The sequence below is a fragment of the Nocardia sp. NPDC041819 genome, assembly GCF_055590505.1.
Genome location: NZ_JBVJAP010000003.1, coordinates 487673 through 543701 on the forward strand (window position 1 = coordinate 487673; position 56029 = coordinate 543701).

At 69.1% G+C, this 56029-nt stretch carries 57 protein-coding genes and 1 pseudogene (1 of these 58 only partly in view); 21 read left to right on the forward strand and 37 right to left on the reverse strand.

The features are described from left to right. The first annotated feature begins 203 nt into the window (after positions 1 to 203). The gene (locus ACZ6DL_RS13980; protein WP_466051104.1) at positions 204 to 677 is read left to right on the forward strand and encodes an NUDIX domain-containing protein; all 474 of its coding nucleotides are present in this window, start codon (positions 204 to 206) and stop codon (positions 675 to 677) included. Positions 678 to 901: 224 nt separating this feature from the next. Here ACZ6DL_RS13980 and ACZ6DL_RS13985 read toward each other — a convergent pair whose 3' ends face one another. The 8 genes from ACZ6DL_RS13985 to zapE form a co-directional block, all read right to left on the reverse strand. After that, the gene (locus tag ACZ6DL_RS13985) at positions 902 to 1375 is read right to left on the reverse strand and encodes a MerR family transcriptional regulator (protein ID WP_466051106.1); all 474 of its coding nucleotides are present in this window, start codon (positions 1373 to 1375) and stop codon (positions 902 to 904) included. A 19-nt stretch (positions 1376 to 1394) separates the two neighbouring features. Beyond that, positions 1395 to 2267: an SDR family NAD(P)-dependent oxidoreductase gene (locus ACZ6DL_RS13990; protein ID WP_466051309.1), complete on the reverse strand. Its 873-nt coding sequence runs from the start codon at positions 2265 to 2267 to the stop codon at positions 1395 to 1397. 162 nt (positions 2268 to 2429) lie between these two features. After that, positions 2430 to 2891, reverse strand: a complete 462-nt coding sequence (locus ACZ6DL_RS13995) for a hypothetical protein (RefSeq protein WP_466051108.1) — start codon at positions 2889 to 2891, stop codon at positions 2430 to 2432. After that, entirely contained in the window at positions 2888 to 4162 is a 1275-nt protein-coding gene (locus ACZ6DL_RS14000) for a DUF58 domain-containing protein (protein WP_466051110.1), read from the reverse strand. Before ACZ6DL_RS14000 ends, ACZ6DL_RS13995 begins: the two co-directional genes overlap by 4 nt. Next, positions 4159 to 5121, reverse strand: coding sequence for an AAA family ATPase (locus ACZ6DL_RS14005; protein WP_466051112.1), 963 nt, complete (start codon positions 5119 to 5121; stop codon positions 4159 to 4161). Before ACZ6DL_RS14005 ends, ACZ6DL_RS14000 begins: the two co-directional genes overlap by 4 nt. Before the next feature lie 29 nt (positions 5122 to 5150). After that, positions 5151 to 5636, reverse strand: a complete 486-nt coding sequence (locus ACZ6DL_RS14010) for a hypothetical protein (RefSeq protein WP_466051311.1) — start codon at positions 5634 to 5636, stop codon at positions 5151 to 5153. A gap of 34 nt (positions 5637 to 5670) precedes the next feature. Further along, positions 5671 to 6591, reverse strand: a complete 921-nt coding sequence (locus ACZ6DL_RS14015) for a DUF4129 domain-containing protein (protein WP_466051114.1) — start codon at positions 6589 to 6591, stop codon at positions 5671 to 5673. Between the two features lie 178 nt (positions 6592 to 6769). Beyond that, on the reverse strand, positions 6770 to 7786 hold the full coding sequence (zapE, locus tag ACZ6DL_RS14020) for a cell division protein ZapE (protein WP_466051116.1): 1017 nt from the start codon (positions 7784 to 7786) through the stop codon (positions 6770 to 6772). Between the two features lie 62 nt (positions 7787 to 7848). Between zapE and ACZ6DL_RS14025 the strand changes: the two genes are divergently transcribed. Beyond that, entirely contained in the window at positions 7849 to 8427 is a 579-nt protein-coding gene (locus ACZ6DL_RS14025; RefSeq protein ID WP_466051118.1) for a TetR/AcrR family transcriptional regulator, read from the forward strand. A gap of 10 nt (positions 8428 to 8437) precedes the next feature. Here the strand turns inward: ACZ6DL_RS14025 and ACZ6DL_RS14030 are convergent, their stop codons facing one another. From ACZ6DL_RS14030 to ACZ6DL_RS14060, 7 genes are all read right to left on the reverse strand, one after another. Beyond that, the gene (locus ACZ6DL_RS14030) at positions 8438 to 8875 is read right to left on the reverse strand and encodes an NUDIX hydrolase (RefSeq protein ID WP_466051120.1); all 438 of its coding nucleotides are present in this window, start codon (positions 8873 to 8875) and stop codon (positions 8438 to 8440) included. A 111-nt stretch (positions 8876 to 8986) separates the two neighbouring features. After that, the gene (locus ACZ6DL_RS14035; protein ID WP_466051122.1) at positions 8987 to 10165 is read right to left on the reverse strand and encodes a lipid-transfer protein; all 1179 of its coding nucleotides are present in this window, start codon (positions 10163 to 10165) and stop codon (positions 8987 to 8989) included. Beyond that, positions 10158 to 10577, reverse strand: coding sequence for a MaoC family dehydratase (locus ACZ6DL_RS14040; protein ID WP_466051124.1), 420 nt, complete (start codon positions 10575 to 10577; stop codon positions 10158 to 10160). The genes ACZ6DL_RS14035 and ACZ6DL_RS14040 overlap by 8 nt, the downstream gene beginning before the upstream one ends. Continuing rightward, positions 10574 to 11509 (reverse strand): bifunctional MaoC family dehydratase N-terminal/OB-fold nucleic acid binding domain-containing protein, encoded by a 936-nt coding sequence (locus tag ACZ6DL_RS14045; RefSeq protein ID WP_357038203.1) that lies wholly within the window; start codon positions 11507 to 11509, stop codon positions 10574 to 10576. The genes ACZ6DL_RS14040 and ACZ6DL_RS14045 overlap by 4 nt, the downstream gene beginning before the upstream one ends. A gap of 18 nt (positions 11510 to 11527) precedes the next feature. Then, positions 11528 to 12688: an acyl-CoA dehydrogenase family protein gene (locus tag ACZ6DL_RS14050; RefSeq protein WP_466051126.1), complete on the reverse strand. Its 1161-nt coding sequence runs from the start codon at positions 12686 to 12688 to the stop codon at positions 11528 to 11530. Continuing rightward, positions 12673 to 13779 carry an acyl-CoA dehydrogenase family protein gene (locus tag ACZ6DL_RS14055; RefSeq protein ID WP_466051128.1) on the reverse strand — a complete coding sequence of 369 codons (1107 nt, stop codon included), beginning with the start codon at positions 13777 to 13779 and terminating at the stop codon, positions 12673 to 12675. Before ACZ6DL_RS14055 ends, ACZ6DL_RS14050 begins: the two co-directional genes overlap by 16 nt. After that, positions 13763 to 15913 carry an acyl-CoA dehydrogenase family protein gene (locus tag ACZ6DL_RS14060; protein ID WP_466051130.1) on the reverse strand — a complete coding sequence of 717 codons (2151 nt, stop codon included), beginning with the start codon at positions 15911 to 15913 and terminating at the stop codon, positions 13763 to 13765. Before ACZ6DL_RS14060 ends, ACZ6DL_RS14055 begins: the two co-directional genes overlap by 17 nt. A gap of 142 nt (positions 15914 to 16055) precedes the next feature. Between ACZ6DL_RS14060 and kstR the strand changes: the two genes are divergently transcribed. The 7 genes and pseudogenes from kstR (at position 16056) to ACZ6DL_RS14095 (ending at position 25011) form a co-directional block, all read left to right on the forward strand. Then, the gene (gene kstR / locus ACZ6DL_RS14065; RefSeq protein ID WP_040864563.1) at positions 16056 to 16706 is read left to right on the forward strand and encodes a cholesterol catabolism transcriptional regulator KstR; all 651 of its coding nucleotides are present in this window, start codon (positions 16056 to 16058) and stop codon (positions 16704 to 16706) included. A gap of 256 nt (positions 16707 to 16962) precedes the next feature. Then, entirely contained in the window at positions 16963 to 19536 is a 2574-nt protein-coding gene (gene otsB / locus ACZ6DL_RS14070) for a trehalose-phosphatase (RefSeq protein WP_466051132.1), read from the forward strand. A 162-nt stretch (positions 19537 to 19698) separates the two neighbouring features. Next, positions 19699 to 20580, forward strand: a complete 882-nt coding sequence (locus tag ACZ6DL_RS14075; protein ID WP_466051134.1) for a metal ABC transporter solute-binding protein, Zn/Mn family — start codon at positions 19699 to 19701, stop codon at positions 20578 to 20580. Between the two features lie 4 nt (positions 20581 to 20584). Next, positions 20585 to 21448 (forward strand): annotated as a pseudogene (locus tag ACZ6DL_RS14080) (metal ABC transporter ATP-binding protein); the annotation flags it as partial. Between the two features lie 569 nt (positions 21449 to 22017). Next, positions 22018 to 22854, forward strand: a complete 837-nt coding sequence (locus tag ACZ6DL_RS14085) for a metal ABC transporter permease (protein WP_396902961.1) — start codon at positions 22018 to 22020, stop codon at positions 22852 to 22854. 122 nt (positions 22855 to 22976) lie between these two features. After that, positions 22977 to 24149: an acyl-CoA dehydrogenase family protein gene (locus ACZ6DL_RS14090; RefSeq protein WP_040864560.1), complete on the forward strand. Its 1173-nt coding sequence runs from the start codon at positions 22977 to 22979 to the stop codon at positions 24147 to 24149. Positions 24150 to 24204: 55 nt separating this feature from the next. Next, entirely contained in the window at positions 24205 to 25011 is an 807-nt protein-coding gene (locus ACZ6DL_RS14095; protein WP_466051136.1) for an enoyl-CoA hydratase/isomerase family protein, read from the forward strand. A 90-nt stretch (positions 25012 to 25101) separates the two neighbouring features. On the opposite strand, the gene ACZ6DL_RS14100 is transcribed toward ACZ6DL_RS14095, so the two are convergent. The 6 genes from ACZ6DL_RS14100 to carD all read right to left on the reverse strand — a co-directional run bounded on the left by ACZ6DL_RS14100 (position 25102) and on the right by carD (position 29757). Beyond that, the gene (locus ACZ6DL_RS14100; RefSeq protein ID WP_466051138.1) at positions 25102 to 25380 is read right to left on the reverse strand and encodes a DUF4190 domain-containing protein; all 279 of its coding nucleotides are present in this window, start codon (positions 25378 to 25380) and stop codon (positions 25102 to 25104) included. A 251-nt stretch (positions 25381 to 25631) separates the two neighbouring features. Further along, positions 25632 to 26600 (reverse strand): 23S rRNA (guanosine(2251)-2'-O)-methyltransferase RlmB, encoded by a 969-nt coding sequence (rlmB, locus tag ACZ6DL_RS14105; protein ID WP_393234258.1) that lies wholly within the window; start codon positions 26598 to 26600, stop codon positions 25632 to 25634. Then, entirely contained in the window at positions 26600 to 28006 is a 1407-nt protein-coding gene (cysS, locus tag ACZ6DL_RS14110) for a cysteine--tRNA ligase (protein ID WP_466051140.1), read from the reverse strand. The genes rlmB and cysS overlap by 1 nt, the downstream gene beginning before the upstream one ends. A gap of 64 nt (positions 28007 to 28070) precedes the next feature. Continuing rightward, positions 28071 to 28538: a 2-C-methyl-D-erythritol 2,4-cyclodiphosphate synthase gene (ispF, locus tag ACZ6DL_RS14115; RefSeq protein ID WP_466051313.1), complete on the reverse strand. Its 468-nt coding sequence runs from the start codon at positions 28536 to 28538 to the stop codon at positions 28071 to 28073. A 2-nt stretch (positions 28539 to 28540) separates the two neighbouring features. Beyond that, on the reverse strand, positions 28541 to 29266 hold the full coding sequence (gene ispD, locus ACZ6DL_RS14120) for a 2-C-methyl-D-erythritol 4-phosphate cytidylyltransferase (RefSeq protein ID WP_466051142.1): 726 nt from the start codon (positions 29264 to 29266) through the stop codon (positions 28541 to 28543). Between the two features lie 2 nt (positions 29267 to 29268). Beyond that, positions 29269 to 29757, reverse strand: a complete 489-nt coding sequence (gene carD, locus ACZ6DL_RS14125) for an RNA polymerase-binding transcription factor CarD (RefSeq protein ID WP_011206964.1) — start codon at positions 29755 to 29757, stop codon at positions 29269 to 29271. A 407-nt stretch (positions 29758 to 30164) separates the two neighbouring features. Here carD and ACZ6DL_RS14130 point away from each other — a divergent pair, with 407 nt between their 5' ends. Beyond that, complete coding sequence (locus tag ACZ6DL_RS14130) at positions 30165 to 30917, forward strand: copper chaperone PCu(A)C domain-containing protein (protein ID WP_466051144.1); 753 nt, start codon at positions 30165 to 30167, stop codon at positions 30915 to 30917. A gap of 726 nt (positions 30918 to 31643) precedes the next feature. Continuing rightward, positions 31644 to 33044 carry a DNA repair protein RadA gene (gene radA / locus ACZ6DL_RS14135; RefSeq protein ID WP_466051146.1) on the forward strand — a complete coding sequence of 467 codons (1401 nt, stop codon included), beginning with the start codon at positions 31644 to 31646 and terminating at the stop codon, positions 33042 to 33044. 259 nt (positions 33045 to 33303) lie between these two features. Here radA and ACZ6DL_RS14140 read toward each other — a convergent pair whose 3' ends face one another. Together ACZ6DL_RS14140 and ACZ6DL_RS14145 are read right to left on the reverse strand one after the other, a co-directional pair. Next, positions 33304 to 33951 (reverse strand): hypothetical protein, encoded by a 648-nt coding sequence (locus ACZ6DL_RS14140; protein ID WP_040864552.1) that lies wholly within the window; start codon positions 33949 to 33951, stop codon positions 33304 to 33306. Positions 33952 to 34075: 124 nt separating this feature from the next. Beyond that, positions 34076 to 34699 carry a carbonic anhydrase gene (locus ACZ6DL_RS14145; protein WP_040864678.1) on the reverse strand — a complete coding sequence of 208 codons (624 nt, stop codon included), beginning with the start codon at positions 34697 to 34699 and terminating at the stop codon, positions 34076 to 34078. A 91-nt stretch (positions 34700 to 34790) separates the two neighbouring features. Here ACZ6DL_RS14145 and ACZ6DL_RS14150 point away from each other — a divergent pair, with 91 nt between their 5' ends. After that, entirely contained in the window at positions 34791 to 35708 is a 918-nt protein-coding gene (locus ACZ6DL_RS14150) for an HhH-GPD family protein (protein ID WP_466051148.1), read from the forward strand. Between the two features lie 21 nt (positions 35709 to 35729). Here the strand turns inward: ACZ6DL_RS14150 and ACZ6DL_RS14155 are convergent, their stop codons facing one another. After that, the gene (locus ACZ6DL_RS14155) at positions 35730 to 36476 is read right to left on the reverse strand and encodes an alpha/beta fold hydrolase (RefSeq protein ID WP_466051150.1); all 747 of its coding nucleotides are present in this window, start codon (positions 36474 to 36476) and stop codon (positions 35730 to 35732) included. Between the two features lie 58 nt (positions 36477 to 36534). On the opposite strand from ACZ6DL_RS14155, the gene mhuD reads away from it, so the two are divergent. The 4 genes from mhuD (at position 36535) to ACZ6DL_RS14175 (ending at position 38606) form a co-directional block, all read left to right on the forward strand. After that, entirely contained in the window at positions 36535 to 36849 is a 315-nt protein-coding gene (mhuD, locus tag ACZ6DL_RS14160) for a mycobilin-forming heme oxygenase MhuD (RefSeq protein ID WP_040864550.1), read from the forward strand. 262 nt (positions 36850 to 37111) lie between these two features. Continuing rightward, the gene (locus ACZ6DL_RS14165) at positions 37112 to 37306 is read left to right on the forward strand and encodes a CbtB domain-containing protein (RefSeq protein WP_043718599.1); all 195 of its coding nucleotides are present in this window, start codon (positions 37112 to 37114) and stop codon (positions 37304 to 37306) included. Next, positions 37297 to 38088, forward strand: a complete 792-nt coding sequence (locus ACZ6DL_RS14170; RefSeq protein WP_466051152.1) for a CbtA family protein — start codon at positions 37297 to 37299, stop codon at positions 38086 to 38088. The genes ACZ6DL_RS14165 and ACZ6DL_RS14170 overlap by 10 nt, the downstream gene beginning before the upstream one ends. 35 nt (positions 38089 to 38123) lie before the next feature. Further along, on the forward strand, positions 38124 to 38606 hold the full coding sequence (locus ACZ6DL_RS14175; protein WP_466051154.1) for a hypothetical protein: 483 nt from the start codon (positions 38124 to 38126) through the stop codon (positions 38604 to 38606). 55 nt (positions 38607 to 38661) lie between these two features. Here the strand turns inward: ACZ6DL_RS14175 and ACZ6DL_RS14180 are convergent, their stop codons facing one another. From ACZ6DL_RS14180 to ACZ6DL_RS14190, 3 genes are all read right to left on the reverse strand, one after another. Beyond that, positions 38662 to 39102 (reverse strand): OsmC family peroxiredoxin, encoded by a 441-nt coding sequence (locus ACZ6DL_RS14180; RefSeq protein WP_357043767.1) that lies wholly within the window; start codon positions 39100 to 39102, stop codon positions 38662 to 38664. A gap of 166 nt (positions 39103 to 39268) precedes the next feature. Next, positions 39269 to 39589: a DMT family transporter gene (locus ACZ6DL_RS14185; RefSeq protein ID WP_466051156.1), complete on the reverse strand. Its 321-nt coding sequence runs from the start codon at positions 39587 to 39589 to the stop codon at positions 39269 to 39271. Position 39590: 1 nt separating this feature from the next. Continuing rightward, positions 39591 to 40238 (reverse strand): FMN-dependent NADH-azoreductase, encoded by a 648-nt coding sequence (locus tag ACZ6DL_RS14190; protein WP_466051158.1) that lies wholly within the window; start codon positions 40236 to 40238, stop codon positions 39591 to 39593. Positions 40239 to 40346: 108 nt separating this feature from the next. Here ACZ6DL_RS14190 and ACZ6DL_RS14195 point away from each other — a divergent pair, with 108 nt between their 5' ends. After that, positions 40347 to 40955 (forward strand): TetR/AcrR family transcriptional regulator, encoded by a 609-nt coding sequence (locus ACZ6DL_RS14195; RefSeq protein WP_466051160.1) that lies wholly within the window; start codon positions 40347 to 40349, stop codon positions 40953 to 40955. Between the two features lie 63 nt (positions 40956 to 41018). Here ACZ6DL_RS14195 and ACZ6DL_RS14200 read toward each other — a convergent pair whose 3' ends face one another. After that, positions 41019 to 41882, reverse strand: a complete 864-nt coding sequence (locus ACZ6DL_RS14200; protein ID WP_466051162.1) for an ABC transporter permease — start codon at positions 41880 to 41882, stop codon at positions 41019 to 41021. Continuing rightward, on the reverse strand, positions 41879 to 42781 hold the full coding sequence (locus ACZ6DL_RS14205; RefSeq protein WP_466051164.1) for an ABC transporter ATP-binding protein: 903 nt from the start codon (positions 42779 to 42781) through the stop codon (positions 41879 to 41881). Before ACZ6DL_RS14205 ends, ACZ6DL_RS14200 begins: the two co-directional genes overlap by 4 nt. 513 nt (positions 42782 to 43294) lie before the next feature. Here ACZ6DL_RS14205 and ACZ6DL_RS14210 point away from each other — a divergent pair. From ACZ6DL_RS14210 to ACZ6DL_RS14225, 4 genes are all read left to right on the forward strand, one after another. After that, entirely contained in the window at positions 43295 to 45226 is a 1932-nt protein-coding gene (locus ACZ6DL_RS14210) for a histidine kinase (RefSeq protein ID WP_466051166.1), read from the forward strand. A 34-nt stretch (positions 45227 to 45260) separates the two neighbouring features. After that, positions 45261 to 45965: a response regulator gene (locus tag ACZ6DL_RS14215; protein ID WP_466051168.1), complete on the forward strand. Its 705-nt coding sequence runs from the start codon at positions 45261 to 45263 to the stop codon at positions 45963 to 45965. 390 nt (positions 45966 to 46355) lie between these two features. Further along, positions 46356 to 46622, forward strand: coding sequence for an SHOCT domain-containing protein (locus ACZ6DL_RS14220; protein ID WP_466051170.1), 267 nt, complete (start codon positions 46356 to 46358; stop codon positions 46620 to 46622). A gap of 64 nt (positions 46623 to 46686) precedes the next feature. Continuing rightward, positions 46687 to 47493, forward strand: a complete 807-nt coding sequence (locus ACZ6DL_RS14225; protein ID WP_466051172.1) for an LLM class flavin-dependent oxidoreductase — start codon at positions 46687 to 46689, stop codon at positions 47491 to 47493. Between the two features lie 75 nt (positions 47494 to 47568). Here the strand turns inward: ACZ6DL_RS14225 and ACZ6DL_RS14230 are convergent, their stop codons facing one another. The 8 genes from ACZ6DL_RS14230 to ACZ6DL_RS14265 form a co-directional block, all read right to left on the reverse strand. Then, complete coding sequence (locus tag ACZ6DL_RS14230) at positions 47569 to 50124, reverse strand: ATP-dependent Clp protease ATP-binding subunit (protein WP_393234213.1); 2556 nt, start codon at positions 50122 to 50124, stop codon at positions 47569 to 47571. Between the two features lie 289 nt (positions 50125 to 50413). Next, positions 50414 to 51355, reverse strand: coding sequence for an esterase/lipase family protein (locus tag ACZ6DL_RS14235; protein WP_466051174.1), 942 nt, complete (start codon positions 51353 to 51355; stop codon positions 50414 to 50416). Between the two features lie 89 nt (positions 51356 to 51444). Further along, on the reverse strand, positions 51445 to 52014 hold the full coding sequence (locus ACZ6DL_RS14240) for an anthrone oxygenase family protein (RefSeq protein WP_466051176.1): 570 nt from the start codon (positions 52012 to 52014) through the stop codon (positions 51445 to 51447). 132 nt (positions 52015 to 52146) lie between these two features. Further along, entirely contained in the window at positions 52147 to 52746 is a 600-nt protein-coding gene (locus ACZ6DL_RS14245; RefSeq protein ID WP_051020193.1) for an FHA domain-containing protein, read from the reverse strand. A gap of 228 nt (positions 52747 to 52974) precedes the next feature. Beyond that, positions 52975 to 53334 carry a histone-like nucleoid-structuring protein Lsr2 gene (locus ACZ6DL_RS14250; RefSeq protein ID WP_159924577.1) on the reverse strand — a complete coding sequence of 120 codons (360 nt, stop codon included), beginning with the start codon at positions 53332 to 53334 and terminating at the stop codon, positions 52975 to 52977. A 115-nt stretch (positions 53335 to 53449) separates the two neighbouring features. After that, positions 53450 to 54949 (reverse strand): lysine--tRNA ligase, encoded by a 1500-nt coding sequence (gene lysS, locus ACZ6DL_RS14255; RefSeq protein ID WP_466051178.1) that lies wholly within the window; start codon positions 54947 to 54949, stop codon positions 53450 to 53452. Positions 54950 to 55209: 260 nt separating this feature from the next. Next, entirely contained in the window at positions 55210 to 55632 is a 423-nt protein-coding gene (locus ACZ6DL_RS14260) for a rhodanese-like domain-containing protein (RefSeq protein WP_393234659.1), read from the reverse strand. 8 nt (positions 55633 to 55640) lie between these two features. Further along, positions 55641 to 56029: the 3' portion of a cysteine dioxygenase gene (locus ACZ6DL_RS14265; RefSeq protein ID WP_466051180.1), read on the reverse strand. Its footprint extends 220 nt past the window's final position; the window shows 389 of its 609 coding nt (coding positions 221–609); the start codon falls outside the window, past its right edge — the gene reads right to left on this strand; the stop codon is at positions 55641 to 55643.

Genomic DNA, 56029 nt, shown 5'->3' on the forward strand with positions numbered 1-56029 from the left:
TCCAGCGTTCAGCATCTCGGCCCAGTAGTCGTGTCGAACCCGGTCCCAGAGTCCAGCAAGTCGCGGGTAGCGCTCCCGCGCCTCCGATAGATCCGGCTATCTGCGCCGGTTGTCGCAGCACGGGATATTCGGATCGTTCGCCGACCAGTTCGAACAGATATGGGGCACTGTCACCCCCTACTCGACGACGCAAGGATTCGCCAATGGGCTCACGGCGTGACTACTACCGAGATCCGAACGCGCCACGGCCGAACTCGCTGAAGCCGGGAGCTTCCGCGCTGGTGACCGACGAGGACGGGCGTGTGCTGATGCAACGCCGTGGCGACTCGGGTAATTGGTCTCTCCCCGGTGGAATCATGGAAATAGGCGAGACCCTGCAGGATTGTGCGGTTCGGGAGACTCGCGAAGAGACCGGACTGGACATAGAGATCACCGGCTTGCTCGGTATCTACACCGACCCCGAGCACGTGATCGAACACGCGAACGGAGAGGTCCGGCAAGAGTTCGCAGTGGTCTACTACGGCAGAGTGACCGGTGGGGAAATCTCCGTGTCCGATGAATCGACCTCTGTCGAGTTCCTGCGACTCGAAGAACTCGAGACGCTGCCCGTACACGAGACTGTTCGGCTCCGGTTGCGGCACCACGCCGAACAGCGCACGAGTCCGTATCTGGGGTGACCGCGAAACATCCAGCCGAGAGAGATCACTTTCTACAGCCGCGCGTTCGATGTCGTCGCGAAGCGGCCGCTACGGGGTTCCGATAGTAATCCCGCGAAAAACAACGAAGTTGCCTCGACCAGCGGTGATGGCGGATTCGGGCTGCGGGGCGTCGTGTTTGCTGGGGTTCATGCCGGACAAGGTGGCCGCTGCGCCGCCGGTGGTGGTGGCGCGGTTGGCGGGCGTCAGCCTTCCGGGTGTCCGTCGTAGACGCGGATTTTGTATTCGGTGGTCTCCAGCGCCAGGCCGAGTTCACGGATCTGCCGCGTGATTCGGTCTCGCTGGTCGAGCATGATGCGGCGGCGTTCCGGGACGGTGTTCGGGCCCTGCTCGACGAGCAGGATGTAGCGTTTGAGGTCGGTCATGGTCATGCCGGACAGGCGCATCCGGGTGAGGAAGACGAGGCGGCGCAGGTCGAACGCGGAGTACTCGCGGTACCCGGAGGCGTTGCGAGCGGGCCGCACGAGTCCCTCCTGCTCGTAGTACCGGAGGGTGTGCGTCGACAGCCCGACAAGCCTGGCGGCCGCGGCGATACCCTTGGGCATCGCCGAGGCCTCGATCGTGGCGTCGTCGAGCAGCTCGTGCAGCGCATCGATCGCCGACGAGGATGGCCCGTCGCTGGCAGCGAGGATGCTTTCGATCAGCGCTTCAGTGGCCATGGCCCGCAGCGTACGGCGATCAGAACGCGCGCACCGCGGGCGGCGTGCCCGGGAAGTCCGCCGACTCGCTCACAGACGCCCATTTCTCGACGTCCTCGAGCGCACCACGGTAGACGCGGGTGAGATTGCGAACCGCCTCGGCACCGAGCGGGAGCCGGAGCGGCGCGCCGGGGGTGTCGAGCATGTCGCGGATCACCCGGGCGGCGCGTGCCGGGTCGCCCTCCTGGATGCCGTCGGCCTCGGCCATATTCGCGCGTACGGCACCGATCACTCGATCGTAGATCGAGCTCTGCTGCGCTGTGTTGAGCACGTCGGCGGCGTTGAACGCGGTGCGGAAGCGACTGGGCTCGACGATGAGGACGCGGATGCCGAACGGCGCGACCTCGCCCGCGAGCGCCTCCGACCAGCCCTCGAGCGCGAACTTGCCTGCTGAGTAGCTGCCGACGGCGGGGAACGACATCCGCCCGCCCTGGCTGCTCATCTGCACGATCGCACCCGAGCGACGCTCCCGCAGGTGGGGCAGCACGGCACGCACATAGGCGGCCGGGCCGAACAGGTGCTGCTCGAGCATGGCCCGCAGCTCGGCATCCGTGATCTCTTCGGCAGCACCGACCTGTCCGGCGCCGGCATTGTTGACGAGCACGTCGACGCGCCCGAACACCTCCAGCGCCCGCTGCACGACCGCAGCCGCTCCCGCCGTGTCGCGCACATCGCGCTCGATGGCGAGGAACCGATCCCCGTACCGCGCCTCGAGCCCGTCGAAACGGCCGGCCCGCCGCGCGGTCCCGATCACATGCTCGCCGGCCGCGAGTGCCGCCTCGGCGAGCGCCAGGCCGAGGCCCGAACTCGCACCCGTGATGATCCATGTCTTCGTCTCGCTCGTCGTGGTCATGGCCCCGACGCTAAAGCTTCGAGCGCGCTCGAAGGCAAGCCGCGCGCTCAGGCTCGGGAGGCGACGAGCGGTCCGGCCCGCTTGATCCACTGCGACGATCTCGGTCTCGGCGCGGTGCACGCCGGGGAGCGCGCCGATGCGCTCAGCGAAGTGCCGAGCGTCCTAGACTTCGCCGGACGGCCTTAGTTCCCGGTCGCCGCGCCCCCGTCGGGCCGCGACGCCCTGGATCACCAGGGCGTACAGCACCAGCACGAGCACCGGTGCGGCCAGCGGCGCCCAGGCCAGGCGCAGGGGGACGAGGGCGGCGAGGACGGCGGCCGCGGTGAAGCCGACCGCCCCGGCCACCGACGGGATCGTGGTGGGCACCACGCCGTGCGGCGCGGTCACCGTGGCGGCGTTGAGCAGGTAGGTCGTGGCCACCAATCCCGTTGCGGCGGAGGCGAGCACACCCGCGTCGGCGATGACCAGCACGCCGAGCGCGAGCAGCACCGCGCAGACCGCCAGCGGCCGCAGCCACCAGCCGAGCCCGACGATGACGAGGGCGGGAATGCCGATCCACGGCTCCAGCAGTGCCACCGACGTCGCCAGCAGCACGCCGGAGAGAACGGCGAGGAATTTGGTCATCGGCGCACCCGCACGGTCCTGCGGTGCTCGGGAAGCGCCCGCATGATCTGGTCCAGGCGCGCGTCTTCCGGCCACGCCACGATGTCGACGCCGACGGTGCCCATGTCCCGGTACATGGCCGCGCGCTCGAGCTGCCACATCTTGGCCAGGATCGGGTCGAGGTCGTCCCGGAACGGTGTGCCGCGCAGCACGTCCACCACGACCACCACGTGTCCGCGCTTGCGCAGGTCGATCAGCGCGAGCGCGAACTGGGTGTCCAGCAGCGTGGAGAAGGCCACCACGATCGCACCGAGCGGCACGGCCGCGTGCGGCGCGAGGGTGCCCGTGGTCGGAATGTGCTCGTCGCCGACGTCGAGCACGGTGTCGACGATGCGGTAGAACTGGCGGCGTCCGATGTCCGGCCGCAGCCAGCGCGGCGCCTGGCCCAGGCAGACCACCGCGGTCCGGTCGCCCGCCTGCAAGGTCGACTGCACCACCTGCGCCGCGCCGCGCACCGACAGCTCCAGCGAGTCGGTGGCCGGTCCCGGCGCCTGCTGTGAGGTGTCCACCAGCACCACGACGTCCGCGGAACGGTTGGTCAGCCGCTCGGTGACATACAGCCGCCCGCGCCGCGCACTCACCGGCCAGTTCACGATGCGCAACTGATCGCCGGGTGCGTAGGCGCGGATGTCGGCGTACTCGACGCCGGGCCCGTGCCTGCGGGTCAGGTGGGTGCCGAGCCGCTCGGGAAGTTCGGTGCGCGGCAGACGCATCCGCTGCGGATCGGTGATCGGATAGACGAACAGCTGGCCCGCGGGCAGTACGACGGTGGCGACCGCGAGCCCGGCCGGGCTCAGCGCCGAGACCCGCACCGACACCGGGTAGCGCCCCCATCTGCTCGCCGAGAGCGCGAGCCGCAACCCGGCCGGGGCGATTCCGGAATCGCTGGCCTCCTCGACCTGCATCGCCAGCCCGGTGGAACCCTGCGGTTTCAGGCGCAGCAGCGCGTGCCCCTTCTCGACGAAGGCGGCGACGGTGAGCAGCACTTCCTCGGTCTCGAAACAGCGCAGCGTGCCGCCGCCGTCGACCTGGATCCTCGTCGAGGACTGCTGAAACCGCGCGGTGGCCAGCACGCCGAGCAGCGGCGCGGCGAACACGAGCAGCTGCCATCTGCCGAGGACCACCGCGAGCACCAAAGCCACCGCCGCGCACCCGGCGAGCATGAAGACCAGCGGTGCGGGCCGCCACCGCAATTCGGCGTCGACCGCGGAGCTGGCGTCGCGGTGCCTCATGTCACGGTGGCGCGCGGGACCGGCAGACGGCGCAGCAGTTCGGTGATCACGTCCTCGCCGCGGATGCGGCGCACCCACATCTCCGGCCGCAGCGTGATCCGATGCGCCATGGCCGGGATCGCCAGCGCCTTCACGTCCTCGGGGATCACGTAGTCGCGGCCGAGCAGCAACGCGCGCGCCCGGGACATCTGCACCAGATCGAGTTCCGCGCGCGGACTCGCGCCGACTTCGACCTGCGGGTGCCCCCTGGTGGCCGAGGCCAGCGCGACGACATAGCTCACCACGTCGGGGTGCACGGTCACGTATTCGACCGATTGCCGCATCTCCAGCAGTCCGTTCGCGTCCACGACCTGGTTGACCTGCGGCTGCTGTGAGCCGCGCTCCAGCCTGCGGCGGATCATCCGGGTCTCGTCCTGCTCGGACAGATACCCCAGCCGCAGCTGGATGGCGAACCGGTCGAGCTGGGCTTCCGGCAGCGGATAGGTGCCCTCGTACTCGATCGGGTTGTCGGTGGCCAGCACGACGAACGGTTGCGGCAGCAGGAACGTCTCGCCGTCGATGCTGACCTGTCCCTCGGCCATCGCCTCCAGCAGCGCGGCCTGCGTCTTGGGCGGGGTGCGGTTCACCTCGTCGGCCAGCAGCAGATTGGTGAACACCGGCCCGCGGCGGAAGGTGAACCGGCCGGTGGACATGTCGTAGATCGTCGACCCCAGCAGGTCGGCGGGCAGCAGGTCGGGGGTGAACTGTACGCGGTTGAATTGCAGCCCGAGCGCGGCCGCGAACGATCTCGCGATGAGCGTCTTTCCGAGGCCGGGTAAGTCCTCGATCAGCACGTGCCCACCGGACAGCACGGCGATCATGATCAACTGCAACTCGTCCTGCTTGCCGACCACGACCCGGGACAGTTCCCGGAGCACGGCCTCGCTGCGCTGGATGGTCGCGTCCATCGGCATGGTCATTTGTGTACCCGCACTTGCCTCAACCCATTTCACATTCTCTGCAGGCGGCTCAGGATCTCGTCCAGCGCCGCACGTCCCGGTGCCCTGCTGGTCTGATCACGAAGGGCCGAATTGGCCGGATCCACCCAGCGCCACAATTCGGGCCCGAACTGGTGGATTCCCGCGGCCTCGACCGCTCGGCGGTTCTTCGCCACTCGCTGGCCGCTGGAGAGTTCGAACTCCTTGGCCAGCAGCGGACGCAGGTGCCGGTCCCAATCGGCACGCGTACCGTCCGCGCGGTCGGCGAGCATCTGCACCCTGGCGTGCCAGCGTTGCAGCATCTCCGCCGGACCGTTCTCCATATCCTCGACCTCGTCGTCCCCTGCCTCCGAGCGCTCGAACAGCGACCAGATCAGCCAGCCCAGCGCCACCGCTACCGGGATCCCGGCGACGATCAGCAACAGCCCACGGGCGCGCTCGACGGCGACCAGCTCGATCCCCACGACCACGATCACGCCGGTGATCACCACCCCCATCCGGTTCACGGAACGTCCTTTCTCGCCCGGCCGGTCACGCGGGCACCTCCCCTTGCAGGTCGGCGAGCACGATGCGCAGCAACTGCTCGGCCCGCATGCGCTGCCATTCGAGCATGGCGTGCGGGCTGAACCTGGCCTCCTCGAACAGGGCGACCAGCTCGCGGGCGGACGCGTCGTGCAGCGCGCCGCGTTCGAACGCGCGGGCCAGCACTTCCATCGGGGTATCCGAGGCGAGCGGAGCGGCGGAGCGATCGAAGGCCAAACCGCGCTCCATCGCGACGTAGCAGGCGATGATCGCGGTGCGCGGGTCCTGGCCCGGGGCGTTCATCGCGGCCAGGCCCATCTCCGCCGCGCGTGCCAGCGAGTCCGCCACGGTGGGCGCCGCCGGAGCCGCGGGCGCGGCCGTGGGCGCGGGCTTGCGCCGCGACGACACCGCGACCACGACCAAACCGCTCATCGCCACCGTCACCAACCCCGCTGCCGCGATTCCGGCCAGCACCAGCGCCGTCCCGGTCAGCTCCGCCGACCTCGGGTCGTATTCGGTGGGCGGCGCCGAGGTCCCCGGCTCCGGGGCGGCGCCCGTGGTGGTGGCCGGCGCCGCCGGGCGCGCGGGCTCGCTCGGCCCGCTCGCGCCGATGAAGTAGATCGCCGACGCCGCCGCGAGCAGCACCCCCAGCAGCGCGAGCGCGCCTAGCACCACCAGGCCGGTCCGCCCCAGACGCCACTGCCTGCGCTCGTCCTCCCGTTCCGGCTCGGGCATGGCCAGCGGCAACCGGTGCTGACTGGCGATCACCCCCGCCAACAGGATCACGATCGACACGCTCAGGAGCACCGGCATGAGCGCGACCGACAAGGCGGACGGCACGTGCCTGCGCGGCCCGACTTCGGTAATTCCTGGGATGTATCCGTGCAGAGCGATGGCGGCAAAAGCCAGCAGCGTGATCAGGACGATCACGCGCGATATCGGCGCTCGCGCCCGGGCCACTGGCTACCACCAAATCTGAGTACTGCACAAAACAGCCACATAGTTACATGCCGGGCGGTCCGCTCGGGATGGAATGGAATACTTCGGAGTCCCTCCTCTTAAACCGCACCTGTGTGGGGACCCGGCAGGCCCTCCGGAGCGGCGGCGACTACCGGGCGATTTCGGTCGAAGACTGGGACAATTCACAAAGCCGGCTCGCCAAACGTGAGATATCCGGCACTTCCCGGACGTCCCGCACCAGCTCATCGAGCACCGAAGCCGCGACGACGACGAGTTCGCGATCGGTGTCGTAGAGAACGTCGACGAGGTTCACGAAACGCATCGACCAGGCGGGCGGAACTTCGCGCAGCGGGGGTACATCTCGTATTTCCCAGTGCGGAAATCGTTGGGCCAGCACCACATAATCCGCCGCGGATGTTGGGACACCACACAATTCGGCGAAGTCGATGACGAGAGCACCGCCGTCTACGGCAATGGCGCGCAATCTCCGCGTGCCGATGGAAATCTCGACCGGTGATTCATCACCGCGTTGTGCCGCATCGCGTTTCCAGACGCCAGTGGTCGCCGCCGAGAGCGTATTCCGAGCCGCCGGATCCACGAGATATCGACCGGCGGCGAATCCGGTGCGGGAGCCACGGAAGCCCGAGGAGCGATAGTCGATCGCGCCGTCGACGGCCACCACGTCCATGCTCGCGCAAATCCGCTCGATCGTCGGCACGAACCGGTTGTGGAAGAGCGGATTCGGCAACAGCTCGCCCGGCGGATAGTTCGAGGTCACCACCAGTGCGATACGGCGGGCGAACAGCGCGTCGAGCAGTCGCGCGATCAGCATCGCGTCGCCGATGTCGTGCACGTGGAATTCGTCGAAGCAGACCAGCAAGGCATCGCCGAGCAGCGCGTCCACCGCGGCGTCGATCGAGCCGGACGTGTGCGCCGCGGCATGCAGACCAGCGAAGAACTGGTGAAAGTGATAGCGCCGCTTACGTTCCGAAGCGACCTCGGCGAAGAACCGATTCATCAGCATGGTCTTGCCGCGACCGGGTCTGCCATGGAGATAGACGCCGCGGCGGCGCCGGGCCGGCCGGCCGCGCCGATCCACCAGTTCGCGTAACCGCGCCGCCGCCCGCGCCTGATCGGAATCCCACTGGATGTTCTCGGGTTCCATGACACCTCCTCGTCCTCTACATTTGTAGAGGACGAGGCCGCTCCGCGGCAGGAAGGGTGATCATGTCCACAGGCGACCGGCGCGCGCTCCTCGTCGACACGGCTATCGAACTGATCGCGGCGAGGGGCCTGCGCGCGCTCACGCACCGCGCGCTGGACGCGGAGCTGGGCCTGCCCGCCGGGTCGGCTTCCTACTACTTCCGCAGCAAACGCGCGCTCATCGAAGCCATCGTGGACCGGATCACCACCCGATCCCGCGACGATTTCGCCGCGGCCGCACTCGCGCCGACCGGTGCCATGGCGCCGGAAGCGATCGCCGTGGCCATCGCCTCTTGGCTGGACCGGCTACTGGCCGAACGGCGCGCGCACCTGATCGCCCGGCACGCTCTGCTCATCGATTTGCTGGACGATCGCGACCTGCATCCCCGGCTCGTACGCAGCCTGTTCTCCACCGACCGGGCCCGAGACCTGTTCCGCGCGATAGGTGCGGCGGACCCGGAGACCCGGGCGGACGACTTCGTCGCCGTCGTCGAGGGAGCCGTCTTCGACCGCTTCGCGGGCCACCGCACCGCCCTGCGCCCGGACACACCGGAAAGCGTGCGGCAGCTCGCCCGCATCCTCGCCGCGCACCTGCGCGCGTGACCGCCGCCGCTCAGCGCGGCCAGCCCCGCTGACTGTAGGTCTCGCCGGTGAGGTAGCCGCGGATACCGGCGGCCGGATACGGGATGAGATTCTCCGGCAGCTTCGCGAGCGGAAACCACCGCAGTTCGTAGGACTTGTCGGGCTCGCGGTTGGCCGGCTCTCCCGCCCAGCGGCGAGTCTCGAAGAACAACCCGATCCGGGCTTCTCGCCCGGTATCGACGACATGCGCGGAATGGACGTGCCGCAGATCCGCCGGGTCGATCAGCACGCCGACCTCCTCGCCCGCCTCGCGGACCGCCGCGGCGAGCGCCGACTCCCCCGCCTCCAACTTCCCGGCGGGCAGGTGCCACAACCCGTCGAACTCGTCCGCGCTGCGTCGCCTGCTCAGCAACAACTCCGCGCCGCGCAGCAACAGCACATGCACATCCACTACATGCCGGACCACCACCGGCCCCAACCTACGCGCCGCCGCGATTCACCCGAGGCGTACGACACTCGGTCAGCACTTCGCACCCGCCGTAGCGGGTGCGAAGCAAGACCCGAGTACGCGAAGCGAGGATCAGCCGGTGGTGAGAACCAGGCCGGAAGTGGGGACGCCGGTGCCCGCGGTGACCACGATGTTGGTCAGGTCGGAGACCGGGTTGACCGAGGTGCCGCGAATCTGGCGCACGGCCTCGGCGATGCCGTTCATACCGTGGATGTAGGCCTCGCCGAGCTGGCCACCGTGGGTGTTGAGCGGCAGGCGGCCGCCGGCCTCGATGGCGCCGCCTGCGATGAAGTCCTTCGCCTCGCCCCGTCCGCAGAACCCGAGCTCCTCCAGTTGCATGAGGACGAACGGGGTGAAGTGGTCGTAGAGGATCGCCGCCTGCATGTCCTCCGGGCGCAATCCGCTTTGCGCCCACAGCTGGTCACCGACCAGGCCCATCTCCGGAAGACCGGTCATGGCGTCGCGGTAGTAGCTGGTCATCACGTATTGGTCGGCTCCCGAGCCTTGGGCGGCAGCGGCGATCACAGCCGGACGCTGCGGCAGATCGCGGGCCCGCTCGGCGCTGGTGACCACGATCGCGACGCCGCCGTCGGACTCCTGGCAGCAGTCCAGCAGATGCAGCGGCTCGGCGATCCAGCGGGAATTCTGGTGCTCCTCCAGCGTGATCGGCTTGCCGTAGAAGAAGGCGGCCGGGTTCACCGCCGCATGCTTGCGGTCGGCCACGGCCACTCGGCCGAAGTCCTCGCTGGTGGCCCCGTAGACATGCATATAGCGCCGGGCGACCATCGCGACCTGCGCGGCCGGCGTGCCGAGCCCCTGCGGGTAGGACCACCCCGCGTCGATGCCCGACGAGGTGGGCGCGGTGGCCAGCGCCGTGGAGAACTGCCCGAACCGCGACACCGACCGCTCGTTGAACGCACGATAGGCCACCACTACATCGGCGATCCCGGTGGCCACCGCCATGGCGGCCTGCTGGATGGTGGCGCAGGCCGCGCCGCCGCCGTAGCCGATGTGGCTGAAGAACTTCAGCTGCGGAATGCCGACCGCCCTGGCGACGGCGGCCTGGGTGTTGGTGTCCATGGTGAACGTGGTCAGGCCGTCCACGTCGGCGGGCGACAGGCCCGCGTCGGCCAGCGCGGCGGTGACCGCCTCGGCGGCCAGGCGCAGTTCACTGCGGCCGGAGTCCTTGGAGAAGTCGGTGGCCCCGATGCCGACGATGGCGGCGCGGCCGGAAATGCTCTGCTCAGACATCGGCCCTCCGCAACGCGATGACGGCCGTGGCCGTGATGTGGTCGCCGAGACTGTCCTTGCCGACCACGTCGATGTGGATGTCGTCGCCCTCCAGCGCGGTCACCGTGCCGGTGAGCGTCAGCGTGTCCCCGGCGTACAACGGCACGCCAAGGCGCAGCGCGATCGACTTGACGACGGCGCGCGGGCCCGCCCAGTCGGTGACGAAACGCTGCACCAAACCGGTGTCGGTCAGGATGTTGACGAAGATGTCCTTCGAGCCGCGAGCGACAGCCTTGTCCCGGTCGTGGTGCACGTCCTGGAAGTCCCTGGTGGCCAAGGCGGTGCTGATCACGAACGTCGGTTCGGCGTGGATCACCAACTCGGGCAGCAGCGTGCCGACGCGCACGGCGTCCGGTGCCACGGCGGCGGTCATGAGACCACCTGCCAGACCGGCAGGCTCGCCTCGTCGTCGAGCTTCTCGAAGCCCACCTCGACCGGCAGGCCGACCCGCACCTCGGCGGGGTCGATGCCGCGCAGTTCACCGAGCATGCGCACGCCTTCCTCCAATTCGACCAGCGCCACCACGAACGGCAGCTGCCGCCCCGGCACCTTCGGCGCGTGGTGCACGACGTAACTGAACACGGTGCCGCGCCCGGAGGCGACGACGTAGTCGGTCGGCTTCGACTTGTCCTGCCAGATGGCCGGAATGGGCGGATGCCGCAATGATCCGTCCGGCAGCCGCTGGATGCGCAGCTCGCCCGCTTTCGTTCCCTCCCAGAAGAATTCGGTGTCCCAGGAGACCAGCGGCTTGACCCGCTCACCCGCGGCGGGTTTCGGCGCCGCCGTGCCGGGGGCGAATTTCAGCAGGCGGAACAGCATCTCGGCGACCACCTCGTCACCGACCCGCCAACTGGTCCGGAAGGTGACGAACCATCCCTCGCCCAGCGCGGTGCGCTTCGGGCCGCGGATATCCGACAGCGTGCTGGTGACCGAGACCTGCTCGCCGACTTCGAGGTAGCGGTGGTAGGTCTGCTGACAATCCGTGGCGACGACGGAGGTGTAACCCGCCGCGTCGAGCAGCTCGGTGGCCGCGCCCATCGGGTCGTCGGCGGGGCGGGAGCCGTTGAGCCCGAACATGGTCCACACCTGGGCCATGGCGGGCGGCGCGACGACGCCGGGATGACCCGCCGCGCGCGCCGCCTCCTCGTCGACATAGATCGGGTTGGCGTCGCCGAGCGCCTCGACCCAGTTGTTGATCATCGGCTGGTTCACCGGATCACGCCCGAAACGGGGCGCGCACTCACCCGCCGCCCGAATGGCCTCGGCTGCGGCGATGATCGCTTCCGGAGTAGTGGTTTCCGGCACGCGCGGCTCCTTCACTCGTTATCGGGGTACTCGCGGCAACCGCAGTCCGGACGAGGCGACCAGTTCGCGCATCACCTCGTTGACGCCACCGCCGAAGGTGACCACCAGGTTCTGCTTGGTCCTGCGGTCCAGCCAGGTCAGCAGTTCGCCGGTGGCCGGGTCGGCCGGGTCGCCGTAGCGGCCGATGATCTCCTCGGCGAGCCTGCCCGCCTCTTGGAGCGATTCGGTCGAGTAGATCTTGGTGGCCGACGCGTCGGCGATCACCTGGGCCTGGTCACCATCGACCGTCGCGGCCACCTGCCAGTTCAGCAGTTCGTTCAGCCGCACCATGGCGTGGATGCGGCCCAGCGCGCGCCGCACGTCCGGTTCGGCGAGCACGCCGCGCGGTTGCGCCCAGTCGCGCACCCGGTCGTAGAGCTGCTCGATCTTGCCGGACGGCCCCAGGCTCACCCGCTCGTGGTTGAGCTGCGTCGTGATCAGCTTCCAGCCCCGGTTCTCCTCCCCGACCAGCAGGTTCGCCGGAACGCGCACATTGTCGAAATAGGTCGCGTTGGTGTGGTGCGCGCCGTCGCAGGTGATGATCGGCGTCCACGAGTAGCCGGGATCGGTGGTATCCACGATCAGGATCGTGATGCCGCGGTGGCGGGACTCGGCCGAACCGGTGCGGCAGGCCAGCCAGACGAAGTCGGCCTCGTGCGCGCCCGTGGTGAAGATCTTCTGCCCGTTGACGATCCAGTCCCCGGACTCGTCGCGCACCGCCGAGGTGCGCAGCGAGGCCAGGTCGGTGCCCGCCTCCGGCTCGGAGTAGCCGATCGCGAAATGGATGTCACCGGACAGGATGCCCGGCAGGAACCGCTGCTTCTGCTCGTCGGTGCCGAACTGCTGCAAGGTGGGGCCGACGGTCAGCAGCGTCACCAGCGGCAGCGGGACGTCGGCCCGGACCGCCTCGTTGAAGAAGATCTGCTGCTCGACCGGCCCGAAACCCTGGCCACCGTATTCCTTGGGCCAGCCGACGCCGAGCCAGCCGTCGCGCCCCATCCGGCGTACCACGGCGCGGTAGGCGTCGCCGTGCCGGTTCACCGCCATCTCGGCCTCCTCCTCGGGAGTCACGAGATCGGCGAAGTAGGCGCGCAGTTCGTCGCGCAGCCGACGTTGCTCGATGGTCAGGTCGATGAACATCTGGCCCCCAATCGATCGAGCCGGAACGACGCGCCGCCGAGCCAGCGGGCGATGTCCTTGGCTTGTGAGTAATAGCGGTGCATCGGATGGGTCATGTCCACGCCGAGTCCGCCGTGCAGGTGATGGCACTTCTGCATGGCCGCGGGCAGTTCGGCGGCAACGGTGTAGGCCAGGATCTCCAGGTCGTCGTCGGTGCGCTCGCGATGGTCCTGGCTCGAGTCGTCCTGCGCCAGCGCCCAGTTCGCCGCGACCGCGGCGACGTGCAGGGTCCGCGAGACGACGTACAGATCCGCGATCTGCTGGGCCACCGCTTGGAACTCGGCCAGCGGCCTGCCGAACTGGTGACGGGTCCGCAGATGCTCGGCGGTGAGGGTGATCGCGCCTTTGAGCAATCCATCGGCTACCGAGCCGATCGAAGCGAGCGCCAGCCGGTGCAGGTCGGCCAGACCGACGGGCAACAGTCGGTCGGCGGGAATCTCCACCTGGTCCAGCCCGACCGTGTACTCGGGAATGCCGCCGGAGACCGGGGTTGCTGTGCGGGTCAGGCCGTCTGCCTGCGCGTCCACCACGGCGATCCCGGCGTTGGTCGGCACGAGCAGCCAGCTGGCCTCCTCGGCGTACGGAACGGCGACCTTGTGCCCGGTGATGCGCACCGTGTCGCCGCTGACGACCGCGGCCGTCTCCGGCTTGACCGCGAAGGGAGCCGCCGGTTCGCTCAGAGCCGCGGTGAGCACGGCGCCCTCGGCGACCGCGGGCAGCACGAGCGCCTGGATGTGCTCCGGCGCGCAGGCCACCAACGGCAGTACGCCGAAGCCGAGCGTCGGCAGCGCCGGCACCGCCACCGCGTCGGTCGCCAGCTCGGTGAGCAGCGCCGACACCTCCAGCAGCCCCATTCCGTCGCCGCCGAACCGCTCCGGCAGCGCGACGACGAGCAAGCCGGAGTCGGTCAGCTTCGGCCACAGCCGCATGTCGCGCGCCGGTTCGCGTTCCAGCAAGCTCACGACGACCTCGGCCACGGCATCCTGGCCCTCGTCCCTGGTGAAGTCCACGCTTGTCTCCCGATTGGCTGTACGGCTAGCTGTCCGCGTCACGCGGCAGCCCCAGAATCCGCTCACCGGCCACGGTGAGCAGGATCTGCTCGGTTCCGCCCGCGATCGACAAACAACGCGTGAGCAGGAACTCCTTGGTCACGTCGGAGTCCTGCGCGCCGAGCGGGCCCGCCGCCTCCGCGGCGAACTCCGCGACCGCTTGGCGGTGTCGCACACCGACGAGCTTGCGCACGCTGCTCTGTGCGCCGGGGTCGCCGCCCGCCAGCATCTTCACGGCGGCTCGCTGCTCGAGCAGCAGGCCCGCGATCGCCTCGGCGACGAATCCACCCAGCCGGTCGTTCACCAGCTCAGCGCCGGGGCCGGTGGCGGGCGATTTCGCGATCAATTCCTCGAGCACCGGCCCGATCCCGTTGCCGCCCATGGCCACGCGCTCCGTCGACAGGGTGGAGCGTGCGATCTTCCATCCGTTGTTCAGCGCCCCGACCACGCAGTCGTCCGGCACGAACACGTCGTCTAGGAACACCTCGCTGAAACGCGCCTCCCCGGTGATCTGCACCAGCGGCCGAACCTCGAGTCCGGCGCTGTGCATGTCGACCAAGAAGTACGTGATGCCACGGTGTTTGGGCGCATCCGGTTCGGTGCGCGCCAGGCAGATGGCCCAATTCGCCTTGTCCCCCAGCGAAGTCCACACCTTTTGACCGCGCAGCACCCAGCCGCCGTCCGCCTTCTTCGCGGTGGTGCGCAACGCCGCCAGGTCGGAGCCCGCTTCGGGTTCGCTGAACAGCTGGCACCAGACCACCTCGCCGCGCAAGGTCGCCCAGGCGAAGCGCTCGATCTGCTCCGGGGTCCCGTGTTGCAACAGCGTCGGAATCGCCCAGCCGCCGATGGTCAGATCCGGCGCGGTGAGCCCGGCGCGGCGCAGCTCCTCGGAGATCACCAGACCGGTCATCGGGTCCGCGGCGCGTCCATACGGCCGCGGCCAATGGGGCATGACCAGACCCGCCTCGACCAATGCGTCGCGCTGCCGATCGGCGGGCAGGGCGGCGATCCGCGCGACTTCGGCGGCCAGCTCCTGCGCGCTGTCGCCGTCCACGGCCACGCCCTCCTCGGCGAAGACCCGGTCGGCGCCGGTGGTGCGCCGCAGGCCCTGACGGGTCAACTCGGTGACCCGGGCCCGCCAGCGCGCCGAGCCGCCGAGCAGTTGCCGCAGTGCCGTCGCCCGGCGCAGGTACAGGTGCGCGTCGTGCTCCCAGGTGAAGCCGATGCCGCCGAGCACCTGGATGCAGTCCTTGGCGGTCTCGACCGCGTCGTCCAGGGCGATCGCGGCCGCGATGGCGGCGGCGATCGGCAGCTCGGCGCCGCCGTCGTCCACGGCGGCCGCGGTGTCGGCCGCTACGGCGCGGATGAGCTCGGTGCGGCACAGCATCCAGGCGCAGATGTGCTTGACCGCCTGGAACGAACCGATCTTGCGACCGAACTGCTCGCGCACCTTGGCGTACTCGACCGCGGTCTCCAGGCACCAGCCCGCGAGGCCGGACAGTTCGGCGGCGACCAGCGCGACCAGCAGATCCCCGGCGGCGTACGGCGCGACGAACACGTGTTCGGCGGGCACGCGCAGATCGGCGCAGTGCACCCGGGCCAGCGGCGTGCTCGGATCCAGCGGCGCGAGCGCCTCCACGCGCAGGCCGACGGCATCGGGCTGGACCAGGCACCACCGCTGCCCCTGCGGCTGATCGATCGGCAGCAGTACGGCGGTGCCGGGGGCGGCGCCGAGCACGGAATCCCAGGTACCCGTGAGCAACACGCCGTCGCTTGCGGCGGGTACGCTCACCGTCGAACCGACGACGAAGTCGAGCGCGACCCCGCAGGGCAGGTCCTCGTCGAGCCGGCCCGCGGTGATCAGATTGGCCAAAGCCGTTGCGAGCACGGGACCGCCGACCAGGTCGTGGGCCGCCTGCTCCACCAGCACGGCCAGATCGGAGACCGACCCGCCCGCACCGCCCGCGTCCTCGGCCACCGCGACCCGGAAGATCCCGATCTCGGCCAAGGCGGGCCAGTAGGCGCGCCAGAAGTCGGCCGCGCCGGTCCGCATTGTTGCAATTGGACGGACCGATGCCGCCCATCCGCGCATCGACTCCTGAACGGCTTTATGCTCGTCAGTGGTGGCGATGGTCACACTCCATACCGCCTTTCCGGCGTGACTCCCACACCTAGAACATGTTCTAATATCCTAGCCGGGCGGAAGTCAAGAGACCATCACGCCGCGGCGACACCGCGCGCAGCCGACGAAACGACGTTTCCGGAAAGGACTTTCATCAATGGCCAGTCCGTCCCGATCGCAACCAGCCGACTCGAGCGCGGCCCGGCCCGCGGCCACGGTCACCACGCTCAGCGAGGACGAGCTGAGTTCGGCGGCGCAGCGTGAACGGCGCAAGCGGATCCTGGACGCGACCTTGGCACTCGCGTCCAAAGGTGGTTACGACGCGGTCCAGATGCGCGCGGTGGCCGAGCGCGCCGACGTCGCCGTCGGCACGCTGTACCGCTACTTCCCGTCCAAGGTGCACCTGCTGGTCTCGGCGCTGTCGCGCGAATTCGAGCAGATCGAAGGCAAACGCAAGCCGCTTGCCGGGCAGTCCCCGCAGGAGCGCATGCACCTGCTGCTCACCCAGATCACCCGGATGATGCAGCGCGACCCCCTGCTCACCGAGGCCATGACCCGGGCGTTCATGTTCGCCGACGCCTCCGCCGCCGCCGAGGTGGACCGCGTGGGCAAGGTGATGGACCGCGTCTTCGCGCGGGCCATGAACGACGGCGAGCCCACCGAACGGCAGCTGGCCATCGCGCGGGTGATCAGCGATGTGTGGTTGTCGAATCTGGTCGCTTGGCTGACTCGGCGCGCCTCGGCCACCGACGTCACCGAACGACTCGAACTGACCGTCGACCTCCTGCTCGGCGAACGCAACCAGTAAGCTCAGTCGGGATCTCTCAGCGCACATCGAGCGAATTCGGCCCCGGCCACCCGCCGGGCCCGAAGACCTCCCCTGTGCTGGGACGAAGCTCACCCGCTCCGATCCCGTCGCCGTTAGCTGGGCAGATCCACCGGACACCGGTTCAGCACCTGCGTTATCGTGCGCACGCGGACCGGCGCGCTTCTGTGCGGCAAATTCAACACAGTATTGTTTTGCCCGCCCCCTGAAAAAATCCTCCGATCACTAGGTTGGATGCGTGAGCGCACAGGATCTGCCACTGGAACTTCGCCGTGCACTGTCGACGGTCGCGCGCGTGCCACGGCTGCTGGTCGCATCGGACTACGACGGGACACTCGCGCCCATCGTGTCCGACCCGGCCAAAGCCTTTCCCCATCGGGAATCGGTGAGCGCGTTACGAGCCCTCGCCGGCCTGACCGGGACCACGGCCGCCGTGATCTCCGGTCGCGCGCTGCGAGATCTCGCGGCGCTGTCCAGACTGCCCGTCGAGGTGCAACTGATCGGCAGCCACGGCTCGGAATTCGACGTCGGCTTCGTGCACGCGATCGACAACGACGCCAAGCATCTGCTCCAAGAGGTGCAGACGGCGCTGAACCAGGTCGCCTCGGACAATCCGGGGGTCACCGTCGAGATCAAGCCGGCCAGCGTCGCGTTGCACGTGCGCAACGCCAGCCCGGAGATCGGTCATCGCGCGCTGTCGCAGGTCCGGCTCGGTCCGGCGTGCTGGTTCGGCGTGCAGGTCACCGAGGGCAAGTCGGTCATCGAGCTGGCCGTGGTGCAGACCGACAAGGGCACGGCACTGGACACCGTCCGGCATCAGGCGGGGGCCTCGGCCGCGGTGTTCTTCGGTGACGACGTCACCGACGAGAAGGCGTTCCGGGTGCTGTCGGGTCCCGACGTCGGCATCAAGGTCGGCGAGGGCGAGAGCCTGGCCAAGTTCCGGGTGGACAGCACCGAGGCCGTCGCCTGGGCGCTGGCCTACCTACTGGAGGAGCGCCGGACCTGGCTGGCCGGCGCGAGCGCGCCGCGCATCGAGCGCCTGACCATGCTGGCCAGCCCGCGTTCGGTCGCGCTGCTCACCCCGGACGCCACGGTCACCTGGTTCTGCCACCCGGAGCCGGATTCCGCCGCGGTGTTCGCCCACCTGCTCGGTGGCCCGCAGGGCGGTCACTTCACCATCGAGCCGGAGCGCCCCGGTCTGCCGCTCTCGCAGCGCTACGTCGACGGCACGATGACCGTCGAAACCCGCTGGGCGAAATTGCAGGTCACCGACTACCTGCCGCACGACGTGGCGTCCAACCGCACCGACCTCACCCGGGTGATCACCGGTGACGCGAGGGCCGTGGTCACCTTCGCCCCGCGGCCCGAGTTCGGCCAGGTGCCGGTGAACCTCGAAGCGCAGGAAGGCGGGCTGCGCGTGCACGGCACGAACGATCCGATCGTGCTGCGCTCCCCCGGCGTGCGGTGGGAGATCGTCTCGGACGGCACCCACGAATCGGCACGGGCCGTGGTCGACCCGTCCAAGGGACCCATCGTGCTCGAACTACGTTGCGGCACCACCGATCTCGATCCCGCCGCCGCGGGTGAGACGGAGCGGCGACGGGAAGCTGAGCGGTACTGGTCGGAGTGGGCGTCGAAACTCACGCTGCCGCCGCTGAAGCCCGACCTGATGAAGCGTTCCGCGCTGACCCTGCGCGGCCTGGTGCACGCCCCGTCCGGTTCGATCCTCGCGGCCGCGACCACCTCGCTGCCGGAGGACATCGGCGGCGTGCGCAACTGGGACTACCGCTACTGCTGGCTGCGCGACGCGGCGCTCACCGCGCAGGCGCTGGTCTCGCTCGGCTCGCTCACCGAGGCCGAGGACTACCTCGGCTGGGTACACCGGGTGCTGGAGACGTTGCCCGGCCCCGAGCGCCTGCACCCGCTGTACACGCTCTACGGCGAGACGCTGCCGCCGGAGGCCTCGATCGACCAGCTGCCCGGCTACGCGGGCTCGCGCCCGGTGCGCGTCGGCAACGCGGCCAACATGCAGGTGCAGCTGGACGTCTTCGGCCCGATCGTCGACCTCATCGCCACCCTGGCGCACGCCAGGGAGCTGCGGGGCGTCACCGCTCCGGCGGACGTGCTGCCCGACGCCGACTGGGACCTGGTGTGCGCCATGGTCGCGGCGGTGCAGCGGCGCTGGCAGGAGCCCGACCACGGCATCTGGGAGATCCGCGGCAACCCCCGCCACCACGTGTACTCGAAGGTGATGGGCTGGCTGACCGTCGATCGGGCGCTGACCCTGGCGCAGAAATTCGACCGCGAGATCGACCCGGCCTGGCCGGTGCTGCGCGACACCATCGCCGACGAGGTGAAGGCGAAGGGCTGGAACGACGAGGTGCAGTCCTACACCGCGGCCTACGACGGCACCGACCTGGACGCGGCGACCCTGCACATCGGGTTGAGCGGCCTGATCGACCCGTCCGACCCGCGCTTCGCGGCGACCGTCGTGGCGACCGAGGCCGAGCTGCGCAGCGGGTCGACCGTGTACCGGTACCACCACGACGACGGCCTGCCCGGCGGCGAGGGCGGCTTCCACCTGTGCGCGGCCTGGCTGGTCGAGGCGTACCTGCTGATCGGGAAGCGCTCCGACGCCGAGGCGCTGTTCGCCCAGCTGGTCGACGTCGCGGGCCCGACGGGGTTGCTCAGCGAGGAGTACGACCCGGTGGCCGAACGCTCGCTGGGTAACCACCCGCAGGCGTACAGCCATCTCGGTCTGTTGCGCTGCGCGCAGCTGCTCGGCCAGCCGGTAGAGGCCGCGCTGGTCTGACCCGCGCATCGCGCCGAGGGCCCGCGAACGAGGAATCGTTCACGGGCCCTTCGTATTTCGCTCTTTTCGAGGGCTTCGCATCCTAGCCTGCGGCGAATCCTGCTAGAGTTAAACGGGAACGATTTCCATTATGATCTAGAGCACTGCCAGGAGTACCCCCACGTGAGAACCGGATTTGCCATCACCTGCGCGGGCATCGCCGTGGGGGTCGCCTCCGCCCTGACGCTGACCGCCTGCGGCGGATCGACCGACGACGGACGGCCGTCCGTCGTAGCCTCCACCGACGTGTGGGGCGATATCGCCGCCGCCATCGCGGGCCCCGACGCCGCCGTCCGGTCGCTGATCACCGACCCGTCCGCCGACCCGCACTCGCACGAGACCTCCGCCGTCGAGTCGGCCGAACTCAGCGATGCCGACCTCGTGGTCTACAACGGTGGCGGCTACGACGAGTTCGCCGAGAAGGCGGTGGCGGGCACGAACAAGCGCACGGTGGACGCGTTCGCCTCGCGGGTGGACCGCAGCGACCAGAACGAGCACGTCTGGTACGACGTGCGCACCGTCGGCGTGGTCGCCCACCGGATCGCCGCCCAGCTCGGCGAACTGGATCCGGACAAGGCGGCGGCCTACGCCGAGCGCGCGACGACGTTCGAGAACGGGCTGGCGGCGGTCACCGCCATCACCGGCAAACTCGCCGCCGAACATCCGAGAACTCCGGTGTTGCAGACCGAGCCCCTCGCGCACTACCTCGTGGCCGCCGCCGGGGCGGATGACCTGACTCCGCACGAGTTCCAGGAAGCCATCGAGCAGGAGACCGACCCGGCGCCCGCCGCCGTCGCGGCGACCCAGGACCTGCTCACCGGCAAGCGGGTCCGCGCCCTGATCTACAACGTGCAGACCGAGGACAAGATCACCAAGGACCTGCGCGGCACCGCGCGGAACGCGGGCGTCGCCGTCGTCGAGGTGACCGAGACCCTGCCCGAGGGCGTGGATTACATTCAGTGGCAGACGAAGAACGCGCAGGCGCTGGCCGCCGCGCTGGGCTGAGCAGATGAACGAGGGAGCCGCGCTGACCGAGCACACCGCCGCGGTGGAACGGCGGCGATCGAACATCGGTGAGGACTCGGCCGCGGTGCGACTGGAAGCCGCCCGCTTGTCGTTCGGGGACCGAACCCTCTGGGAGGGGCTTGATCTCACCGTCGCACGGGGTGAATTCGTCGCGGTGCTCGGACCGAACGGCTCCGGCAAGACCTCACTGCTGAAAGTGTTGCTGGGCCAGGTCGGCCTGAGCTCCGGCACAGCCAGGATCGCGGGCTCTCCCGCGCGCACCGGCAACCCCGACATCGGCTATGTGCCGCAACAGAAGACGATCGATGCCGGGGTGCAGTTGCGCGGCGTCGACCTCGTCGGACTCGGCGTCGACGGGCATCGCTGGGGCCTCGGTCTGCGCTCCCGCGCCGAACGCAAACGCAAGGTGGCCGCGGCCGTCGCCGACGTCGGAGCGGAGCACTTCGCCCACGCGCCGCTGGAATCCATGTCCGGCGGCGAGCAGCAGCGCCTGCGGGTGGCACAGGCGCTGGTGGGTGATCCGAAGGTACTGCTGTGCGACGAGCCGTTGCTCAGCCTCGACCTGGCGAACCAGCGACTGGTCGCCGAGCTGATCGATCGCCGTCGGCGCACCCACGACACCGCCGTGCTTTTCGTGACGCACGAGATCAATCCGATCCTGCCCTTGGTGGACCGGGTGCTGTACCTGGTCGACGGACGGTTCCGGATCGGGACGCCGGAGGAAGTGATGACCTCGCCGGTGCTGTCGGAGCTGTACCGCACCCAGGTGGACGTGCTGCGGGTCCGCGGCCGCCTGGTGGTCGTCGGTACCGGCGACACCATGGACGCGCTGGGCACCGCGGGTGGTCACTGTCACGGACCCGCGGGCGACGAGTTCGCACCCGGCGGCTCCGCGCAGGATGCGTCAACGGCGACGAGCGACGCGAACGACTCGGCGAAGAGAGGTCACGCGGACTCGGCCGACTCGCAAGCCTGCGAAAAGGCCGACCGATCGTCGACAGCCCACCCAGCGACGAACGGGGCCGCACCGGCCGAGCGAATCCCGGCGACTGCTCACCCGACCTCGCCCCAACCGGCTCCGCACTCGTTCTCCACAGCCGCGGGCGAACCATCGACCGCCGGGTCGCCGAGCGGCTACGGCAACGCGACCACCCGCGACGCGGCATCGGAGGACGCGGCGCCAACCCCCGCGATGGCACGCCGCACTCCGGCGCACCTCGCGGATGGCAGCCACCCCGCCACAGACCACTCGGCGTCCAGCCGCACGTCCGGCAACGGCAAGAGTTCGGTCGCTACGTCCTCGGCGCCTCCCCTGCCAACGGACCTCGTGAACGGCAACGGCGATCGGTCGGCCGCGGATCCCGACGAGAGTGGAGTGCGCTCGTGACCGACAAGCTGTCCAGCGTACTCGGCAAGATGCTGGACTTCGGCACCACGGCGAACCTGCTGTCCTACGGGTTCGTCCAGCAGGCGCTGCTCGCCGCGGCCCTGCTCGGCCTGCTGTCCGGAGTGATCGGCCCGCTGATCATCAGCAGGCAGATGTCGTTCGCCGTGCACGGCACCAGTGAGCTGTCCCTGACCGGGGCCGCCGCCGCGCTGCTGGCCGGTGTGGGGGTCGGCCTGGGGGCCATCGCGGGGTCGGTGGTCGCGGCGGTGTTGTTCGGCCTGCTCGGCACCCGTGCGCGCGAGCGCGATTCGGTGATCGCGGTGGTGCTTTCGTTCGGCCTGGGGCTCTCGGTGCTCTTCCTGTGGCTGGGCCCCGATCGCGCGGGATCGAAGTTCTCGCTGCTGACCGGTCAGGTGGTCAGCGTCGGCAACAACGGCCTCGGCCTGCTCGCCGTCTGCACCGCCGGGGTGATCGCGGTGCTCGCGTTCGTCTACCGGCCGCTGCTGTTCGCCAGTTCCGATCCGGAGGTGGCGGTAGCGCGCGGAGTTCCGGTGCGGGCGCTGTCCATCGTGTTCGCCGTGCTGCTCGGCATCACGGCGGCGTTCGGCGTGCAGATCGTCGGTGCGCTGCTGGTCCTCGCCCTGCTGATCACTCCGGCCGCCGCGGCCGCCCAGCTCACCGCGGACCCGATCCGGGCGACGGTGCTCGCCGTGCTGTTCGCGGAGATCGCCGCCGTGGGCGGCATCCTGCTGTCGCTCGCGCCGGGCGTACCCGTCTCCACCTTCGTCACCACCATCTCGTTTCTGATCTACCTCGCCTGCCGCCTGCTCGGCGCACGCAACCGCAGGCTCGCGCGCGCCCGCTGAGCGACCGCGAACCCTACTCAGGGCGCTTCCACAAAACTTCTTTGATGGCGGCCGCCTTCAGTCTTTCCGGGGCGTTTTCGTATGCTCGAGGCACCGCGACCCCGAACGAATGGTGACCAACGATGATCGACTTCGCGATTCCCGCCGACCTCGCCGCCGAACGCGACCGAGTACGCCGATTCGTCATCGACAAGATCGTCCCGTACGAGCGGGACCCGCGCCTGACCGCGCACGGCCCGACCGATGAGCTGCGGCAGGAACTCGTCGAACTCGCCCGTGCCGAGAAGTTGCTCACCGTGCAGGCGCCCGAGTCGCTCGGCGGGCGCGGCCTTACCCACATCGAGCAGGCGGTGATCTACGAGGCGGCGGGCTGGTCCACCCTCGGCCCGGTCGCGATGAACTGCGCGGCGCCCGACGAGGGCAACATGTTCCTGCTGTCCAAGGTGGCCGACCCCGACCAAGTCCAGCGCTTCCTGGCCCCCGTGGTCGCGGGCCACCAGCGTTCGGTCTTCGCCATGACCGAGCCCGACGGGGCAGGCTCCGACCCGGCCCAGCTGTCCACCGCGGCCACCTTCGACGGCGAGAACTTCACCATCAACGGCCGCAAGTGGCTGATCACCGGGGCGAACGGCGCGAAGACCTGGATCATCATGGCGCGGCTCGCCTCGAACCCGCACCTGCCCGAGGGCCCCACGCTGTTCCTGGCCGACGGCGACGAGCCCGGCATCGTCATCGAACGCACGATGAACACGATGGACCGCAATTACGTCGCCGGGCACGGTGTGGTCCGCTTCGACAACCTGGTCCTGCCCAGGGAGGCATTGCTCGGCGAGGCCGGCCAGGCGCTGCGCTACGCCCAGCTCCGGCTCGCCCCGGCCCGGCTGACCCACTGCATGCGGTGGCTCGGCGCCGCCGAACGCGCCCAGAGCATCGCGGTGGAGCACGCGCGCACCCGCACCGCGTTCGGCAAGCCGATCGGCGAACACGAGGGCGTGTCGTTCATGCTGGCGGACAACGAGATCGCGCTGCACCAGTGCAGGCTGACCATCTGGCACGCGTGCTGGCTGATGGACAACGGCGAGAAGGCGAGGCACGAGAGTTCGATCGCGAAGTCGTTCGTGTCCGAGGAACTGTTCAAGGTCGCCGACCGGTGCGTGCAGGTACTCGGCGGCATCGGCATCAGCGACGAGACCGTGGTCGAGATGATCTTCCGGGACATGCGTGCCTTCCGGCTCTACGACGGCCCGACCGAGGTGCACAAGTACGCCATCGGGCGCAAGGTGCTGCGCGGATAGCCGAGGACTTTCGGCCCCGGGTCAGCTCCGCGTCCGTCGGCTAACATCCTGTGGCATGAGTTCGGAACTGCACGTCGACGTCTCTCAGGGCGTCGCCGTGCTCACGCTCAACCGGCCCGCCCAGCAGAATGCCTTCACCCCCACGATGGCCGCCGAATTGGGCGCCGCGTTGCGGCGCTGCGATTCGGAAGACGCCATCCGTGCCGTGATCGTCACCGGCACCCCGCCCGCGTTCTGCGCGGGCGCGGACCTATCCAACCGGGTGGGCGAGGTCAGCGCCACCATCGATCCGCCGCCGTGGCGAGTGCGCAAACCGGTGATCGCGGCCGTGAACGGTCACGCGGTCGGCATCGGCCTCGCCTTGGCCCTGCAATGCGATCTGCGGTACATGGCGCGCGACGCGGTGTACGGGCTGAACCAGGTGCGCCGCGGCGTCCTGGCCGACGGCTACGCGCACTGGACACTACCCAGGCTGGTCGGCATGGCCAACGCCGCCGACATCATGCTGACCGGGCGCACGTTCGACGGTGACGAGGCGAAGGCGATGGGCCTGGCCAACAGCTCACTGCCCGCGGGCGAGGTGCTACCCACCGCGCTGGCCGTCGCGCACGACCTCGCGAACGGCTCGGCGCCGCTACCGGTGGCCCTGTCCAAGCGGCTGCTCTGGGAAGGGCTCGGGATGAGCCCGGCCGTGGTCGGTCAACTGGAAACCGACCTCAACCAGCACGCGACCAAGAGCATCGACGGCGGCGAGGCCATGGCCGCGTTCCGAGACCGCAGGCAGCCCAGCTGGTCGGGCAGCGTCAGCACGGAATGGCCCGCGTGGGACGCCGCAGGGCGCGAACGCCCCAGTTTGGATTAGGTCCGCCGAGGACAGCGCTCCAGACGCTCCGCCGGCCTGCGTACCAACCCATGCCCGGTGAGGTGGACAGGCTCCGTCCGGCGGCACCGCTCAAGCGTTACCGCCGAGCAGGATGAACAGGAACAGCACCGCGAAGATGATCATGAAGACGGTGCCGACGACGCCGAGGGCATAGCCGACCAGCACCTGGGTGCGGCCACCGTACGCGCCACCGGATTCCTCGATCTGGTCGAGCGCGCGCCGCCCCAGCGCCCACGCCACCGGCCCCAGCACTCCGCAGCAGAGGACGCTCGCCGCGCCGAGAAACAACACCGCCGTCGCGTTCGGATGCTCGACCGGCTGACCGATGGGCTGATTGGGTATCACCACCAGCCGAATTCTACTGTGCCGTGCCGCCTCTCCGTGTTCTTAAGCCGTACGCGTCGGGGCTCGCGAGATTTCGGGGCGACTATTGCTTTCGGTGACGCTCACGCCGGGGCGGAGCCGGCGGGTTGCCCATGTCCTTGCGAGACCAGTTGTGCGCTTTGTCTTTTCAACGCGATCATCGACTCGGCGGCAGGCCGGGTATCGACGGCAACTTATCCGTCGAATACGCACAGCCCCGGCACGCGGGCGCCCCCTCAGGCGCGGCGCTGCCGGGCGACTTCGGAGAGCACCACGCCGGCGGCGACCGACGCGTTCAGCGATTCCACCGGGCCGGCCATCGGGATCGACAAGATCGCGTCACAGGATTCCCGGACCAGGCGGGACAGGCCCTTGCCCTCCGAGCCGACCACGATCACGGTCGGCTCACCGCCGTCGAAGTCGTCGAGCGTGGTGTCGCCCCCGGCATCCAAGCCGACGATCTGAACACCCTGCGATGCCCAATCCTTCAGCGTGCGGGTGAGATTCGTCGCGCGCGCGACCGGGAGCCGAGCGGCGGCTCCCGCGCTGGTACGCCAGGCCACCGCGGTGACGCTCGCGCTGCGCCGCTGCGGGATCAGCACGCCGTGGCCACCGAAGGCCGCCACGGAACGGATGACCGCGCCCAGATTGCGCGGATCGGAGATGTTGTCCAGCGCGACCAGCAGCGCGGGCTCAGCGGCGCCGCGTGCCCGGTCGAGCAGGTCGTCGGGATGGGCGTAGCGGTACGGCGGCACCTGGAGGGCGACACCCTGGTGCAATCCATTGGCGCTCAACCGATCCAGGTCGGTGCGCGGTACCTCGAGGATGGAGATGCCCGTGTCGGCGGCCATCCGCACACTCTCGGTCAACCGGTCGTCGTTCTCGGTACCGACCGCGACGTACAGCGCCGTCGCGGGCACACCCGCACGCAGGCACTCGACCACCGGATTGCGCCCGAGCACCAATTCCGGTCCGTCGTCGCTCTTGCGTCCGGCGGGCCGGCCCGCCGCGGACGAACGCCCCTGCGCCGCCTTGGCTTTCGCGGCCGCCCGCTTGGCGGCGGGATGCTTGGTCCGCATCTCGGCGGGCGGGGTCGCGCCACGACCCTCTAGCCCGCGCCTGCGCTTGCCGCCCGAGCCGACGACGGCGCCCTTCTTGCTGCCGCTCTTGCGAACCGCACCCCGACGCTGTGAATTGCCTGCCATTACTCGGCCTTTCCGGATTGCGGTTCGCCGAGCGCCCATTCGGGACCATCGGCGGTATCGGTGACCTCGATGCCCGCGGCCTGCAGACGGTCGCGCACGCCGTCGGCGGTCGCCCAGTCCTTCGTGGCCCGCGCCTCTTGGCGACGGTCGAGTTCGGCACGCACCAGCACGTCGAGAGCGCCGAGCGCGGCGGAGGAATCGCTCGGGGCATACCAGTGCGGGTCGAGCGGGTCGACGCCGAGCACGCCGAGCATGGCACGCACCTGGCTCGCCAGGTCGCGCGCGGAGTCGATCGCGCCGACCTCCAGCGCCTTGTTGCCCTCGTGCACCGCCCGGTGGATCTCCGCCAGCGCCTTCGGCACCGCGAGATCGTCGTCGAGGGCGGCGGCGAACGCGTCGGTCCACTTGCCCACCGGAATCTCACCGGCCCGGTCCACCACCCGGGTCAGGAAGGCCTCGATGCGCTGATAGGACTGCGCCGCGTCGTGCAGCGCCTTCTCCGAGTACTCCAGCATCGAGCGGTAGTGCGCGCTGCCCAGATAGAACCGCAGTTCGACGGCACGCACCTGTTTGAGGACGTTCGGCACGGACAGCACGTTGCCCAGCGACTTGGACATCTTCTCCCCGCCCATGGTCACCCAGCCGTTGTGCAGCCAGTACCTGGCGAAGCCGTCCCCGGCCGCCTTCGACTGGGCGATCTCGTTCTCGTGGTGCGGGAACACCAGATCCATACCGCCGCAATGGATGTCGAATTCCGGGCCGAGGTAGAACTCGGCCATCGCCGAGCACTCCAGGTGCCAACCGGGACGGCCGGGGCCCCACGGCGACGGCCAGGTCGGCTCGCCCGGCTTGGCCGCCTTCCACAGGGTGAAGTCGCGCGGGTCGCGTTTGCCCTCGCCCGCGCTCTCACCCTGGTGCACGTCGTCGAGCTTGTGGCCGGACAGCTTGCCGTAGTCGGGATAGCTGACCACGTCGAAGTAGACGTTGCCCGCCGAGGCGTAGGCGTGACCGCGGTCGATCAACCGCTGCATCATGTCGACCATCTGGGTGATGTGGCCGGTGGCGCGGGGCTCCGCGGACGGCGGCAGCACACCGAGCCGTTCGTAGGCGCGGTCGAAGGCACGCTCGTGCGTGGCGGCCCACTCCCACCACGGCCTGCCCGCTTCGGCGGCCTTGGTCAGGATCTTGTCCTCGATATCGGTGACGTTGCGGATGAACCAGACGTCGAAGTCGTGCGCCAGCAACCAGCGTCGCAGTACGTCGAACGCGACTCCGCTGCGCACATGGCCGATGTGCGGCTCACCTTGCACGGTGGCGCCACAGAGGTACACCGAAGCACGGCCGGGGACCAGGGGCGCGAAATCGCGCATGGTCCGCGTGTCGGTGTCAAAGAGGCGCAGGGTCACGGCAGTCGATCCTAGCTGGTGTATAAGGTCGTTCACGGACCGGCTCGGGTCCGCCGGAGCAGGATCAACGACAAGCTTGCAGCAGAGCCGTCGCCACGGCGGCGACACCCTCGCCGCGACCGGTCAGGCCGAGTCCGTCGGTGGTGGTGCCGGACACCGACACGGGGGCGCCGAGCAACTCGCCGAGCACCTGCTGCGCCTCGGCGCGCCGCGGCCCGATCTTCGGGCGATTGCCGATCACCTGCACCGCGGCGTTGACCACTTCGAAGCCCGCTTCGTCCAGCAGCCTGCGCACTTCCTTCAGCATGGCCGCACCGGAGACACCCGCCCATTCCGGGCGTCCGGTGCCGAAGACCGCGCCGACATCGCCGAGACCCGCCGCGGACAGCAGCGCGTCACACAGCGCGTGCGCGGCGACGTCGCCGTCGGAGTGACCCGCGCAGCCGTCGTCACCGTCGAACAGCAGACCGGCCATCCAGCACGGCCTGCCCGCTTCGATCGGATGGACATCGCTGCCGATGCCGACGCGCATGGTCACGGCGCCACCGCCCGTCCGATGCCCGCGCCGTCCGATACCGCGTCGGCGAGCCGGAGGTCGAGCGGAGTGGTGATCTTGAACGCCAGGGGATCGCCGGGAATGGTGTGCACGCCGACGCCGAGCCGCTCGACCAGCCCCGCGTCATCGGTCGCCTGGATGCCCTCGGTGGCGTAGGCGGAGCGCAGCACGTCGGCCGCGAAACCCTGCGGTGTCTGGATGGCCCGCAATCCGGCGCGCTCGGGAGTGCCGGTCACCGCGCCCGCCGCGTCGACGGACTTGATGGTGTCGGTCACCGGAAGTCCGGGAACCACGGCGGGACGGCCCGCGCGCAGTTCCGCCGTGACCCGGGCGATGAGCTCGGGGGGCGTGAGCGCTCGGGCGGCGTCATGGACCAGGAAGTAGGCGGCGTCGGGCGCCGCGGCGATGCCCGCCCGCACCGAGTCGATGCGTTCGGCGCCGCCGACGACCACCTGAACCGAACCCGTGGGCGGCAGCAGGGCAACGGCGCTGTCGACGAGTTCGGTGGGAACCATCACGATGATCCGGTCGACCGCGCCGGAGGCGATCAAGCCTTCGACGGCGAGCCGGACCATAGGTGTGCCGCCGACCGGGACGAACGCCTTGGGTGTCGATTCACCCAGACGCACGCCACGGCCGGCGGCAGGCACCAGAGCAACGACGAGTCCGTCGGTGGGACGGACACCGTTGTCAGGTGTGTTCACGGTCAGGAAGCCGCTGCGAGGACCTCATCGAGCAGGGTCTCGGCCTTGCCGTCATCGGTTCCTTCGGCCAGCGCGAGCTCACCGACAAGAATCTGCCGAGCCTTGGCGAGCATGCGCTTCTCACCCGCGGACAGCCCGCGGTCCTGCTCCCGGCGCCACAGATCGCGGACGACCTCGGCCACCTTGTTCACATCGCCGGAGGCGAGCTTCTCGAGGTTGGCCTTGTAGCGGCGGGACCAGTTGGTCGGCTCCTCCGTATGCGGCGCACGAAGCACCTGGAAGACCCGATCGAGACCCTCCTGACCCACGACGTCACGCACGCCGACGTATTCGGCGTTCTCCGCGGGAACCCGAACAGTGAGATCGCCTTGGGCGACCTTCAGGACCAGATACTCTTTTTGTTCACCCTTGATGGTGCGAGTCTCGATTGCTTCGATCAACGCCGCTCCGTGGTGGGGGTAAACGACGGTGTCTCCGACCTTAAAAATCATGTGTCCCGTGCCCCTTTCGATGTTCACAGTTTAACATGCGACTCGATAACGGCGCGATCAACTGTGCAGGTCAGGGCCACAACGAGGCGACCGTGGGGCTTGACAGATGCCAGGTGGTGTGCATTACGTTGTGCCAGAAGGGGTTATCTCCCGGCTCTTTCGGCGCCGCTCGCCTCCCGCGCGCCGGCACCTTCGCGGCAACCATCCGAAGCTCGACCGAACCGTTACCGAAGTACCGGGTGTCGGCACGGACGTGTCGTGGCCCGTTTCACACCGCGCGTGCGCGTGACGCGCGGACTCCGCGTTTGTCCCAGCCCCCGCGCCCGGTCCGCCGAGGGAACTACTACGCTGCCTAGTTACTACGCTCCCGCGCGGAGCAGAGCCCGGTCGACATGGAGGGACAACCCGTGACTGCCCTGAAAGCTGTGACCGCCCCGAAGGGGGCGCGACGTCGCATGGTGACGGTTGCCGCACTCGCCGCCGGAGCGGCGATCGCGCTGTCCGGCTGCGGCGCGGGCCAGATCTCGCAGACCGCGGAGCAGGTCGCCGCCGTGAACGGCAACCACGCCGACGTCGGCCGCATCGCGCTGCGCAACGTGCACATCGTGTACCCGGGCGAAGGCACCGCCTACAACAACGCCAAGGGCGGCAAGGCGCTCATCGCCCTGTCCATCATCAACAACGGCGAGTCCGTCCCCGACGAGCTGACCAGCATCACCACCGACCTGGGCACCGTCAAGATCACCCCGGCCTCCGGCAAGTCCGTCGTCGAGCTCGCGCCGCAGCAGACCGTCGTCGCGGCGAACCAGCCGGTCAAGCACGAGTCCACGCCCAGCAGCAGCGCCGCGCCCACCACGAGCGCCGCGGCCCCCACCTCCGCGCCGCGTTCCGGCTCGCCGACCACCACGGCCGATTCGCACGGCGCGGGCGAGCACGGCTCCCAGCCCGCCGCCACCGACCCCGAGACCAACCCGATCCTGATCGAGATCACCGGCCTGACCAGGGACGTCACCCCCGGCCTCACCTACAACGTCTCGTTCAACTTCAAGCAGAACGGCACCGTCCAGGTCCAGGTCCCGGTCGACGCGGGCCTGCACACCGAGCGCCACGAGTCCGACAAGTCCGGCCCGGCCGAAGCCGAGCACACCGGCGGTCACTGAGTTGAATTCGCAGCGACTTCGTCGCTGTGTTCGATTTGCAGCGACTTCGTCGCTGCGTGTTCGCGGCCCCTTGATGGCTCGTGTCCGGACGGGCGAGACTCGCGACTGCGTCGCATGCGCTTCGCCCGCCCGGACACGAGCCGGGCCGCGAACGGCGCTCGTAAGACTCGCACCCGGCCGGGCTGGGATAGTGCGGATCGAGCGGTTTCAGTGATGCCGTGCGCGTCAGATCCCAACTCGATGAACAGGCATCTACCCGGTGGCGACGGCTGAATTGGGCACGCCACCGCTCGCTCGAGCAGTGCCGCGCGAGTCCGGTCAGCGCAACCCTCCCATATATCCGCCCAACGACACGGTCCGCCTTCCGGCGACAAACTTCGCCGTGCAAGCCATCTAGCAACCCACCGCTCCCCTCACATCCGGGCCACGCCCGCGGTGAAAACCACGCCGCGTTCGGCCATGGCAGCCGCCGCCCCGCCCCGCGCGCACTATGCCCCGAGGCCCGTCACCAAACGCACCCGGCGCACCTCAACTCCCGGTTTCGAGCGAAGCGAGACCGAGCATCCGCCGTTCGCGGCCCGGCTCGCGTCCGAGTGGCCGCCGCGTACGCGACGCAGGAGCAAGCGGCGGACGCTCGGACGCGAGCCATAACAGGGGCCGCTAACACCCAGTGCCGCAGGCGCTGGAAAAACAAACACTGTCAGAGGTGGTGCGTATGGTGCCCCTGTGGCAAAAACCAAGCCGACATTCCGGTGCTCCGCCTGTTCGCACGAAGTCGCCAAATGGGTGGGCAAGTGCCCGGAGTGCGGGGCTTGGGGCACGGTCGACGAGGTAGTCGTCGGGGCGGGGGCGGTCGGTTCTCCCGGGCGGAAGGCGATGTTGCCCAGCACCGCGGCCGCGCCGATTTCGCAGATCGACTCGAAGGTCACCCGAGCGCGGCCGACGGGCGTGAGCGAGCTGGATCGGGTGCTCGGCGGCGGCGTGGTGCCAGGCTCGGTGGTGTTGCTGTCCGGCGAGCCGGGAGTGGGCAAGTCGACGCTGCTGCTCGAGGTGGCGCATCGCTGGGCGGCCCAGCACGGCGAGAAGTCGCTGTACGTCACCGCGGAGGAGTCGGCGGGGCAGGTGCGGCTGCGGGCCGATCGCACCGGCGCGGTGCACGACCGGGTCTATCTGGCGTCGGAATCGGATCTGTCGATCGTGCTCGGGCACGTCGAGCAGGTGCGGCCGACACTGCTGGTGGTCGACTCGGTGCAGACGATGCTCGCTCCGGAGGTGGACGGCGTGACCGGCGGAGTCACCCAGGTGCGCGAGGTGACCGCCGCGCTGACCTCGCTGGCCAAGACGAGCGGGATCGCGGTGCTGCTGGTCGGGCATGTCACCAAGGACGGCAACGTCGCGGGCCCGCGCACGCTCGAGCACCTGGTCGACGTGGTCCTGCAATTCGAGGGCGACAAGAACTCCACGCTGCGCATGGTGCGCGGTATCAAGAACCGCTTCGGCAGCGCCGACGAGGTGGGCTGCTTCGAACTGCACGAGGACGGCATCGCCTGCGTCGACGACCCATCCGGCCTTTTCCTGCACCACCGCACCGATTCCGTGCCGGGCACGGCGGTGACCGTCGCGATGGACGGCAAACGCCCGCTGGTCGGCGAGGTGCAGGGCCTGACCGTGAAGACCGAGATTCCGCAGCCGCGCCGCGCGGTGAGCGGCCTGGACTACAACCGGGTCGCCATGGTGCTGGCCGTCCTGCAGAGCCGTGGCCGGGTGTTCCTCGGCAAGAGCGATGTATACGCCGCGACGGTCGGCGGCATGCGCCTGGTCGAGCCCTCCGCCGACCTGGCCATCGCGCTCGCCATCGCCAGCGCCGACTCCGACGTCCCGATCCCACCGGGCTGGGTGATCCTCGGCGAGGTCGGCCTCGCGGGTGAGGTGCGCAAAGTGACCGGCCTCAACCGCAGGCTGGCCGAGGCCGAACGCCTCGGCTTCACCACCGCCCTGGTGCCGCCCGGCCTCGCGCCGGTGCACAGCACCATGAAGATCTACGAGGTCACCGACCTCCGCTCCGCCATCCGCATAGCGGGCCTGCGCAAACTACGCGCCGCAGTCCCCGAGGAAGCTGCCGGCTGATTCGGACGGCCGCTGATCCCGCACAACGCGCGACCGAATGGCGGTGGGACAAGCGGCGATCGCCTATACCGACGCACCCGGCGCACCTCAACTCCCGGTTTCGAGCGAAGCGAGACCGAGCATCCGCCGTTCGCGGCCCGGCTCGCGTCCGAGTGGCCGCCGCGTAGGCGACGAAGGAGCAAGCGGCGGTCGCTCGGACGCGAGCCACAAGAGGGCCGCGAACACCCAGCGCCGCAGGCGCTGGAAAAACAAACACAGCTCAGGCGATGTTGAACGGCTCGGCCATGCTGCGTACCGAGCCGAGTTGCGCGACAACGCTGTAGGCCCCCGGCGGAACCGGAACCCGTTCGCCCGCGCAGCTGGGCTGGGACGTGGTGCCCGACCAGGTCACCGTGAATGCCGCCTGCTCACCGCGACCCATCGTGCGAACGTCGGGCTGGCCGTCCGGATAGCAGTCGGTGCTCGACCACAGGCGCCGCTGACCGTCGAGCGTGTGCACGGAAACTTGTTGCAGACCGGAGCCCATGTCGCGGGTGCACGGCACCGCCGAGATGTTGGTGATGACGATCCCGAACACCGGCTGCTCACCGGTCTTGTACGTGGGCTGCTCGACGGTGACCTTGATGGCCAGCGATTGGTCCGGGCACGGGCCCGCCGCGACACTGGTGGCCGCCGCCGAGGTTTTCGGCGCGCCGGACTCACCCGACGGCTTGGCCGCCGCGTCGACGGGCTTGGCCGCGACCGAGCTGGACTCGGCGGCCCGGGTGTCACCGGGCGAGTCGCCCCCGCGCGCGACCGCGAGCACGACCCAGATCACCAGCGCCAGGGCGACCACCAGGATTCCGATGGCGAACACGCGTCGACGCCAGTAGATCTCCGGTGGCAGCGGTCCATTCGGTTCCAGCACGTCTCAACGGTAAGGGCACCATCGGGCGCACCGTCTCAGGGGCACGGCGTGTCGGCCGTCCGCCCCTGTCGGCGGCGAGTACATTCCGCCGCCACGCTGGGCCGATGGCGGGCGCGCCGCGGCGTCAGACCACCTCGCCGATATTGCCGACTACCCGGTGCAGCTGCACTTTGCCCTCGGCCAGTTTGTAGGTCACGCAGGCGATGGCGAGCTCACCGGTGGCCACCCGCTGCGAGATGATCATCGACCGCTGCATGAGCAGGCGGCTGGTCTCCACCACGTGCCTGGCCTCCATCTCGTCGACGGTGGACAGGCCTTCGCGCCGCCCGATCAGAATGGAGGGGGTGACCCGCTCGACCACGCTGCGAATGAACCCGCCGGGGACCTCGCCGCCGTCCAGCGCGTCGATGGTGGCCTTCACGGCGCCGCAGCTGTCGTGCCCGAGCACTACGATGAGCGGCACGTTGAGCACCTGCACCCCGTACTCGATCGAGCCGAGCACCGAGCTGTCGACCACATGGCCCGCGGTGCGTACCACGAACATGTCGCCGAGGCCCTGGTCGAAGATGAGTTCGGCGGCGACTCTGGAGTCGCCGCAACCGAACAAGATCGCGTGCGGGTGCTGGCCGCTGACGAGCTTGGCCCGGTCAGCTGCACCCTGGCTAGGATGCAGCAGTTCACCACTGACGAAGCGCTCGTTGCCTTCGCGCAAGGACTTCCAGGCACTGATCGGGTTGGAATCCGGCATACCGACCATTGTGCAGGACGGTTCGGGTTACCAGCGAGTTCGGCCGGTTACAGGTGGGCAAATACCGCCTGGCAGCAGTAGGACGGGGATAGTGAGGGCAGTGCGGAACGGCGCACCGAAGGGCATCGACGCGGACACGTTGCTGGACTGGTACGGGGAGACCGCGCGCGATCTACCGTGGCGCAGGCCCGGCGTCACCGCGTGGCAGATTCTGATGAGCGAGATCATGCTCCAGCAAACCCCGGTCGTGCGGGTCGAGCCGATCTGGCGGGAGTGGGTGGCGCGCTGGCCGGTCCCTTCGGCGATGGCCGCCTCCTCGCCTGCCGAGGTGCTGCGGGCCTGGGGAAAACTCGGCTATCCGCGCCGCGCGCTGCGGTTGCACGAGTGCGCCAGAGTGCTGGCGGCCGAGCACGGTGACGAGGTGCCCACCGACGTGGAGGTGCTGCTCGGGCTGCCGGGCATCGGGACCTACACCGCGCGCGCCGTCGCCTGTTTCGCCTATGGCCAACGAGTTCCGGTGGTGGACACCAATGTCCGGCGGGTGGTCGCCAGGGCGGTGCACGGGCGCGCCGAAGCGGGCAATCCTTCCTCACGGGACCTCCCCGACACCGAGGCGCTGCTCCCGCTTCAGGTCGACCGCGCCGCGGTGTTCTCCGCCGCCCTGATGGAACTCGGCGCGACCGTGTGCACCGCCCGCACCCCCGATTGCGCGCGCTGTCCACTGCCGAGTTGCGCATGGGTCGCCGCGGGCCGGCCGGTGAGCGAGGTGGTCCGCCGCACCCAGAAGTACGAGGGCACCGACCGCCAAGCGCGCGGTCGCCTGCTGGAGGTCCTGCGGCATGCCAGCGGGCCGGTGGAACGAACGCGCCTGGACATCGCCTGGACCCGCGATCCGGGCCAGCGCGACCGAGCCCTGGACTCACTGCTGCTGGACGGCCTGATCGAACAGACACCCGATGGCTTGTTCGCCTTGGCGGGCGAGGGCGGGCACCCGGGCGCGACCGGCTGACCCGGAACCGTCCGCCGCGGCTCAGGTCCTCAGCACCCGTCGCAGGAAGCGCTCGACCTCCGCTCGGTAGCGCTCCGGTTGGTCGTCGTGCACGAGATGGCCGGCACCGGCGATCAGGGCGTAGTCGGCGCCCGGATGAGCGGCGGCCATCCGCCGCATCTGCCCCGGCGGAGTGATGCTGTGCTCGCCCTCCAGCAGCAGGGCCGGCACCCGCACCGCATGCCACTGCCGCCAGAAGTCGCGCGTTCCCCACTCCTCGGAGATATCGCGGAAGGTGGTGACCGAGCCGTGCAGCCGGTATCCCTCCGGCCCGCGCTCGAAGGAGTTCAGGAAGTACCGTCCGGCGACCGGCCCGAAAAACGAGAGCACGGCCTCGTCGTCGCGGAACGGCTGCGGCCACGCCTCGATCATCGCCGCCCAGTGCGCGGCGGTGCGGCCCGTGAAGTCCGGCGCGATGTCCTCGATCACCAGCGCCCGGACCCGATCGGGGTAAGTCGCGGCGAACACCCAGCCGTGCAGCGCGCCCATCGAATGGCCGATCACCACCATCGGCGCGCCGATCGCGGCGGTGCCCGCGGCGAGGTCCGCGACGAAGGCCTCGGTGGTCAGCTCCCCGGGCGCGGGCCTGCCGTGGCCCGCGGCGTCGAAGCTGTAGACATGGCCGTATCCGCGCAGCCAGGCCAGCTGATCGCGCCAGGTGCGCGCGCTGCCCATCAGTCCGTGCAATAGCAGGATCGGCGCGCCCGCTCCGCCTTCGTCGTGCAACATCGACTCGACAATACGAGGTACCGAGCGCCTGCTCGGCCGCAGCCGCTAGCTTGGACGCATGGCTGTTGTGAAGATCAACGCGATCGAGGTTCCCGAGGGCGCGGGCCCCGAATTGGAGAAGCGGTTCGCCCACCGTGCGCACGCGGTCGAGGGCTCCCCCGGCTTCCTCGGCTTCCAGCTGCTCCGCCCCGTCGCCGGCGAGAAGCGGTATTTCGTTGTCACCCAGTGGGATTCGGAAGAGTCCTTCGCGGCCTGGCGGGACGGGCCCGCACGCGAGGCGCACGCGGGCGAGCGTCAGAAGCCGGTTTCGACTGGTGCGTCCCTGCTCGAGTTCGAGGTCGTGCTCGACGTCGAGGCCAAGCCCGCGAACTGAGTCCGGCATCCGACGCCGGGCAGGTCCGCCTGCCCGGCGACTCGCCCGACGCCGTGGTACGCCCGTGCCGGACCCGGTTGACGCGGGGGGTGTGCGGGTGTCACAGTTCGAAGGACAAACGCGAGGGTGACGCGGTAATTCCGGTGAGATTCCGGAGCGGTCGCGCCACTGTGTTCCACGCACCGAGTCCGGTGCCGGAAAGCCAGACACCGGCACCGTCGCGCCACCACCGGACGGGACGCGTATCCCAAGGAGGACTCGAATGGCCATCGCGCATACACCCAGCCGGGCAACCGATTCCCTGGCCACCGTGCTCGTCACGGTCGGTGTCGTTCTTCTCGCATTGCTCACGCTCTACCTGGTCGGCTTCGACCAGGGTGTCATCTCGCGCAGCGGGATGTATCTGCATGAGCTGATGCACGACGGACGCCACCTGCTGGGGCTCCCGTGCCATTGATCGGTTCGCTCCGAACACTGCTGCTTCGCGGCCTGCTGGCCGGCCTCATCGCCGGTCTGCTGGCCGCGACAGTCGGTTACTTCGTCGGCGAACCGAAGGTGGACGCCGCCATCGCGATCGAGGAAGCGGGGTCCGCCGCCGGGCACACCCATGGCGAGCACTCGGAATCGACAGCCGGGCATTCCCACGGCGACGAGGAAGAACCGCTGGTGAGCCGCGGCGGCCAGAAGTTCGGACAGTTCCTCGCCCTCGGGTTGGCCGGGCTCGCGCTCGGCGCCATCTACGCCTCGGTCGCGCATTTCGCGCGGCGCTACACCGCACTGTCCGGCCCACGGCTCGCCCTGGCGCTCGGCGTCGCGGGCTGGGCCGCGATCGTCGCGGTGCCGTTCTTCAAATATCCGGCGAATCCACCGGCGGTGGGTGATCCGGACACCATCAACGAACGCACCCTGCTGTGGCTGGCGGCGGTCGTGCTGGGCCTCGTGGCCGTCGGCGCGGCGGTCGCGGCGTTCACCGCGCTGCGCGCGCAGCTTCCCACATTCCGCCTGATCGGCGGTGTCGCGGCGTTCGTCCTGGTGACGGCGCTCGGTTACGTCCTGCTGCCCGGCGTGAACGAGGTGAGCGCGGACTTCCCGGCCACCCTGCTGTGGCAGTTCCGGGTGGCGTCGCTGGCCGAGACCGCGACCCTGTGGGCCTGTCTCGGCCTCGGCTTCGCGGCGCTCACCGAGTTCGCGACCCGCACCGATACTCCGGTACCGGTGGCCGCCGCTACCGCGGGGTGATTCGCGTCCGGAAGCACTGAGGCAGTGTCGGTCCCATGACCGGCACTGCCTTTTCCGTCTGGCCCGTATCGCCGCGCGTCCATTCCGCTGGACCGCCCCGCGCCGTCCGCGTCGCGTTCGTCGCTCTGACCGTCGCTGTGCTCGCGGGCGCCACCGAGGCCATCGCGCGGGCCACCCGGGCTTTCCCCGGAACCGACACGGCGAGCTCGGCCACCGGGTTGGGGGTGCGCACGGCGATCTACGTTCTGGTGCTGGCTGTCGCGGTGCGCATGACCTACGGCGATCGCTGGGCCCGCCTGCTGATCACCGTCGGCATCGGCGGGTTCGGCCTGTTGTCACTGATCGTCGAGCCGCTCGCCGCGGCCATGTCGGCGAACGAACTGCGCGACCTCTTCCGGGACGCCGGTCCCGCATCCCTGCTACTGGCCGCCCTCCGCACCGTCCACATCTTCGCCGTCCTGGTCGCCGTCCCCGCGCTCTACACCCGCCCCGCCCGCCACTACTTTCGCAAGCGCTGACACGCGCGCTTCGCGCCCCGCCTCCGTCGAGGGTGCGGGGCACGAAGCGGTGGCACTAGGCGAGAGCCGCGTCCAGGGTGATGTGGTCGACGCCGGCCAGGGCCTTGCTGACGGGGCAGCCTGCCTTGGCGGCCTCGGCGGCGGCCTGGAAGGCGTCGGCATCGATGCCCGAGACGCGACCGCGGACGGTCAGCTCGATCCCGGTGATCCGGAAGCCGCCCGCCGGGTCGGGGCCGAGAGTCACGTCGGCGGTGACGTCCAGGTTCTCCGGGGTACCGCCCGCGTTGCCGATCTGCGCCGACAGCGCCATCGCGTAGCAGGAGGAGTGCGCGGCCGCGATCAGTTCCTCCGGACTGGTGGTGCCGTCGGCCTCCTCGGCGGAACGCTTGGGGAACGACACGTCGTACTTACCGACCCCTGAACTGGCCAGTTCGACCTGTCCCGAACCCTCCTGAAGGGTGCCGGTCCAGGCGGTACGCGCGGTACGTGTGGGCATCACGGTCCTTTCGCCGATGATCGTTTGACGATTCAGCACGAAACCTACCCCGGCGGACACGCTCCGGCCCACCGGTTCGCCGATCGTGTTCGCCGCGGCGCACCGCTCACTCACCGCCGGTAAACCACGGACGCTCAGGCGATTCCGCGCCCTCGGCGACGTGTCCTCATTCCGGATTCGTGACTCTGGCCAGCACGATGCCGCCGAGGATCAACGCGAGCGCCAGGAGCCGGCCCACGCTGAGCGGGTCCTTGTGGACGACGATGCCGAGGGTGATCGCGCCGAGCGCGCCGATGCCGGTGAACACCGCGTAGGCGGTGCCGACCGGCAACGTCTGCATGGCGCGCGACAGCAGGTACACGGCCGTGACACCGAGAACGACGCAGACCAGCGTCGGAACGAGTCTGGTGAAATTCTCGGTCGGTTTGATGCTTTGCGACCACACGATCTCCACCACCCCGGCGACGGCGAGAACTACCCAGTTCACCTCAGTACTCCCCGGCCAGAGCGCGGACGGCGGCCGCAGCGCGGGCGTAGGACGTGTCGTGCTCGGCGCGCCTGTGTGCCAAAGCCGGGTCTTGGCGGGAATTGGCTAATTCCGCATGCACGAACACGGTGTCGGACACGCCGAAATGACCCGCGAAGAAGTCGCGCAGGAAGCGCTCCTGATAGTCGTAGGCCGCTTTCGGAGCGCCCGGCGAGTAAGCGCCGCCGCGGGCGCTGGCCACGACGAACCTTCGGTGCCCCAGCGACATTCGCGGAAAGGTCACCTGGTCCAGCCATGCTTTGAGCGAAGCCGGGATCGAGTAGTTGTACATCGGGGTGCCGATCAGGATCACGTCCGCCGCGAGCAATTCGGCCACCAGCGGCTCGATGATCTTCCACGCGGCGGCCTGCTCCGGGGTCCGCACCAATTCACCGAGCCGTTGCGGGTCCGTGCTCGGCAGGGCAAGCGCGGCGTCGCACAGCTCGGTCCAAGCCGCCCCGATGAACGGCACCGGCTCGGCCGCGAGGTCGCGGTAGTGGTAGCCACCGTCCGGATGACGTGCGCGCCACGCGTCGGCGAAGGCCGCGCTCAGCTCCCGGCTGATCGACTGCCGCCGGGCGCTGGCGTCGAGGTGCAACAGCGTGCTCATAATCCGACCTCCGAATAAGTGGACACAATGTCCGATTCCGTAGATCTCCACCATACGAGCGATCCGGACAGATTGTCCAGTTGTTGTCGAATCGGCTAGAGTCGCGGCATGGAACCCCGAGCCGACCTGCTCGCCGGTGCCGTGCCGGGCCGGTCGGCGGCGCCGGAACGAGCGGACGCTGCCCGCAACCGGGCCAAAGTGCTCGGCGCCGCCGCGGAATTGTTCGCCACCCGCGACCCCCGCACGGTCACGATGGACGACATCGCGAAGGCCGCCGGTGTCGGCCGAGGCACCCTGTATCGGCGTTATCCGGACACCAACTCGATCGCGGTGGCCCTGCTGGACGAACACGAGCGGGCACTGCAAGCGAAACTGCTCTCCGGTCCGCCGCCGCTCGGCCCCGGAGCTCCCGCGGCGCAGCGACTGGCCGCGTTCTACGCCGCGATGGTCGAATTGCTGGACGCGCACGCGCATCTCGTGCTCGGCGCCGAGATCGGCGGAGCTCGCTTCGCCACCGGGGCTTACGGATTCTGGTACGCACACGTGCGAGCCCTGTTGTCGGCGGCGGGGATTCGCGAGCCGGACGCGATGGTCGACCCGCTCCTCGCGCCCTTGGCCGCCGAGGTCTATCGGCAGCAGCGCGAGCGCGGCTTGACTTCCGAACAGATCACCGGCGCGCTTCGGGTGATCGCGGAAACCGTTCTGGGGGCCGGGTGAGCATGCCGACGGCGGAAACCGCCGGTGGACCGCGCCCACCAGCGGTTTCACCCCTCAGGTAACTCACACCAGGTCGCGTTCGCGCATCAGCCAGATCGTGCAGGCCGCGAACAGCACCACGTAGACGACCAGCACGACCACCGATTCGGACCGCGAAAGCACCTGCGACACACCGGGCGTGGCGGGCCCGTCCACGGTACGCATCGCCCCCGCCAGCGATCCCGCGGCGGTGCCGGGCAGATGATCGGTGATCACCTCGATCGGCGCGAAGATCGCGGCGACGCCGCGCAACAGGTTCTCCACCACCAGCACCCAGACCAAGCCCAGCCCCACCGCGAGCGCGGGCCCACGGGCGACCGCACCGATGAGCGCGCCCGCCAGCGTCCACATACCGAGAATCACGACGCCGGTGAGAATTCCGAGCATCGACCGGCCCAGCCCCGGCAGCGCGAGCGACTGCGACTGGAAAGCCGCGATCAGCGCGGCGACGGAGAGGTCGACCACGAACGCCGTGCACACCAACGCCACCACCACGCCGGCGAGGCTCACCACCACGGCGGCGACCGCCTGCACCCGCGAAGGCCCCTGGGTGAATACGGTCTTCCAGGTCCCCCAGCCGTATCCGCTGCCCACGGCCAGGGCGCCGAGGATGAGCATCAGCGCACCGCCGAACATGGCCATCCCTTGGGTGAATACTTCGGGTACCGCGGCCGGCAACATCTGTCGCAGCAACGCCTCGCGGGGCAGTCCGTTGGACATCCGGCTCGATTCCCCCGAGGTGTAGGCCAGGTAGTTGAACAGATAGGCGAACGTGAGATTCAGCAGAAGCCACGTGCCGAGAAGGATCCAGAACGCGGGCCACTTCCGCAGTCGCAGCATTTCGGCCTTCGTACTCGCGACCGAATCGCGGATCGCCGTGCCGTTCATCGCGCGGCCTCCCATCGCGTCATCTCGAAGAACGCTTCCTCCAGGGACTTCTCTTCGACCCGCAGCTCGAGCAGGTCCGCTCCCGACGCTACGACCGCACGCGCCACGGCGGGCGCGCTGACGGTGTCCGACTCGATCCGGATACCGCTCGCGGTCAACAGCGCCGAACGTTCGCCCACCAGCCGTCGCACCGCGGGCAGGGCCACCTCGAGCGGGTCGGCCCGCACCACCAGTGCCGAACCTCCGCGCAACTGCGCGACCGTCGCTTCGGTGAGCAGCCTGCCCTGCGAGATCACGCCGACCCGGTCGCAAATCGCCTGGACTTCACTGAGCATGTGGCTCGACAGCAGTACCGTGTGCCCCTCGGCGGCCAAAGCGGTGATCAGCTCCCGCATCTCGGCCATCCCGGCGGGGTCGAGGCCATTGGTCGGCTCGTCCAGAACGAGCAGGTCGGGGCTGCCGAGCAAGGCGGCGCCCACACCGAGGCGCTGTTTCATGCCGAGCGAGTAGGTGCGGTACTTGTCCTCGGCGCGGCCCGCCAGCCCGACTCGTTCGAGCGCGCCGTCGACCTCCGGCCGGCCGAGCCCGCGATACTCGGCGAGCACGCGCAGGTTGTCCCGGCCGGAGAGGTAGGGATAGAAGCCGGGACCTTCGATGAGCACGCCGACCCGGCGGACCACCGCGGGATCGCCGGGACGATGCCCCGCGACGGTGGCCGTGCCCTCGCTGGGACGGATCAGCCCGGCGAGCATGCGCAGGGTGGTGGTCTTACCCGCGCCGTTCGGGCCGAGAAAGCCGTAGATCTCGCCGGACACGACGGACATGCTCACGTCGTCGACAGCGGTGTGCTCCCCGTAGCGTTTGGTCAGCCCTCGGGTGACCACGATCGAATCTGTCATGCACCGAGAATCCGCCGCCGCCCCCGGTGCGGACATCCGTCGCCGGGCGATGTTCGGCATACGTAACCAGGACGACGGCTGACCGCTCACGGTTCTGCGCCCCACCGCTCACTCATGGCCCACGCCGCACCGCTCCCACTCGGTGGCCCACCACGCACGGCTTACGTTCCCCGGCCACGGCTCACTGCCCATCACCCCGAGCTCACGGCCCTCGAGCCACCAGCCCACCAGCCCACCAGCCCCCAGCCCCCAGCCCCCAGCCCCCAGCCCCCAGCCACGAGCCACGAGCCACGAGCCACGAGCCACGAGCCACGAGCCACGAGCCACGAGCCACGAGCCACGAGCCAGCGTTACAGCCGTGCCGGATCGCGTGCCGGACCGGCGCGGGCAGCGGGCGCGCGGGGACTTTCGCCGAGGACCGAACCTGCGGCGAATCGCCGAATCGGTGCAATTCTCCCGAAATACGTTGCCAGGCGGACGTCGAATCGTGACCGAGCCGCATAGGCTACGTGGGTGCGGGTGGCAGGGATTACGGATCGAAGCTCGGTCGGCTTGGACTGGGGAGTCGCGCTCGTCGTGGCCGCGGTTCAGGTGGTCGGGGGCACCTTCGCGAACATGCGGCAGACCGGGGTGCACTCTCTCGACGTGCTCGGTTACCTGCTGCTGCTGGCCGGGCCCGTGGCGCTGGTCCGGCGCCGGGCGCAGCCGCTGCCCGTGCTGATCGTCGTCCTCGCCGTGTGTCTCGCCTATTTCCTGCGCGGCTACGGGTACGGGCCGATCTTCGTCTCGCTGGTCGTCGCCTTCTTGACCGCCGCGAGCAGCGGATCACGGTGGTGGACTTACCCACTCGTCCCGCTCGGGTATCTGGCGCTGGTTTGGCCGCTGCCCGCGCAGCTGGGTCACCCGGCAAACCTGTGGCAGGTCTTCGCGCTGATGGCGTGGCTGGCGATACTACTGCTGGTGGCCGAGGGAATCCGGCAGCGCAAGGCCGTCCTCGTCGCCCGCAGGCAGCGCGCCGAGTCAGCGCGCCGGGACGAGGAAGCGCAGCGCGAGCGGCGCGCCAGCGAGGAGCGCCTCGCCATCGCGCGCGAGTTGCACGACGTGCTGGCGCACAGTCTGTCGATGATCAACGTGCAATCCTCGGTGGCGCTGGAATTGCTCGACAAACGTCCGGAGCAGGCGGAGACAGCGCTCACGGCGATCAAGAACGCCAGCCGCGACGCACTAGCCGAGGTACACGCGCTCCTGCACACGATCCGCTCCGGAACCGCCACCGCCGCGCCCGACGAGCAACCGTCCACGGCCGACGCGGAGGAGACCGGTCGCCGACGGCCTCGCCGCTCCGCCCGCAAAGACCGCAATTTCGCTGCGGCCGAGCAGGATTCGAATCGTGACGACGACCTCGAGCAGGCTTCGGCGACAGCGGCCGAGCCGCCTCCCGCACCTCGTGCGCCCGCTCCGAGCATCAGCGACCTGGACGATCTGCTGCTGCGTCCGCGCACCACCGGCCTGACGGTCGGCACCCGAGTGCTCGGCACCCCGCAGCAGCTGCCCAGCGTGATCGACGTGGCGGCGGCGCGGATCGTCCAGGAGTCCCTGACCAACGTCCTCCGGCACGCCCCGGGCGCCGACGCCACGGTGACCGTGCGCTACACCCCGGACTCGGTCGACATCACCGTCGACAACACCCGCCCCACCAGTGCCCCCGCGCGTTCCGGCACCGGCGGCGGCAACGGCATCATCGGCATGCGCGAGCGCACCCACGCACTCGGCGGCGCTCTCACCGCCGGTCCACGCCCCAGCGGCGGTTTCCGGGTCGCGGCCCGGTTACCCACGCGCGCCCCCGAACCCGGTGCGCAGGCCGGCTCGACGGCACCGGCAACCCCGGCCCCTCGCACGACGCAGGCAGCGGCGCCGGAACCGGGCCCGGCTACTGAGAGCAGATCGCCCCACCCCACTTCGACAGCGAGAAAACCGTCGCGGAGCGGCATGGCCTCGGACGCGCCGGAGCAGGGCCCTCGCGCATCGAGCACGTCCGCACCCAGCGCCACGGCGGCGAGCAGATCGGCGCGGAGCAGCAGCACGCCGGAACACGACGCCGATGCGACCAGCAAGTCGACGCATAGCGCCTCGACAAGGAGAAGGCCGCCGCGGGACAGCACGGCATCGGGCGCGTCGGAACAGGACGCCGCGACAGCGAGCAGGCCGACGGGCAACGCCTCGACCGGCCGAGGACCGGCGCCGGACGCCACGGCAATGGGTGCGCCGGAGCAGAGTGCCGCGGGGTCGGGCACCTCGCCGACGAGTACCGGGGCAGTGGAATCAACGGCCACGGGCACCGCGAGTACCGCCCGCTCGAGCGAGACCGAGTCACCCGCGAAGCCCGGCCGCCCCGCCGATGCGGCCGCCCGACCGAGCACCTCGGCCGGTCGCGGGCAGCGCTGACGGGACCACGCGGCCCCACGGCAGAGGAGACGCGATGCACGAGCACCACGATCCAGCCCGCGCGGACGCCCCATCCGGCAGCATCCGGGTGCTGGTGGCCGACGACCAGGCACTGGTGCGCGGGGGTTTCGTCGCGCTGCTGAAGGCCCAGGACGGCATCGAAGTGGTGGGCGAGGCGGACAATGGCGAGCAGGCCGTGCGCATGACCCGGGGCCTGCGCCCCGACGTGGTCCTGATGGACATCCGCATGCCCATTCTGGACGGCTTGGCCGCCACCCGCATGATCGCGGAGGATCCGCGACTGGCCGAAGTGCGCGTCGTCGTGCTGACCACCTTCGAGCTCGACGAGTACGTCTTCGAGGCTCTGCGCTCCGGCGCGACCGGCTTCCTCGTCAAGCACACCGAACCGGCCGATCTGGTTCGTGCCGTCCGCGTGGTCGCCACGGGTGACGCACTGCTGTCCCCCGGCGTCACCCGCACACTGATCGCGGAATTCTCCGTGCGTGCCAAGACGCCGCCACCGGCGACCCTCGCCGAACTCACCGACCGGGAACGCGAAGTGATGAGCCTGGTCGCCGAGGGCCTCACCAATGCCGAAATCGGTGAACGCCTCTACATGAGCCCCGCCACCGCCCGCACGCATGTCAGCCGCATCCTCGCCAAACTGCACGCCAGGGACCGCACCCAGCTGGTGGTCATGGCGTATGAATCCGGGCTCGTCCGGCCCGGCTGGCAGTGAGCCGCTCTCGGTCGATAGCACTGACTGCGGTCTCCGGGTTGCTCGCCGCGCCTGGCTATCGCCGGGCATCGCGACACCGTATCGTCCGGCCCCGTGCATTCTTCGTACCGCTGCCAGCGTAAGAGCCGGGCCTTTTGTAGCCATAGCGAATAATTCATCGATCGTCGCGTCGCACCACGACGCCCTGTCAAGTCATCGACCCCTGCCCGAAATTGACCTACGGCAATTTTTCAGCGAACTACATTTCGCGGACTGGATGACAGACAGCAAATAACTAGTAAATTATTGCGTGGCCATCACCCGCGGCTCCGAGGGTACGTATCCAGGCGTATTTCGAGTGACGACGCGCGACCGATGCCCCCGCCATGCCCTTCGGCGCAGGCTTTCGACATGAATATTTTCACTCACCCCGAGGCCGTGAGCTTCCTGGCCGACCACTACGACGGCGGATGGCACCCCTGGCCGTTCTTCTGGATCTTCCCGCTGCTGTTCTGGCTGACCGTCGTGGCGGTGCTTGTGTTCGCCCGGCGGCGGTTCATCGGCCGTGCGAGCGCTATCGGCGCGCTGCGCACCGCGTTCGCTCGCGGCGAGATCACCGAGGAGCAGTACCGCAGCAGGCTCGCCGTCCTGAGCGAACCGCGGCGCGCCAAGCGCTAGCGACCAGCTGTCCACCGCTGACACCGCGCGAGCGCGCAACTTCCACGATCGGGAGATCCCACCCATGAGCATGACCTTCGGAATCGTTCTCACCCCGCGTTCGGGAGCCGACTGGGCGCGCGAGGCAGCCGCCGCCGAACGGCAGGGTTACCGGACCCTCCTGCTGCCCGACACCCGGTTCACCCCCTCGCCGTTCCCGGCCCTCGCCGCGGCGGCTGCCGTCACCACCACCATTCGGCTGCGCCCGAACGTCCTGGCCGCACCGCTGCGCTCCCCTGCCGCCACAGCCAGGGAGACCGCCGCCCTGCAACTGCTGTCGGACGGACGTTTCGAACTCGGGATCGGCTCGGGACGCCCGGACGCCGCCGCCGAGGCACAGTGGCTGGGGGCATCCTGGGGCTCGGCCGCGCAACGCCGCGCCCACCTGGTCGCCACCATCGCCGCCGTACGCGCTCAGGTGGCCCCGGCCCCGCGGGTCGTGATCGCCGCAAATGGCCCCCGGATGCTGGCGACCGCGGCGGAATTCGCCGACCGCATTCTGCTCGCCGCGGGGCCCGCCGCCACGGAGGCGGAACTGGCCGAGTTGGTCCGCACGGCGCGGGACGGCACCGACCGCTCCTTGCGCTTCACTCATCAGCTGGTCGGCATCGGTCAGCGGCTGCCGATCTGGACCTCGAAGAAGCTCGGCCTGACCGCAAAGGCGCTCGCGGACGCGGGTGCGACGGGCGTGATCCCGGCGGACCCGTCGGCCGCCGCCGAGATGCTCGAGCGCCGTAGGGAGAAGTACGGCATCGATGAGGTGATCGTGCCCGGCGAACTCGCCGACGACTTTGCACCCGTCCTCGCCCATTTCGGCGACCAGCGTTCCTGACCCGGCGCCACCGCCGGTATACGAAAAAGCCCGTGCCCACCGCCATACGGTGGGCACGGGCTTTTCGGTTACGACTTACTCGCCCGAGGCAGCCTCGGTGGAGCTCTCGGTCGCGCCGGTCAGCACGACTTCCGGCTTCTCTTCGGTCTGCGCCTTGGTCAGCTTCGCCTTACCGGAGAAGGTGAACTTGGCGTCCTCGCCGGAACCCTCGCCGTTCCAGCCCTCGACGTCGACCGAGATGGTCTGGCCGGGGCCGATCTCGCCGAAGAGGATCTTCTCCGACAGCTGGTCCTCGATCTCGCGCTGAATGGTGCGGCGCAGCGGCCGGGCACCGAGCACGGGGTCGAAGCCACGCTTGGCCAGCAGGTTCTTGGCGTTCTCGGTGAGCTCGATCGCCATGTCCTTGTTCTTCAGCTGCGTGGCGACCCGGTTGATCATCAGGTCCACCATCTCGACGATCTGGTCGGTCGTGAGCTGGTGGAAGACGATCACGTCGTCGATGCGGTTGAGGAACTCGGGCCGGAAGTGCTTCTTCAGCTCGTCGTTGACCTTGAGCTTCATCCGCTCGTAGTTCGAGCCCTCGGCATTGGACTGCGTGAAGCCCAGGCCGACCGCCTTCGAGATGTCGGACGTGCCGAGGTTCGAGGTGAAGATCAGCACCGTGTTCTTGAAGTCCACGGTCCGGCCCTGGCCGTCGGTGAGGCGACCGTCTTCCAGAACCTGCAACAGGGTGTTGTAAATCTCCTGGTGGGCCTTCTCGATCTCGTCGAACAGCACGACCGAGAACGGCTTGCGGCGCACCTTCTCGGTGAGCTGGCCGCCCTCCTCGTAGCCGACGTAGCCCGGAGGGGCACCGAACAGCCGCGAGGCGGTGAAGCGGTCGTGGAACTCGCCCATATCGATCTGAATGAGCGCGTCGTCGTCGCCGAACAGGAAGTTCGCCAGCGCCTTGGACAGCTCGGTCTTACCGACACCGGACGGACCGGCGAAGATGAACGAACCGGACGGACGCTTCGGGTCCTTCAGGCCGGCACGGGTGCGGCGGATGGCCTTGGAGACCGCCTTGACCGCGTCCTCCTGGCCGATGATCCGCTTGTGCAGCTCGTCCTCCATGCGGAGCAGACGGGTGGTCTCCTCCTCGGTGAGCTTGAACACCGGGATACCGGTCCAGTTCGCCAGCACCTCGGCGATCTGCTCATCGTCGACCTCGGCCACGACGTCCAGATCACCCGAGCGCCACTGCTTCTCCCGCTCGGCCCGCTTGGCGACGAGCTGCTTCTCCTTGTCGCGCAGCCGCGCGGCCTTCTCGAAGTCCTGCGCGTCGATCGCGGACTCCTTCTCCCGGCGCGCCTCGGCGATCTTGTCGTCGAATTCGCGCAGGTCCGGCGGAGCGGTCATGCGACGGATGCGCATCCGCGCGCCCGCCTCATCGATCAGGTCGATCGCCTTGTCCGGCAGGAACCGGTCGTTGATGTAGCGGTCGGCCAGGGTGGCCGCGGCCACCAGCGCGCCGTCGGTGATGGAGACGCGGTGGTGCGCCTCGTAGCGGTCGCGCAGACCCTTGAGGATGTTGATGGTGTGCTCGACCGTCGGCTCGCCCACCTGCACCGGCTGGAACCGGCGCTCGAGCGCGGCGTCCTTCTCGATGTACTTGCGGTACTCGTCGAGGGTGGTCGCGCCGATGGTCTGGAGCTCGCCGCGGGCCAGCTTCGGCTTCAGGATCGAGGCCGCGTCGATGGCGCCCTCGGCGGCTCCCGCACCGACCAGCGTGTGCAGCTCGTCGATGAACAGGATGATGTCGCCGCGGGTGTTGATCTCCTTGAGCACCTTCTTCAGGCGCTCTTCGAAGTCACCGCGGTAGCGGCTGCCCGCGACCAAGGAGCCCAGGTCGAGGGTGTAGAGCTGCTTGTCCTTGAGCGTCTCGGGGACCTCGCCGTTGACGATGGCCTGCGCGAGCCCCTCGACGACGGCGGTCTTGCCGACGCCCGGCTCGCCGATCAGCACCGGGTTGTTCTTGGTGCGGCGGCTGAGCACCTGCATGACGCGCTCGATCTCCTTCGAGCGGCCGATGACCGGGTCGAGCTTGCCTTCGAGCGCGGCCTGGGTCAGGTTGCGACCGAACTGGTCGAGCACGAGCGAGGTGGACGGGGTGCCCGCCTCACCGCGCGAACCGGACTCCACCGGCTCCTTGCCCTGATACCCGGACAGCAACTGGATGACCTGCTGGCGCACACGATTGAGATCGGCGCCCAGCTTCACCAGCACCTGGGCCGCCACGCCCTCGCCCTCACGGATGAGGCCGAGCAGGATGTGCTCGGTGCCGATGTAGTTGTGACCGAGCTGCAGCGCTTCCCGAAGGCTCAGCTCCAGCACCTTCTTGGCGCGCGGGGTGAACGGGATGTGACCGGACGGGGCCTGCTGGCCCTGGCCGATGATCTCCTCCACCTGGCTGCGCACGCCTTCCAGCGAAATGCCGAGCGACTCCAGCGACTTGGCCGCGACGCCCTCACCCTCGTGAATCAGCCCCAGCAGGATGTGCTCGGTGCCGATGTAGTTGTGGTTGAGCATCCGGGCCTCTTCCTGGGCCAGGACAACGACACGCCTCGCGCGGTCGGTGAACCTCTCGAACATCGCTCCCTCACTCTCCTGCTCCGACATTCTGGCAACAGACGCCGCAGTGTGCTGTGTACAACAACCGTGGGCGTCAGCCTGCCATGAAGCCCGGGGGTTGCGGCCCCCGCCTCCACTCTAGTTGGCGGGGGATGCCACCGCCGCCGGTCCACCCTATTGCCGACCGGCGACAGCACGGTCATTCACTCACAACGTGGGCGCCGCGGGATTCGTTCCGGCCAGGTTTTGCCCTCAGCGAACAAATCGTCCGCCGACCGGATCTCCGCCGCACACGTCGGACCTCGGCTGCCTACCCCGTGTACGGGTCGGCGACACCGCAGGGCACCGGGCGTTGATGCGCGGGATCGAGCGCGTTGAGTACGTAGGTCGCGGCCCTCCTGCTGCCCGCTATGCCCGTATGACCAGAGTAGTCCGTCGAGCACCCGTCCTGAACCACGATGTTGGTCACCTTGGGCCCGGTCACCAATCCGGAGGTGTACGGCACCACCAGCTCGTCCAGTACGGTCGCGATGTTCGTGTAGGCCACGTCGGGGTGGTAGACGCCGTCCGCGTTGAGCGTGCGCACGAACTCCGACCCTTGCAGCACCTGGCGGCAGGCCATGCACGGCGAGCCCGCCACGGCGTCGAAGAGCGGGCCGAGGCCGAGCCGGGTGCCGAACTCGTTCAGGTCCGCCATGCCGCCCGCGTTCGAGCCGAGCCAGGGCGGGGCGAGCCCGACCATCTTGTCCACTTTGCCCGCGCCGCCGAGCCGCTTGACGTAGTAATTGCCGATGAAGTTGCCCTGGGAATGACCGATCAGGTCGACCTCGGCCGCGCCGGTCGCGGTCCGTACCCGGTCCACGAACGCGGCGAGCTGGGCCGAGCTCTGCTCGATCGGAAGCATGCCGCCGATGGCCGACGCGGGCCACGGCAGGTCGTAGGCGCCGAAGGTGGACGAGTACACGCAGTAACCCTCGTTGGCCAGCAACGGCGCATACACGCCCCAGTTCGTCTGTGCGCCACCGCCCGTGCCGTGCACGAGAACCACGGGATTCGGATGCTCGGAGCCGGGCCGGCAGGACCAGTCGTTGGTGCCGGGCAGCGAACCGCCCGGGTGGGACAGCTCGGCGGGGATGCCCGCGAAGAAGTTGTAGTCGACCGGATATCGCTCCTGCGCGTGTGCCGCGCCCGCGGTGGCGCACACCGCTGTGAGCAGAACGATCAGCAACGAAAAGCCTGGGACACGCCGCACGATAGCCTCCCGGTCCGGTCTCGTCTTCCGGGGAAGCTACCGCACGAAGTGGCCCAGACGGAGGAGATTCCGGCGGGTCGTTGCGGAATCTAGCTCTGACCGAAGGCGGGCGCGACGTACTGGCCTGCCGCCGCCCGGCCCGGCGCCGCCGCGGAGGCTTTGCCCTGCTGGACGCCCGCGACGAACAGCGCACCGCACAGCGCCAGGAAGGCCAGCGTGTGGAAGACGCCGCGCGCGATGTTCCACCGAACCCAGGCCGCTTCGAAATCGGCGCGCACCGCGGCGAGGTCGGCGATCGAGCCCGGGTCGCCCGCGGCGGCCAGCTGGTCGTTGAGCGGGACGTTCAACCCGGAGGTGACCCCGAAGGCGACGACGTTGAGCACCAGCGCGAGCACGATCCAGATCAGCGTGCTCCGGTGCTCCCGGCCCAGGTGCAGCGCCGCCGCCAGGACGGTGAACCCCACCGTGCCGAGGAACGCCACCATGAACCACGGATTGATGATCACCACGTTGATCTTCTGCATCACGTCGATCATGGCGCGATCGTCGGCGCGGGCCAGCGCGGGCATCACCGAATTGGCGTACGCGTAGAAAAGGCCCGCGATCAGGCCCGTCGCCAGCGTGGCGAGCACCAGTGCGGCGAGACGTGTGGCGGTCATGAGTTCCTCCTGCTCGGAAAACCCGCCGGAGTCGTCGCTCCGGCCCGGGTACCTCCGAGTCAAGCCGCTACCGCCCGGACTCTCCATGGCCGAGAAGCTCGATGCGTTAAGCGAGCGTCTACGGTGGAGGTCTCACAGGTCCCGATCGGAAATGAGCCCACTCTGCATGGCCAGTCCCGCCAATCGCACCCGCTTCTGGTTCTGCGGCAGATCCTCCACCCCGAACTTGGCGAACAGAGCGCGCAGGTGCGTCTTGATCGCGTCGACGCTGAGGAACAACTCCTCGGCGATCTGCTGATTGGAGGCGGGCGTGGCGAAACCCGCGCCGTGCTTGTACGGCCTGCACAGGGCGATCAGCACCGAGCGTTGCGTCTCGGTGAGCGACCGCGCCGTGGGTATCGAGCCGGTGGAGGTACGGGTGATGTCGTCGGAGACGCCGCCGAAGTCGTGAAACGACACCCGCGAGGTGCCGACCCGGATGACGTCGCCCGCCATCAGCCTGCGGCGGCCGACGAGCCGGTCCCCGTTGACGAAGGTGCCGTTGCGGGAGAGGCCGTCGTCCACGATGGTCCAGTGCGCACCCAGGTATTCGACTGCGGCGTGCAGCCGGGAGACCTCGGCGTCCCAGCTCAGGGCGAGATCGGCATGCGGGGAGCGGCCGATGGTGACGCGTCCGCGATCTGGCGTGAGCGTGAACTCCTGCTGCCGACCGGCATCATCGGTGAACCGCAAGAATGATCCGACGAATCCTGTCACTGCGCCGATACCTCACCTCTCCATACCGCCAGTGACCGTCGCACGCTTCCATGGTGCCGCGTCCCGGTACCACGAGCAAGATCGATTCATCCGCCGGGACGGGCCACCGTGTGATCCGGTCTCGTTGCCATATCGAAGCCCTATCACAAACAAGACCGCCGCCCCGACGTCGCACGATTCGCCGGGACGGCGGCCGAAAAATAACTATCCCTTCGCGGCCTTGTTGTACGCGTCGGTGATGTCGGCGGAGATGCGGCCCCGTGCGGACACCTTGTGTCCATTCCGACGCGCCCACTCCCGAATTGCGGCGCTTTGTTCCCGATCGATCGAGACCCGGCTCTTCGGAGCGCCCGCGGCGGCCGCGGCTGCCTTGACCCGGCGCCGGCCGCTCACCCGGCGCGCATTCGAAACCCACTCCTCCAAACCGTCGCGCAGCTTCGCCGCATTTGCCGACGACAGGTCGATCTCGTACGACACACCGTCGATCGCAAACTCGATGGTCTCGTCCGCGATGGACTCACCGTCGACATCGTCGATCAGGCTAACGGTGACCTTCTTTGCCATGAGATGAACGTCCTCTCGAAATCGTGCGACCCGCATACTAGGCCGATTACCCGAGGCAAGAATACCCCGAATTCCGGAAATTCCAAGACGGAGTCGCTGCTTTGCAATCCAGTGGTCACCGGGTGACCGGACGCACAATTGGGAACAGTATCGTTTCTCGGATTCCCAATCCCGTGAGCGCCATCAACAACCGATCGATTCCCATACCCGTTCCGGTCGTCGGCGGCATGCCGTGCTCCATCGCCGCGAGGAAGTCCTCGTCCAGCACCATCGCCTCGTCGTCACCCTGCGCGGCGAGCCGCGCCTGATCGACGAACCGCTCGCGCTGGATCACCGGGTCGACCAACTCCGAATAGCCCGTGGCCAACTCGAAGCCGCGCACATAGAGATCCCACTTCTCCGTGACCCCTGCCGCACTACGATGCTGCCTGGTCAACGGGGATGTCTCCACCGGGAAGTCGCGCACGAAAGTCGGCGCGTACAGCTTGTCGCCATACTGGTGTTCCCAGAGTTCCTCGACGAGTTTCCCGTGGCCGTAGCCCTTGCCCTCCGGAATTTCCAGACCGACCCGATCCGCGAGTGCGCGCAATTCGGCGACCGATGTTTCTGGAGTCACCGGCACACCCAGCGCATCCGACAGCGAAGGGTACATCTCGACGACGGCCCACTCGCCGCGGAGATCGTATTCGGTGCCGTCGGCCAGGGTCACCACCTGCGTGCCGAACGCCTCCTGCGCCACTTCCTGCACCAATTCCCGGATCATCACCGCCGAGTCGTCATACGTGCCGTATGCCTGGTATGTCTCCAGCATCGCGAACTCGGGGGAATGCGTGGAGTCCGCGCCCTCGTTCCGGAAGTTGCGGTTGATCTCGAAGACCCGCTCCAAGCCGCCGACCACGCAGCGCTTCAGGAACAACTCGGGCGCGATGCGCAGGAACAGGTCCATGTCGAGGGCGTTGGAATGGGTGACGAACGGCCTGGCCGCGGCGCCGCCGTGCAGCGTCTGCAGCATCGGCGTCTCCACCTCCAGGAAGCCCCTGCGCTCCAGCGCGTTGCGCAGCGCGCGCACCACGGCGATGCGGGTACGGGCCATTTCCCTGGCCTCTGGACGCACGATCAGGTCGACATAACGCTGCCGTACCCGTGATTCCTCGTTCATCTCCTTGTGCGCCACCGGCAGCGGCCGCAGGGCCTTCGCCGCCATGAACCAGGAATCGGCCATGACGCTCAGTTCCCCGGTCCGCGACGAGATGACCTCACCGTGCACGAAAACGAAGTCACCGAGATCCACGTCGGCCTTCCAGGCGGCGAGGGCATCCGTACCGACCCCGTTCAGGCTGATCATCGCCTGCAGCTTGGTACCGTCGCCCTCCTGCAGTGTCGCGAAACACAACTTGCCGGTATTACGCAGGAATATGACGCGCCCGGCGACGCCCACCTGTAGCCCGGTGGCCGTGTCCGCGGCGAGGTCCGGATATGCGGCCCGAATTTCGGCCAGGGTATGCGTACGCGGCACGACGACGGGATAGGCCTCGCCACCGTCCGCGAGCAGCCGCTCCCGCTTCTCCCGGCGAATCCGTATCTGCTCCGGTGCATCGTCGGCGGCCGGCGACACGGCAGGCCGCGATTCCGATGTCGATGCGCTGGAAGATGCAGAGTTCGGGGTGCTCACATCGAACAACCCTAGCGTGCATCGGAAATCGTTATGCGGGCCGCCCGGACTCCGGCCCGGAGTAACGAAACGGTATCGATGCGAGGCCCCGTCCGGGACGTCCGCACCGGCGTCGTACAGACGCGAAATAGCCGGTGCGCATCATGTGGTGTGCGAAACTACCTGAGCGCCCGGCTATTTCGAGATGGAAGTGTCGGCGGGAATTACAGCGAGGCGAGCGCTTCGGCCTCGCGCGCGAAGTGCGGCGCTCCGACGGCGACGTGCAACAGACCGGCCGCCTTCAACGCCTGATAGCCGCCCACCAGATCGGTCGCCCGGTGCAGCCCGAGTTGCTGCAGCGCGGCTGCGGCCAGGCTGGAGGTATATCCCTCGGAGCAGACGACGATCCATTCCACGTCGTGATCGGCGGCCAGCGCCAGGCGGGCGGAACTGGTGGGGTCCAGCCGCCATTCCAGGACATTGCGCTCGATCACCAGCGCGCCGGGCAAGGTGCCCTCACGTCCGCGTTGCGCCTGCGGCCGGATATCCACCAGAATGGCGCCACGCTCGACGGCTTCCGGCAATTCGAAGGCGTAGATCCGGTCGAGGCGGGCCCGTGCGTTCTCCAACATCTGATCGATGGTCAAACGGGTCATCACATATCACCTTCGGGCTGGTCGGTGAGGACGGTTCGGGTGCGCCGCAGGGTGCCGTGCCCGGTCACCTCGTAATACGACATGGCGGTGAGCGGCGGGGAATAGGCGTGCACGCTCAGCGTGGGATCGAGCGGACCGGCGGAATCGACGGCGCCCGGCGCGGCGGCCTGCGCCCGCATCACGTCGTGCACCCAGCCGATCGGGAACGAGGCCTGATCACCCGCCGCGAGTATGCGACGACGCAGTTCCGTTCCGTTCCAACGATATTCGGTGAGCGCGCCGCTGAGCACGGTGAGCGCGCCGAGCGATCCGGCGTGGTCGTGCAGCTCGGTCGACTTACCCGGCGTCCAGCTGATCAGCCAGACGTCGACCTCGTCGTCGGTGAGCA

Coding starts and splice junctions, on each gene's coding strand:
- ACZ6DL_RS13980 (WP_466051104.1), top strand. CDS start 204: ATGGGCTCACGGCGTGACTACTACCGAGATCCGAACGCGCCACGGCCG.
- ACZ6DL_RS13985 (WP_466051106.1), bottom strand. CDS start 1,375: ATGGCCACTGAAGCGCTGATCGAAAGCATCCTCGCTGCCAGCGACGGG.
- ACZ6DL_RS13990 (WP_466051309.1), bottom strand. CDS start 2,267: ATGACCACGACGAGCGAGACGAAGACATGGATCATCACGGGTGCGAGT.
- ACZ6DL_RS13995 (WP_466051108.1), bottom strand. CDS start 2,891: ATGACCAAATTCCTCGCCGTTCTCTCCGGCGTGCTGCTGGCGACGTCG.
- ACZ6DL_RS14000 (WP_466051110.1), bottom strand. CDS start 4,162: ATGAGGCACCGCGACGCCAGCTCCGCGGTCGACGCCGAATTGCGGTGG.
- ACZ6DL_RS14005 (WP_466051112.1), bottom strand. CDS start 5,121: ATGACCATGCCGATGGACGCGACCATCCAGCGCAGCGAGGCCGTGCTC.
- ACZ6DL_RS14010 (WP_466051311.1), bottom strand. CDS start 5,636: ATGGGGGTGGTGATCACCGGCGTGATCGTGGTCGTGGGGATCGAGCTG.
- zapE (WP_466051116.1), bottom strand. CDS start 7,786: ATGGAACCCGAGAACATCCAGTGGGATTCCGATCAGGCGCGGGCGGCG.
- ACZ6DL_RS14025 (WP_466051118.1), top strand. CDS start 7,849: ATGTCCACAGGCGACCGGCGCGCGCTCCTCGTCGACACGGCTATCGAA.
- ACZ6DL_RS14035 (WP_466051122.1), bottom strand. CDS start 10,165: ATGTCTGAGCAGAGCATTTCCGGCCGCGCCGCCATCGTCGGCATCGGG.
- ACZ6DL_RS14040 (WP_466051124.1), bottom strand. CDS start 10,577: ATGACCGCCGCCGTGGCACCGGACGCCGTGCGCGTCGGCACGCTGCTG.
- ACZ6DL_RS14050 (WP_466051126.1), bottom strand. CDS start 12,688: ATGTTCATCGACCTGACCATCGAGCAACGTCGGCTGCGCGACGAACTG.
- kstR (WP_040864563.1), top strand. CDS start 16,056: ATGGCCAGTCCGTCCCGATCGCAACCAGCCGACTCGAGCGCGGCCCGG.
- ACZ6DL_RS14085 (WP_396902961.1), top strand. CDS start 22,018: ATGCTGGACTTCGGCACCACGGCGAACCTGCTGTCCTACGGGTTCGTC.
- ACZ6DL_RS14090 (WP_040864560.1), top strand. CDS start 22,977: ATGATCGACTTCGCGATTCCCGCCGACCTCGCCGCCGAACGCGACCGA.
- ACZ6DL_RS14095 (WP_466051136.1), top strand. CDS start 24,205: ATGAGTTCGGAACTGCACGTCGACGTCTCTCAGGGCGTCGCCGTGCTC.
- rlmB (WP_393234258.1), bottom strand. CDS start 26,600: ATGGCAGGCAATTCACAGCGTCGGGGTGCGGTTCGCAAGAGCGGCAGC.
- ispF (WP_466051313.1), bottom strand. CDS start 28,538: ATGCGCGTCGGCATCGGCAGCGATGTCCATCCGATCGAAGCGGGCAGG.
- carD (WP_011206964.1), bottom strand. CDS start 29,757: ATGATTTTTAAGGTCGGAGACACCGTCGTTTACCCCCACCACGGAGCG.
- ACZ6DL_RS14145 (WP_040864678.1), bottom strand. CDS start 34,699: ATGCCGGATTCCAACCCGATCAGTGCCTGGAAGTCCTTGCGCGAAGGC.
- ACZ6DL_RS14155 (WP_466051150.1), bottom strand. CDS start 36,476: ATGTTGCACGACGAAGGCGGAGCGGGCGCGCCGATCCTGCTATTGCAC.
- mhuD (WP_040864550.1), top strand. CDS start 36,535: ATGGCTGTTGTGAAGATCAACGCGATCGAGGTTCCCGAGGGCGCGGGC.
- ACZ6DL_RS14165 (WP_043718599.1), top strand. CDS start 37,112: ATGGCCATCGCGCATACACCCAGCCGGGCAACCGATTCCCTGGCCACC.
- ACZ6DL_RS14175 (WP_466051154.1), top strand. CDS start 38,124: ATGACCGGCACTGCCTTTTCCGTCTGGCCCGTATCGCCGCGCGTCCAT.
- ACZ6DL_RS14180 (WP_357043767.1), bottom strand. CDS start 39,102: ATGCCCACACGTACCGCGCGTACCGCCTGGACCGGCACCCTTCAGGAG.
- ACZ6DL_RS14190 (WP_466051158.1), bottom strand. CDS start 40,238: ATGAGCACGCTGTTGCACCTCGACGCCAGCGCCCGGCGGCAGTCGATC.
- ACZ6DL_RS14195 (WP_466051160.1), top strand. CDS start 40,347: ATGGAACCCCGAGCCGACCTGCTCGCCGGTGCCGTGCCGGGCCGGTCG.
- ACZ6DL_RS14200 (WP_466051162.1), bottom strand. CDS start 41,882: ATGAACGGCACGGCGATCCGCGATTCGGTCGCGAGTACGAAGGCCGAA.
- ACZ6DL_RS14205 (WP_466051164.1), bottom strand. CDS start 42,781: ATGACAGATTCGATCGTGGTCACCCGAGGGCTGACCAAACGCTACGGG.
- ACZ6DL_RS14215 (WP_466051168.1), top strand. CDS start 45,261: ATGCACGAGCACCACGATCCAGCCCGCGCGGACGCCCCATCCGGCAGC.
- ACZ6DL_RS14220 (WP_466051170.1), top strand. CDS start 46,356: ATGAATATTTTCACTCACCCCGAGGCCGTGAGCTTCCTGGCCGACCAC.
- ACZ6DL_RS14225 (WP_466051172.1), top strand. CDS start 46,687: ATGAGCATGACCTTCGGAATCGTTCTCACCCCGCGTTCGGGAGCCGAC.
- ACZ6DL_RS14230 (WP_393234213.1), bottom strand. CDS start 50,124: ATGTTCGAGAGGTTCACCGACCGCGCGAGGCGTGTCGTTGTCCTGGCC.
- ACZ6DL_RS14240 (WP_466051176.1), bottom strand. CDS start 52,014: ATGACCGCCACACGTCTCGCCGCACTGGTGCTCGCCACGCTGGCGACG.
- ACZ6DL_RS14250 (WP_159924577.1), bottom strand. CDS start 53,334: ATGGCAAAGAAGGTCACCGTTAGCCTGATCGACGATGTCGACGGTGAG.